This window comes from Clostridium gasigenes, from assembly GCF_017348895.1.
Taxonomy (GTDB): Bacteria; Bacillota; Clostridia; order Clostridiales; family Clostridiaceae; genus Clostridium; species Clostridium gasigenes.
Map to the genome: position 1 here is coordinate 3,327,791 of NZ_CP071376.1, position 57,671 is coordinate 3,385,461.

Here is a 57,671-nt window from a genome sequence, read left to right on the forward strand (position 1 = left end):
CATCACCTATAGTTGGCTTTTCAACTATTTTACCGAAATAATAATTTGATCCGCCTAGCTTAATTCCTAAAGCTCCAGCTACTGCGGCCTCTGGATGAGCGCTATTTGGACTGCTATGATTGTTTTTATCTCTATTGTAAATTTTATAACTATTTCTCCAATTCATTTTTAATATAAATGCTACTATTATTGTAAAAATTCCTGTTAATCTAGCTGGGATATAATTAAATAAGTCATCTAATTTTGCCGGAAAGTATCCAAAATCTTTATACTTTTCATTTTTATATCCAAACATTGAATCCATTGTATTTACTGCTTTATATGCCATGGCAAGTGGAGCACCACCAATCCCTAGATAAAATAATGGTGCAATTATACCATCAGACATATTCTCGGCTACTGTTTCTATAACTGCTCTTATTATTGATTTTTTATCTAATGATTTTGTATCTCTCCCTACTATATAAGATAATTGAGTTCTTGCAGATCCTATATCATCTTTAACTATATAGCTAACAACCTTTAATCCTTCTATTTTTAATGCTTTTGTTGAAATACAAAAATATATTATAATTCCACTTAGCGCTATTCCAATTATATTATTAAATGAAAAGGCTAGTTTTATAACTAATAAATTTACGGCATAAACTACTATTACTGCAATTATCCAAGTAAATCCCCCTGCTAGTTTAAGTGAGTTTTTAAATACTGCTCTAAATATCTTTTCTAACCACTTGCACAATGTTCCTATGATCCTTACTGGATGATAAGGATTTTGTGGATCTCCAATTATAAAATCTAATATAAAACCTATTGTTATTTCTATCATTATTCCACCCTATATTTCTTTTTTATTATTTTAACTGGATATTACTTTCTATTTTAACGGTATCAACTTTCTTATCCCATAAAACCGTTAGCTTATATCCTAAGCCACATTCTGGCTGCCACTCATAGAAACTTTTCTCATTACTATAAAATAGTTCTAATATAGTGCCTATTGTTCCACCATGAGAAACTAGTAATACTGATTTATAATTTTCTAGACTACATTGATTTAGAAAGTTCTTAAAGGCTTTACTAATTCGTTCTCTATATTCGAATTTACTTTCACCATTAAATCCGGTGACTTTTCCTTCCTTATCCATAATCCAATTTATATATGTTTGATTTTCCTTTAACATATCATAGGATTTCATTTCAAAATCACCAAAGTTATATTCAAAGAACTCCTTTATAACTTCATACTCTATTTTGGGATATAATATTTCAAATGTTTCATTTGCTCTTTTCGCTCCGCTTGTATAATATTTTTCACATTTTGGATATTTAAATTTACTTGTAGATATATCTAATTTCCCTGATTTATTTGAATCACTCAAAGCTTTAAATTCTAATAATTCTCTTTTCCCTTCTATACTTAGATGTATATCAGATACCCCGCAATAAAGTCTTTTTTCATTGCAAGTTGTTTTTCCATGTCTTATTAAATAGACTTCTAACTTATACATCTTTTAAAACCATTTCAAGTCCACAAAATATTCTAACTACCATGCATGAATTTTTAGTTAAGTACTGTAAACATCTACCTGTATCTTCTCTCCATATTCTATTACTTTTTTCTAAAGGTACTATCCCGCTAGATATTTCATCACAAATAATTATTTTATCTTCAAGTTCTTTAATATTTCCTTTTAAAATATCTAAAGGATTTTCACCATATTTGCCTAGTTCATAAATGAATTTGTGCAATCCACAAATAACTTTTTTAGAGTAATTTAATTCTTTTTCACTGCAAAAAAATATTTCTTCATCTTTTATATTATATTTTGCCTTAGCATACTCGAGCTTACCATTATAAGCTCCACCAAAAACTAAAATCACTATAATCTTCCCCCTACATTAGTGCTACTATTAAAAGACCAATCGATTCTGCTATAACAAGTCCAAACCCAGCAATATCCCCAGACATTCCTCCAAGTTCCATACAACTATTATTAACAAATATAATTGTAATACCAATCATTGCTAGAGGCACTCCTAGGGCTTCAATACCTAATATAAGTATTAATACTATTGATGGTATTAATATAAATATAAGTAATAATATTTTATCTATTATCCCTGTGCCCTTTTTAAAATATGAACCAAGAGAGCTTTCTGGCATTGATTCCTTTGTTAATAGCAAAAAACCCATAAAGCTTCTTGAAATAACGGGTATTAAAACTAATGCTATAAGGTTCCATCCATTATCTATAACTGTATATGTAGATGCAAAGTTAACTATAAATAACATTGCTAAAGCTATTACTGAAAAAGCTCCTGTATTTGGGTCTTTTAATATTCTTATTTTTTCTTTTTTATCACGCCTTGATAGCATTGCATCACAAACATCCATATACCCATCTAAATGTAACATTCCAGTGATTATAAATGGTGTTACCATTGTTAGAGCTGAAATAAGTATTATTGATGCATCTATACCTACTAGTAACTTGCAGACACCATACCAAAATCCGCCTACTATCAATCCTATTAGCGGATAAAATTTTAATATATGTTTAGCTCCGGCATCATTCCATTCATGCTTTGGTAATGGAATGATTGTAAACATACTTATGGCCATTAATAATCCGTTTACTATTTTACTCACCTCAAACTTTCAATTTGCATTAGATATTCTGTAACTCTCTAATATATCTTTTCCTTTATGTATAATTATATTATTAAATACACATTCAATAACTACATCACAAAAGATTGCTACGTTTCTATTAACTAGTCCTATCTCTTTTCTAAAATTTTCAGTATAACTATCATATGTAATACTGTCACTTGAAATATAATCTGACACCATAACTAGATTTAAAGCATTTTTACTAATATTTTTTAAACCCATTATTATATTATTTTGTATATTTTCATTAAACTCATTTAAAACAAACATTTCATTTGTAACTAGTGAAGTTAAGCTATCAATTAATAATGTATCATTTTTTTCTATTTTATTAATTATATTATCTATATTTCTTTGTACTTCAATAGTTTGAAATCCATATCCTTCTCTTTCTCTTAAATGATTTTCTATTCTTTTTAGATCATCTTCATCATAAGGACTCATAGTTGCCACATAATACAAATTGCTGCCTTTATTTTCTAATTCTTTTGAAAGATTCTGAGCATACATAGATTTACCGCTTTTAGCTCCACCAATTACTAAACAAATCACATTTCTATACCAATTCTTGAAGGAATTCCTTCTTCAAAAGGATGTTTGATTGAATTTATTTCTGATACATAGTTAGCTATATCTATTAGCTTTTGATTTGGATTTCTCCCAGTTAAAACAACTTCTAAATTCTTTGGCTTATTTTTCAAAAATTCTAGTACTGTATCTAATTCTAATACTCCATAGTTTAAAGCAGCCATTGTTTCATCTAATATAAGTAAATCATAATTTTCATCTATAGCTTTCTTAGTTATTGATGAAAATCTATCTCTATGTTCCTTAATCACTTCTTCTTGCCCTTCTTTGTCTAAACAATTAAACCAATCCTTCATTGGAGCACCTTTTACTACATGAAAATATTCATTTAATTTTTCTATTGAAACAAGCTCTCCAGTATTATTATCCTTTAAAAACTGAGTTAACAGAACCTTATTTTTTCTTCCTGCACATCTCATACCAAGTCCCATAGCTGCTGTTGTTTTTCCTTTTCCATTTCCACAATATATATGAATTAATCCTATTTCCATAATTTTTGCCTCCTCTTGTTTTATTATTTTTGAAGATCACTTATACTATATAATCGTCTTCACTTCTTACTGTATCTAAATAGCCATTATCTATTTCAGCTTCTGCAAAAGTGGCCATATTATTCATCATTGCACAAGCATATTGAACTATAGAAAAAGCTATTGGACATCCACTTCCTTCTCCAAGCCTCATGTCTAAATTAACCATAGAATCGAGTTTCAACTCATCGAGCGCAATGTTATATCCTATTTCTTTAGAACAATGTGATGTTATTAAGTAATCTCTTACTAATGGATTAATCTTAACTGCTGCTAGTGCTGCAACTGCCGATATAAAACCATCTACAACTACAGGTATTTGATAATAAGCTGCCCCTATAAACACTCCTACCATAGCTGCAATATCGAATCCACCTACTTTTGATATAATATCTATTGGGTCTTTTATATCTATATTATTTATTTCTAAAGCTGTTTTTATTACTACCTTTTTTTTCTCAAAGGCTTCTTTTGTTACACCTCCACCCTTACCAACTGCTTTCTCCAAGACACAATTTGTAAGTGCAATTAGTACAGCACTACTTGTTGTAGTATTTCCTATTCCCATCTCTCCTACACCTATTATGTCATATTTTTTTCCCTTTACCTTTCCTACCATTTCAATACCAATATTTATAGCGTTTACACACTCTTCATAACTCATAGCTGGTCCTTTAGCTATATTGCTTGTCCCTTTTCTTATTTTTCTATTATAGACCTTTGGTATTTCTTTATCACTATTAATACCTATATCAACTACTATTAAATCTGAGTTACTTTCTTTAGCAAGTACAGCTACTCCTGTTAATCCTTTTGTAAAATTAATAGTTTGAGCAAGTGTTACATATTGAGGTGCCGAGGCTACCCCCTCCTCTACAACACCATTATCAGAACACATTATAATTATACATTTCTTATTTATACTATTTTTAACGTTACCTGTAATCCCTGCAAGCTTTATTGATATTTTTTCCAATTTCCCAAGGCTTCCAAGGGGTTTTGCCAACGAATCCAACCTTTCCTTTGCCAGTTTACAAGCTTTCTTATTTGCAGGTTTAATATCATTTATAAATTTTTTTAAACTATCCTTATTTTCAAATCGCACCTTATACCCCCTAATAAAAATATCTCAGACATACTTATTTTTTGAAGTGCCTTACTAAGCATATCTATATTCATAACTTTAATTTTCTTTCAAATCTATTTGAACGTCAAAAAAGCATCTTACTTAACATAAGATGCTTGCATAACAAAATAAATAAGAATACTTTTCTTACTTAAAATACAATACACCCTTAATACACCGTTAAGTTGAGGGTGCTGAAAAAATAACAGGTCAATCATTTGATGAACTATCTATATTTTAAAAGCTCCCTAATAGCGTTAATGTATTGGCAGGTATTCCGACTTAAATTATGTTAAGACTTTTATTTTATTAATTTCTATAAATAAAATAATTGAAAAAACTAACTTTCACGGTGGCGGGACCGTATAGGCTTTTAACCTATTTCCCTTTTAATGTATTTAAACAACCATTACATATTTATTACCTTTTTGTTATAATACTTATAATTAATACAAAAGTCAATAAGTAAGGAGATTTTATGAATTCTATAATAATTGATTTTTTAAAGTATTCCTTAAATTGGGATATGAATTTTTTATCTTCACTAGAACAAATTGGAGGGCTTAGTAATAATAATTACAAAGCAATTTATTATAATAATTTATATTTTATACGTCTATGTAATCCAACTCCATTTAATATTAGTAGAAGAAATGAATTAACTATTTTACATACTGCTTGCGATTTAAATTTATGCCATATGCCTATTTACTTTGATGTGGAGACTGGAAATATGGTATATAAATGGATTAATGGAAAAATGCCTACAGAAATAGAGTTTAATTCTGAGCGCTTATTAAGGAAATTATGTATCAACTTAAAAAAATTACATTTAACAACATCTTTAACTTATTTCAATCCATTTAATGAAATTAGGGCGAGAATAAAAATATGTATTAATCTAAAACTTCCACTGCCTACTTATATATATTCTTTAACAGAAAAACTATTTCGGCTTGAAAAGGAACTAGAAATAAATAAATTCGTAGGCCTTTGTCATAACGATTTAAATGTTTCTAATATAATTATAGATGATAGAAATTTATATATTATAGATTATGAGTTCTCAGCTACTTGCGATGTTTTTTTTGATTTAGCAACTGTTGCATGGTTACAAGATTATAATGGACGTGTTAATTTATTAAAGGCCTATTCTGGAAGATTTAACATTAAAGATTATAATAAACTTATTAGCTATATTTATGTTGTTAAACTTCTAAATGCTCTTTGGAGTTTAATAAAATCAGCACAATCATTAAGTAACTACAATTATGAAAAAGCTTCTAATATTATTTTTGATGAATTATATTCTAATCTATAAAAATTCTAGATTTAAAATAAGGCTATATTAAAATTTAACTCATTATTAAAGGAGGCTATTACGCCTCCTTTAATAAGTGAAATATTATATTCTCAATAAAATTTCATTTATATTATTACTTATTTCCCTTCTTTCGTTATAAATCCACTCTGCATCAAAAGGTAGGTTAAACACCTTACTAAATGAGTAATATAAATTTACTTTTTGATAATAAATCTCTAAGTCATCTAAATTACCTTTGAAACATTGAGGTTTTGTGATTTCCTTAGAATTTATTAAGAATAATTCCTCAACATAGTCTAAGAAAGCATTCAGCATAACCTCTTCTGATACATCAAATGGAATCTTCAATAAATTCCATTGAATTTCTTCCTTTAACTTATATCTCTTTATATTGTCTAATACAATAATATACTCAGTTATATCCATTTTTCTATAATAATTTAACGTCTCTTCTCTCGTGCTCCAAATAGCTAATTTTTCATTAAGTGGGAGAGTTTTTATTTTCAATATAGCTTCTGAAGGTCCTATTACCGCCGAATATACCGGCTTATCTTTTTCCTCTAATTTATCTTGTAGAAACTCTGCTCCTCCTCCTATACTTAAAACATAGCCTATTTCATATATTCCTTTTCTTCCTGCTCTGCCTGCTATTTGTTTAACTTCCTGTGATGTCAAATCACGTATTTCATATCCATCAAATTTCTTAGTAGATAAAAATATAATTCTTTTTATTGGTAAATTCACACCCATTCCAATAGCATCTGTTGTTATTAAAATATTTGTTTCCTTATTTACAAATTGCTCATATTGTTTTCTTCTAACTTCTGGTGGCAAGTCTCCATATATAATACTTGCCTTTACTCCTTGTTTAGAATAACTTTCTGCAATTTCTAAAACTCTTTTTTTAGAAAACACTACTATAGCATCTCCAGGCTGTGCATCTTTAAAATAAAAACTTTTATGATCTATTTCAAGAGGAATTTGCCTCTTATATTCTATTAACTCATATTCTTCACCGCAATCTTCCAATATTTTTATTAGTACCTCTTTAGCATTTAAAGCTCCACATAAGTGAATTTCTTTACATCTAATTCCTAGAAGTGCTTTTGTCCAAGCATCTCCTCTTTGCGAATCTCCAATCATTTGGATTTCATCTATAACTGCTATTTCATAATTTTTCTTTATATTCAATTTTTCAACTGTACAAGATGTATGCGTTGCCCCAATAGTTATTATTTCTTCTTCTCCGGTTAGTAAGTCACATATTACCCCTTCATTATTCATTCTTTCATAATTTTCAAGAGCTAATATTCTAAGTGGGGATAAGTATATTCCACATTTAGCCTTTTTTAATCTCTCGATTGCATTATAGGTTTTACCTGTATTTGTATCCCCTAAATGAATATAGAATTTTCTTTTTATAAATCTAGCTTCTCTATACTCATCTTTTGGATTTGATGGGAAATTCTTTTCAAATTCTTTTGATATTAAATCCGGTATATGATGTTTAACTAAAACTGTCATTATACCTGAATTAATTAAACTATTATCCTGTCCCCGGACAACCTTATAATAATCAAAACTTGTATCATTTTTCTTATTATAATCACTTAGAATTTTCTTGGATACATATTCAAGCAAATCATCATATCTTTCACATAAATTATTATATTCCTTAAAACCTTCTCCACTCATATCTTGAAGCTCTCTTATCTTTTTTCTTATAGTCGCTTCATGTTCAAGCAATACTCCTGGTTTAGAATTATATACTATTTCTTCTATTTGATTTATCTGACCCTTCAACTTTTTAAACTCTCTTTGCATAGAATTTTTTTTCAATATTATCCCTCCAAAACCTAGTTGTATTTTACTTAAGAAACTAAAAAAACAAATCTTCTACCATATAATATTACTTCTTATTATCCTTTTATTCATTAGCTTGCTCATTTGTTCCAATTTTTATAAGTTCAAAAAATATTAATTAACCATTAAAACACATAAGCAGGTAGTTTAGTATTTATATCTATACTAAACTACCTGCTTATCTATATATGTTATTTTTTTAAATTATGATTAATATGCTATTATTTCAACACCGTTTTCTGTTACAAGAATGGTATGTTCCCATTGTGCTGAATAAGAGCCATCTTCTGTAATTGCTGTCCAATCATTTTCTTCGTCAACAAATAAATTATAATCTCCTGCATTTATCATTGGCTCTATTGTAAATACCATTCCTGGAACTAAAATCATACCAGTTCCTTTTTCTCCAATATGACTTACAAATGGATCTTCGTGAAACTCTAGTCCTATTCCGTGTCCACCAAAATCTCTAACTACTGAATAACCATTTTCATCTGTTAATTCCTTAATTGCAGCTCCTATGTCTCCTATGAATCCCCAAGGCTTTACAGCAGCTACGCCTCTTGCTAAAGACTCTTTTGCTACATTAACTAATCTTTTATCTTCTTCGCTTACGTTACCTATCATAAACATTCTTGACGCATCTGAAAAATATCCATTTAATATTGTGGATACATCTACATTTATTATATCTCCATCTTTTAGTATTATATCCTCACTTGGTATTCCATGACATATTTCTTCGTTAATTGATGTACATACGCTCTTTGGAAACCCTGAAAAATTAAGAGGTGCTGGTATCCCCCCTTGAGAAATTGTATAATCATGTATTATTTTATTTATTTCTTCTGTATTCATACCAATTTTAATTCTCTCAGCAATTAAATCTAAAGCAGAATTATTTATTTTAGCACTTGCCTTTATCCCTTCAATTTGTTCCTTATTCTTAATCATATCTCTTGAGGGTACAATAAACCCTTTCATTTGTAGTGAGTTTACCTTTTTATCAAAATCAATATGACATTTCTTATATTTTTGTTTGCTTCCACACCAGCATTCATCATTTCTATTTAAATTCATTTTTAAATCTCCTTTTCAAAACAAAAATTTATATTAACTAGTTTATTTTTGCTTTAGTAATTATATACATGTATTATACACCTATACTCTATTTTTTCAAATCCATATTTTATTTTTATAAAGCTATCATCCTCTATTATGCGCTTTTACTACATTATAAGACTATTTTTTTGAAACTTTTTTCTAATCATGGTATACTATACTAGTAGAAATCTATTTTACACTTATTTATTATACAAAGGAGCGATTATATATGAAGAAAAAACTTTTAGTAATTTTATCTATTCTTACATTTTCACTAATGCTTATTTCCTGTAATAAGGAGATTTCAAAACCTAATACAGAAGCCGACTTATCTCAAGATGATAACATTAAACAAAATGATAACATTAAAACTAACTTTGAGGAGGCTAAAGATACACAATCTACCGATACTGACAATACTGATGTAGTAAAAAAAGAAAATAAATCTGTACGACTTTATTTTTATGATGTCGTAAATGATAATATTATTTACTATGATGATACTATTGAAGTAACTGATAAAGCTGTAACTAATGCACTTGTAAATGCATTGAAAAACCCAACAAAACCTGATGTTACCCCTGCTATTGCTAAAAATATCAGTGTAACATCTGCTAAGTTAGATAAAGAAAATAATATATTTACTATGGATTTCAAAGATAACTTCGTAAGTGAAATGAACTTAGGTAGTGGTTCTGAATCTAATACTTTAAAAGCTATTGTTAATACTATTGGTTATAATTTTAAGGTTGATAATGTAATTATTACTTTAGGTGGTAAGCCTTATAGTTCAGGACATATATCAATGAATGATGGTGAAAGCTTTAAAGTTTCTTTAGAGAATGTAATTAAATTAGATTAAGTTTCAGGATTTTTTAAAAATAATAAGTTTTTTAATATTTACTTATTTATATATTTATTTAAAATAGGCAGTCTATATTTTGACTGCCTATTTTTTATATTTATTCTTTTATTAATCACAAAAACAACAATTTTGATTAGAATAAACTATACTTTAATATTAATAATTAAATTAAAAAAGGGGTGAATATAAGTTGGATCCATATAAAGTTTTAGGTATACACCAAAATTCATCAGAAGAGGAGATAAAAAAAGCTTATAAAAACATTGTTTCTCAATACAGTTTGACTAAATATCAAGATACACCAAACGAAGCTCTAGCTAAAAACATATTGTCTGATGCGAATGATTCTTATGAATTGCTTGTTAACGGTAATATCTACAAAGAAATTAGAAATTTAATTGATACTAAAAATTTTGTAATTGCTGAAACTAAATTAAATATTATTGATGATAAAAATTCTCCTGAATGGAATTATCTTAAATGCTTTGTTTTTTTAAATAAAGGTTGGTTTGACTCCGCTGTATCTCATTTAACTACTGCAATTGAACTTAATCCAGACAATTTCGAATATATAGATAGTTTAAATACTTTAAAAACAAGAGCTCCAGAATTTGCAAATTACTATAACCAAGAAAATGTTCAGCCAAATACAAATAATATGAATGCTTGTGGTGGAGGGAGTTCTCCTTCTAGTGGTAACAAGGGAATGTGTTAACTATTAATCAAAATATGATTTACAAACATAATCACAAGATAAAATTTAAAGACTGATAAAAAGCTACTTAATAAATAGATTTTCAACTTTTTATTTATCTAAATCTATTTTAAAGTTCGCTTTTTTCAGTCTTATTAAGGAATCATAAAATAAATAATAGACCAGTATTCTTTTTTTACAATGCCTAATTTAAATTTTCTATAGAATATTCAATTCTTTGATTATCCCTAATCTACAGATTTTAATGATTCTACCATTGGAGTTTTCTTTAATTTGAAATACATTACAAAATTTACTATTGATGCAAATGCTAATGTTAATATTGACGCATAAAGAAAGCTCATAAAGTCTATATTTCGTCCAAACATCATATTATCTGGCTCTGCTGTTATCATTATAAATTTATGCAATAAAACGCCTAGCCCAAGACCAGTTAATGTACCTATAAATGTTAACACAAAGTTTTCTCTATAAACATACGCAGAAACTTCATTATCATAGAAACCCAATACCTTAATTGTTGCAATTTCTCTTATTCTTTCACTTATATTTACATTAGTTAAATTGTATAATACAACAAATGCTAATGCTCCGGCTGAAATAATCATAATTAATACTACATAGTTTAAACTTGAAATTGTCTCCTTAAAACTATTCTCACTTAGCGAATTAAAACTTACTGATGTTACTTTAGACTCTTTTAATATATCTTTAGATAATTTATCCTCTGATTCTTTTGATTTATCCGCTAATATTGCAAACATTTTATTAAACTTTATTTCTTCTTTAAAAATTTTCTCGTAAAGATTATCAGTCATATAAACATAATTCATTACATATTGTTCTGAAATACCTCTAATTTTAACAGGTACTTTTTCATTTTCTTCTTTATCAATGTATATTGTATCTCCGATTCGTACTTTTAATTGTTTTGCAGCTTTTTCTGTTAATATAATTCCATCCTCTTGAATTTCTACTTCTTCTTTGTTTTTTCTACTCTTTAAATCTATAAAATTATTAAATTCATTTTTATATTTTGGAACTATTATTGTTACTGCTTCTGTAGCTTCATCACTAGATACATCTACATTTTTAGTTTTAATGCTTGTATAATCTGTTATTTCTCCATTTTTAGAGACCTCTTTTATGATTTCCTCTTGATTTTGCATATCTGTATTTGAATCAAATCCTATTGTCATATTATATTTATATACTTCTCCAAACTGCTTTTCTACAATCGCTTCTATAGAATCCTTTATTCCAAAACCTGCAAGTAACAATGCAGTACAACCTGCTATTCCTATTACTGTCATAAAGAATCTTTTCTTATATCTAAATATATTTCTTGCAGTTACTTTTTTACTAAAATTAAATCTATTCCATATAAACGGTATTCTTTCAAGTAATATCCGCTTTCCTTCCTTTGGGGCTTTTGGTCTCATTAATAATGACGGCATTTCTATAAGTTCTTTATTGCATGCTAAAAATGCTGCTAATGTTGTTATTAATACTGCTGATAGAGTTGCTATACTTGCATATAGAACATCAAACTTCAGTATAACAGGTGGAAGCGTATATAGCATGCTATAAGCATCAACTATTACTATTGGAAATACTGTAAATCCTATTGCAATACCTGCAATACTTCCTCCTATACTTGCAAATGCTGCATACAAAATATATTTTGATGCAATTGCTAGCTTACTATAACCTAGTGCTTTTAATGTGCCTATATTAATCCTTTGCTCATCTACCATTCTTGTCATAGTTGTTAAACAAACTAGTGCCGCTACTAAAAAAAAGAATAATGGGAATACTTGTGCTATAGCACTAACTCTATCTGCTGATCCATCATAATCTACAAAGCTATAATTACTATTTCTATCTAATACATACCATTTAGATTCTCCAATATCCTCTAATGAATTCTTACTTGGCAAAATAAAATCTTCATATTTCTTATTAAATGAATTTAATTTTTTAGCATCTTTTATAGTAATAAGAACTTCTTTATAGCAATCTATTTCCATGTCTTTTTCAGAAACCATTATAAAATTACTAACTCTACCGTTTCCTATATTACTGGTCCCCTTCTCAAATGTTAAGTAATATGGTGTTTCTACAATTCCAACTACTTGGAACTCATCTATTTTAAAACTTTTACTTATATCATCATTTGTTCCTGATGTAATCTTTAATTTTGATCCTATTTTTACATCTGCTTCTCTAATATCCCCTTTTCCAATTACACATTCACCAGGGTTTTCTGGCAGTCTTCCTTCAACTATTTTGGGTCTATTTATATAGTCTTTATTATCATTTGAAAGATTATTCTTTGGAATTGCATGTATTTTTAGTACTAGCTCATTATTATTTATAGTTGTTAATACATCCATTGAACTAGTAGGAAATATGCCTTCTATATTTCCATATTTTTTAATTTTATCTATATCATTTTCATTAAATCCTAAAGTTGATAACAACCTCAAATCCATAAAATTATAATCATCATAATATTTATCAGCTGTTATTCTCATATCTGGTGCAGCCGCTTTAATTCCTGCAAAAAACGCTACTCCTAAAGTTACAATTGCAAATATTGATACAAATCTTCCAAAGGATTTTTTTATTTCTCTAAAAGTATCCTTTAATAAAGCATTTTTCATTACTACCACTCAATCCTTTCCACAGGAGTTGGCTTTTCGTTAATAGTAACACTTTCTACCTTACCATTTCTAACTTTTATTACCTTGTCTCCCATTGGTATAAGTGCTAAGTTATGAGTTATAACTACAATAGTCATACCCATTTTTTTACTTGTATCTTGAAGTAACTTTAAAATAGACTTACCTGTATTGTAATCTAAAGCCCCTGTAGGCTCATCACAAAGCAACAGTTTCGGATTTTTAGCTAGTGCACGTGCAATTGCTACCCTTTGTTGTTCTCCTCCTGACAACTGCGATGGGAAGCTATTTTTCCTATCCTTTAATCCTACTGCATCTAAAATTTCTGAAATATCAAATGGATTTTTACTTATTTGTGTCGCAAGCTCAATATTTTCAATAGCTGTTAGATTTTGAACTAAATTATAAAATTGAAATACAAATCCTATATCATATCTTCTATAAGTTGTTAACTCTTTTGAATTATATTTACTTATATCATTGCCATCAACTATTACACTTCCATAAGTTGGCTTATCCATTCCACCTAAAATATTTAATATTGTACTTTTACCGGCTCCACTAGCCCCTGCAACAATAACAAATTCTCCTTTATTTATAGAAATATTAACCCCGCTTAGTGCTTCTATTTCTACCTCACCCATTTTGTATATCTTCTTAACCTCGTTAAACTCTATATATTTTCTCAAAGTTATTCCTCCTACTTATAAATTTATAATTTATAACTGTACTTACTCTATTTTCTTATTTAAAACATCTTTTGACCAATTATAAATTTTATATAATTTAGGATAATTTTCTTCTTCCTCTTTTTCTTTTTGAAAATTAGCCATCAACATTATTGGTTTTAATAAAATTTTAGTATCATTATATCCTTCTTTAATTCTATTTCGCTTTGATTCTTTATCTAAATTTAATGTTCCAGTTAATATTGTTTCCACAAGATTTCTTGGATAAATTTCTATTATATGTGTATTTGGATAAAGTAACCTGTCCACTTTAGCGTCTTTAGATAGGGATACTACAATAATAACATCACAATTTTCCCCATACACTGGTTGAATTGGAGTATTATCAACTATTCCACCATCAACATAGCTATTTTCAAATACAGGTGTACTATCATATATAAGTGGCAATGATGCCGAAGCTAAAATCATTGCTTTAGCTATTTTAGAATCATAATCATTTAACCTAAAATATTTAACTTTTAATTCTGGAAGTTCCGTACATGTAACATAACATATCTTTTTACGTTCTTTAATCATATCTACCTTTAAATATTTTTCTATAATTTTTACTGCTCCATCTTTTGAAACAGTTCCTTCTTCTAATTTCTGATTCATATATTTCTTGGCAAAATTCGGATTTTTGGTACCAATAATTAACCCCATTCCTTTTTTAAAAAGTTCGAACTTACTTATTGGAACCAGTTTATCCATTGTTACTTCATCCCATAATTGTTCTGCAAGCATCATATCATCTTGTGCAAATAAAACTGCGTTAAATGCACCTATAGATGTTCCTGAAAAAACACTTATATATTTATCTAAACCAAGTTCTTTTAGCGCCTTCCAAACTCCTAGTTCATAAGCACCCTTTCCTCCACCACCAGATAATACTAATCCTATTTTCATTTTTATCTCGTCTCCTCTTTTACCTTACCGTTAAATAGATTATAACAATAATATATTTTAAAATCTATTATTGTTATACTGAATGTTTTATTTTATGAATACTTTTTTTAATTTTTTTATAAAAATTTCCCTTTACTTTGAACCCTAAATGCTTTAATATATGTGATGTTAATAATTAGGTTGTTAATTATTTATACAATCTTTTTATTTAGGCATCATAACATAAATAGTAAACCAGTATCCTTGATTATTTATTTTACAACGCCTTATTTAAATTTATATTAATAATCAAATTTCATAATAATATATCAAATTATCATTTATAAGGATGTGACCATATGGATAACAAAAAATCCTATTCTAGTGAAGAAAATAAACTAAAAGAATCAACTAATCCAAATGACAATAACTCTCTATCTACAGAAGGTTATGATAAAGAAACTACACCTATAAATAAAGCCGAAAATTTAGCCAAGCCTAAATCATTTGAAAAAAAAGAAAATTCCATAACTAAATTTAAATATTGGAAATCTGCTATTATACTTTCTATTATTATTATTCTATCTATTCCAATATTTCTTGGAATTAAAAATAATAATCTTATAAAGAGTTTTTCTAACACGGTTTATCCAGAATCATATGTTTTGGATAAAGATCTTTCAGGGTTAACTAAAGATACTCTTCATACTACCCTTGAAACTCTCATAGGAGAACTGGGAAACACTAAGATAAAAGTTAATATTGGTAAAAAGATTTTTGAAACTACTTATAAAGATATTGATGTAACAATTCCATATGATGAATTTGAAAAGAAAATATTTGATTATGGTAAAGATCAAAGCTTCTTTACCAAAATAAATCTAATAAAAAAACCTGTAAAAAAAGACTATGAATTTGAATTTGCTTACAGTGAAGAAAAATTCAATAACTTCTTAGCTACTATTGCAGCAGATGTTAATGTAGCCCCTGTAAATTCAACTATTAATATAAATGGTGGCAACATAAGTATTACTGAAAGCAACGGTGGATATGTTTTAAATTCCGAGGAATTACTAGCTAATTTAAAAGTAGCTATGAAGGATATATCTCATAAGGTTGAGTTAACATTAGATACTACTTTACTACCCGTAGAAGAATCTATAAAAAAAGAAACACTGCAAGGTGTACAAAGTAGGATTTCTACATTTACAACTACTTACAAAACAGGTCCAAGCAGTGTTAATTTGGAACTTGCTACTCGTAATATAGATAACATTCTACTTATGCCAGGAGAAAGCTTCTCTTGCGAACAAGGAATTGGACCAACTACACCTGAAAATGGGTTTGTTCTTGCTAATACCTATGTTGGTGGTCAAATTGTTAAAGGTTATGGTGGTGGTGTTTGTCAAGTGTCTTCTACACTTTATAACACAATGCTCCGTGGTGGAATAATTCCATTTGAAAGGCAAAATCATATGATGCCAGTTTCTTATGTTCCTATGGGGCTTGATTCAACTCTTGCTGATGGATTTATTGACTTGAAATTCAAAAATGATTATAGCTATCCTATAGTTATAAATTCATCAGCATCAAACGGAAGCTTAACTATTGAATTTTGGTCAAATGATAGTGTACTAAAAGGACTTAGGTATGAACCAAAAAGTGTTCAAAAAAATAGTTTAAGTGCTGATGCTTATTTATATTCTTACGATGCAAATGGCACTATGGTTTCTGAACAATTTTTAGATACTAGTACTTATAAACCATTTCCAACTTAATAATAGCAAATTAAAAAGCAGTAATGATATTTTTCATTACTGCTTTTTTTGTAATTAAGACAGTTTAAGGCACCATAAAATAAATAACAGACTATCACATTAGTCTATTATTTATTTTACACTGCCTTATATATCCTATTTCTAATATTCTTCAAATGCTATATTTCTATTATAAATTTCTGTAGCTACGCTAATTCCAACATATCTAATATGCCACGCTTCGTATTTATATCCAGTTATATCTTCTTTCCCTTTAGGATATCTCACAATAAATCCATATAGATGAGCATTCTCCCTTACCCATTCTACTTCTGTGCCAGTTTTTATTAAATTACCACTTTCATCTCCTAAATCTATAGCCAGACCCATTTGATGCTCACTTCTCCCTGGAATAGCTACATAGTTATTAGTATATTCTTGTCCGTTATTAGCTATATTTATATCATAAATATTCTGTTGTAATTGATAAGACCTATATCCAGAAATCCCATATAAGGCTATTCCATCTTTTAAAGCACCATCAACAAGCTTTTCTACAGCCTTTGCTCCTTCATATTCCATATGCATTTCTTCATCAGATGATGCTCCTGAAAAAGGTATATTTACTTTTTCTAAATTAGCAGGAACAAAACTTTCATCTAACCAGTGCTTATCATTTACCATCATAAGCATTGGGTTATATTCTACGTTACTTTCTCCCTTTTCAATATCCTCACTTGGTTCATTTGAGTTATCTATATTTTCAACATTATTTTTATTATTCGTACACCCATTAAAAGTAAGTAGAGTTATACATCCTACAACTAATAATTGTAATAACTTATTTTTTTTCATAAAATAATCCTCCAAGATATATTATCTTTTTTAATATTATTATTTTACGCTATTCCTCTAATCACTAAATTAGCTGTTGCAATATTTGTTGCTACAGGTATTTTATAAACATCACATAACCTAAGTAATGCACTTATATCCGGTTCATGTGGCTGTGATGTTAGTGGATCCCTAAAAAATATAACCATATCAATATCATGAGATGCTATCATTGCGCCTATTTGTTGGTCACCACCAAGGGGACCACTTTTATATCTGTATATATCTAACTTTGTATTTTCCATAATCCTTGTCCCAGTTGTCCCAGTAGCAACCAACTTCACTTTTGATAAAATATTTTCATTTTCTTTAGCAAAATTAATCATTTCTTCTTTTTTCTTATCATGTGCTATTAATGCAACCTTCATATTTGACACTCCTTAAAATACTATATTTCACTTATTTTAGGCACTTTCAAAAAATAATACATTAATAACTTTGTATATTTTTTTTAAAAGTTCCTTATATTAAATTTTTATTTCTTTTGCTTGTCTTGATATATTTAAAAGAACTCCCATTGCTGCTAAATTAAAAACCATAGACGTACCCCCATAACTTATAAAGGGAAGTGGAACGCCGGTTACGGGCATTGATCCTGTAACAACTGCAATATTTATCATAGCTTGTACTGCTATTATTGATATTATTCCAGTAGCTAACATAAATCCATAATTATCTTTAGCCCTTATAGCAACTGATATACCTCTAAGTATTAAAAACAGAAATAATCCCATTACTAATATGCAACCAATAAGTCCGAGTTCTTCTCCTATTATGGCGAAGATAAAGTCATTATATGGTTCTGGCATATATAGCGCCTTTTGAGTTGACTGTCCAAGCCCAACTCCGGTTATCCCCCCAGATCCTAAAGCATAAAAAGATTGAATAAGTTGAAAGTTTCTGTCACCTGCATCAGCCCATGGGTCTAAGAAACCTAAAAATCTCTCCATACGATATTCACTAGTAAATATAAGTGCCATTCCCGATGCAATACCCAAAGGTATTAAACATGCTATTTGTTTTATATTTGCACCCCCAACTAAAATCATAATAAAGGTTACTATCATTATAATAGAAGCTATGCTTAAATTATTTTCTAATAATATTAATCCAGCGAATATAGCTGCTATAAATAGATACAAAATAGTCCCATTAAAAAAACCATCCATTTTTTTCTTTCTATTGTCAATGCTCATAGCCATAAACATTACTACTACATATTTAGCTAGCTCTGAAGGTTGAAAAGAAAAAGCCCCAATATAAATCCATCTTGTTGCCCCGTTCATAGGTTTTGAAAACAAAACTGCTACTAAACAACCTATTGTAACTATAGCTGCTAAAAGGGTCATTTTCTTATATATATGGTAATCTATAGACATTGTAAATATCATTACAATAATACCAACTATAGTCCATATCAACTCTTTCTTTAAAAAGAATTCCGTACTTTTTTCTTGTACATGTAATGCATAATAAGCGCTTGATGAGTAAACCATAACTATACCTATACATACAATAAGAATTATAGTGCAAAATATTTGAAAATCTATCTTTCCTGCTTTCTTTTTTATACTGTTTAATTTCATAAATATTACTCCTATTCCACAAAAATTAATTTATTCTAATTCAAGTTGTACCTTAGTTCCTTTTTCAATAATCTTACCTTTTTCAATATTTTGTTTAGTTACTAAACCAGTTCCAGCAGCATTATAAGTAACTCCAATTTTATTTAATGATTCATCTACTTTTTCTAATGAGTATCCTATCAAATCTGGCATAACAATTTTATTTTCTATAGCTTCTTTATCTCCAGAATATATATTTATTTTAGAATTTTCTTGCATGGCAGTTCCTGGATCTGGATTCATTTTAACTACAATAGAATCTTTACCTTCTAAAGTAACTTGTAATTTATTATCCTTAAGTATTTGTTTTGCATCCTTAACAGATTTCCCTCTTACATCCGGAACTATTATATTATTAACATTCTTTGTAGTTTGTTTATATAGAGGTGAATCTATATAAACACGAATTTTTTGGAAAAATTCTTTAACAATAGAATTTGTTACTTGTCCCCCATAATACTTTGCAGGGTTTGGCTCATCCACCTTTATATATATAGTTATTTGAGGATTATCTACAGGATACATAGCTAATACAGATGCAATATATTTATCTTTTGCATATCCACCATTAACTGTATCAGCTTTTTCCGCGGTACCCGTTTTAGCCCCTATTCTATATTCTTTTCCCATAAATGATCCAACTGGTCCGCCTTGATTAATTGTTCTTTCTAAATAATCTCTTAAGACACCAGTATTAGCTTCAGACATTACACCCTTGTTTATTGTAGGTTTAAATGTATCATCTATTATTCTTGTTCCATTTTCATCAACATGAGCTATTTCCTTCATAACATGAGGTTGTATTAAATCCCCACCATTAGCAATAGCATTAAACCCAGTAATTAGCTGAATAGCTGTAGTGGTGTTTGTTTGCCCAAAAGCTATGGTTGCAAGATCCATTTCACTAATATTTTCTGGTTTCTTTAGTATACCTTCAGATTCTCCAGGTAAATCTATATTTGTAGCTTGTCCAAATCCATACTTACGCATGTATTCATCTAACTTTTCTTTACCAAGTTTAGCTCCTACTTGCATAAACCCTACATTACAAGAATTTTGAAGTATTTGAGGAAGAGTTTGTGTTCCATGACCGCTTAAGTTCCAACATTTAACTAATGTAGACCCAAACATTGTACCTCCATTACAAGTAAAAGTATCATTTTCACTTACTACACCTTCTTCTATAGCAGCCATCATACTAAAATTTTTAAAAGTAGAACCAGGTTCAAAAGCATCACTTACTAAGCTATCTTTAAACATATTTTGAAGTTTTTCAGTATCATTTTCGCCAGGAAAGGCCTGATATTCATTAAATGTATTGTTAGGATTAAAATCTGGTTTATTTGTCATAGCTAAAATTTCACCATTGTTTGGATTTGAAACAATAATAGAAACTCCTTTAGCTATATTCTCAGTCATAGCCTTTTCTGCTAACTCTTCTATTATATACTGAATGTTTTCATCAATTGTTAATGTTACATCCTTTCCAGGAATTGGAGGTGTGACTATTTTTGAGTCACCTGGTAACTGTGTTGATGCTCCATCAACCTGAGAAATTCTTACTCCTGATATTCCTGCTAAATATTTATCGTATTGTAATTCAATTCCATTTAAGCCCTTATTATCTAAATTAACGCTACCTAGTGCATGCGCTAAATAATTATTACTCGGATATAATCGCTTAGTATCCCCTGAAATAATAACACCATATATTTTAAGTGCTTCAACTTTATCTGCCTGACTTTTTTCTATTCCTCTAACCAAAATTGTTGAAGAAGCCTCTTTGCCATCTTCATTCTTTGTTTCGAGTTTTTTAAGAACAGTATCAAAATCCATTTCTAAAGCATCTGCTAAAGATTTAGATATGTCTTTAATTGTAAAATTATTATCAGATATATATTCTCGTATTGAATCTAAATCTAAATCTATTCTATATACACTTATTGTTGATGCTAAAGTAGCACCATTCCTCGCTAAAATATCTCCTCTTTCTGCTAGAACTATATATTGAGCTTCTCTCTGTGCTTTTGCCATTTTAGAATATTCCCCATTTTTGTATATCATTATATAAAGTAATCTTATTGTTAAAAAAACAAATACTACACATATACAACTACTAACAAACAAAAGTCTATTAGATGACTTCATCCTACTTATACCTTTTTCTTTTACAAATTTCTTGTTTTTAAAATTCATTTTACACTCTCCACCTTAGACCTATAATATATTTATAAATATATTATACATTTTTCTGATTGCTTTTACAATTTCATCTTTAATTATATATATATAAACTTCTTTTTTTTATTTCTTTATAAACAAAAAAGGACTAGCTTCTAAAATAATTTCAAAAGCTAATCCCTTTTCGTTATACTTTATGCAGTTTCAATTACTCTATCTTCATCATCTTCTTCTATTTCTACATCTTTTTTTCTATTCATAATATAATCTACAATAATTGCAAGGGCTCCATCTCCAGTTACATTAGTTGCAGTTCCAAAACTATCTTGAGCTGCATGTAATGCAATCATAATTGGCTTTTCTAGTCCACCAAAACCTAGCATAGATTCTAATAACCCAAGTGCAGACATTACTCCTCCCCCTGGAATTCCTGGAGCTGCTATCATTGTAACTCCTAGCATTAATATAAATGGCATCATTATTGAGAAAGTTGGTACTCGTCCATTCATATACATAACTCCCATTGATGTTAATACTAAAGTAATAGTATCTCCAGCTAAATGTATAGTAGCTGCTAGTGGCACTACAAAATCAGTTATCTCCTCACTAACACCATTACGTCTAACAGCTTCTCTTGTTATTGGAATAGTCGCTGCTGATGATTGTGTTCCTAATGCAGTTAAGTATGCAGGTACCATATTTTTTAATAACTTAAAGGGATTTTCCTTTTTCAATGTTCCAGCTATTAAATATTGAACTAGAATATACAAAGCTTGTACTGAGAATAAAATTGCATACACTACTCCAAAAGATTTTAATGTTGTAAATATTTCACCACTAAAGCTTAATTTTGCAAAAATACATCCTATATAGATAGGTACTATTGGTATTAACACATTAGATATAACCATCATAACTATTTTATTAAATTCTTCTGTTACTTCTAAAAACACACTATTTTTAATCTTTGATAATCCTATACCTAGTACAAATGCAAATACTAAAGCCGACATTACTCCAATTATTGGAGGCATTTCTACTGTGAAGTATGGTTTAATACTTCCTCCACTTTCTTGCATTAATATACTTCCATTAATAAACTTAGGCAATAATACTGATCCAATCATAAATGAAGCTAACCCCGCTACAATAGTTGAAACATAAGCTATTATTGTTGTTACTAAAAGTGCTTTCCCTGATCCGCCTCTTAAAGACGCTATTCCTGGAACAATAAATCCTATAATTATTAATGGAACCATAAATGATAAAAAGTTTCCAAACAATTCTGAAAATGTCCCTAAAATTCTTATTGGATAATCAATTCCTATACTTTTACACCAAAGGCCTAAAAGTATTCCTATTACTAGTGCAATAAGTATTCTGCCTATTAATGATATTTTTTTCATTATAACCGCCCCTTTTTCTTCTCTTTTGTATCTCTTGCGAATACATTTGTATTCTCTTTAAATACACTTTACATTCTTAATTCAATTTTGTCAAATATTTTTTTATATTTTCACTTTATTCTATTGAAATTAAAAAAAATCACCCCTGGGGTGTAAATATTTACTTTTACAGTAAATATTATACCCCAGGGGTGATAATTATTATTTAATTTCTTTTTCTACTATTAAATCCATTATTTCTAGTTTTCTTAGATGAATCCTCATTTGCAAAATCATCCTTTGAAGAGGAGCTTCTACTTGAGCCATTCTTATTTGAAGTATTTCTACTTGAACCATCTCTATTTGAAGAACTTCTACTTGAAGCACTTCTATTTGAATCGCTTCTTGATGAATTAGATCTAGACGATCCAGATCTAGCTGAAATTCTTGCATTCTTTTTAGCTGTTTCTTGCTTTTCAAATGCTGCTTCATCTGCAGTTATTGGATATATGTGTCCTCCTATTACAGGAACTTTCTTTGCTGTAAGTTTTTCGATATACCTAAGTAATTCTTTTTCTTCTTCACAACAAAATGAAAGTGCAACTCCCTCAAGTCCCGCTCTTCCAGTACGTCCAATTCTATGAACATAAGTTTCTGGAACCTCTGGTAAATCAAAATTAATTACATGTGATAATTCATCTACATCAATACCTCTTGCTGCAATATCTGTAGCTACAAGTACTCTAATTTTTCCTTCTTTAAAGTTTTTCAAGGCAAGTTGACGTGCATTTTGCGACTTATCACCATGAATAGCTTGAGCTTCTATTCCCGCATTCTCAAGTTCTTTTGTTATTACATTTGCTCCACGCTTTGTTCTTGAAAACACTAAAACAGATGCAATAGATTCATCTTTAAGAATATCTACAAGTAGAGATTTCTTATTTTTTCTACTAACAAAGTATATTCCTTGTGAAATTCTATCTACAGTAGATGAAACTGGTGCAACTTCTACCTTTACAGGATTTCTCAAAATAGAATCTACTAGTTTTGAAACTTCATTTGGCATAGTTGCAGAGAATAGCATATTTTGTCTAACTTTTGGAAGTCTTGCTATTATCTTTTTAACATCATTAATCATACCCATATCAAGCATACGATCTGCTTCATCAAGAATAAAATATTTTACATTTTGTAAATCAATAAATTTTTGGTTAATTAAATCAATTAGTCTTCCTGGTGTTGCAATTAATACATCCACACCTTGTTTAAGAGCCCTCGTTTGAGGATTTTGTGGTACTCCACCAAAAATAACTAAATTTTTAATATTTAAATGCTTTCCGTAAGCAGTAAAACTTTCTTCTATTTGAATAGCTAATTCTCTAGTCGGTGCTAGTATTAATGCCTTAATTTGTTTTGGACCTTTTTCAGCCTCTTCACTAGTAAAAATATTTTGTAATACTGGAATAGCAAAAGCTGCTGTTTTACCAGTACCGGTTTGTGCACAGCCAAGGATATCTTTTCCATTTATTAAATGTGGAATAGATTTTTCCTGTATTGGCGTAGGTTTTGTATATCCCTCTTCTTTTAAAGCCTTTAAAATAGGCTCAATTATATTTAGGTTCTCAAATAACATTTTTTTCTCCTTCGAAAGTGGTCATTATAAATTTTAAATATCTTAAATCAACTATATACTTATATACAATTTTTATTCAAATTTGTATATAATGAATTCCGTTATTATTTTATTATATCTAACTGTCCACATTTTTTTATTTACTTAAAATTAATAAGCATTCTTTATAACTTATCTAATTTGTACTATTTAGATAAGTTTCTCTTTTTCTATTTTGTGAGAATAATAGAAAAAGAGACTCTCACAAAATATGTTAAGTTACGAAACTAAACATATTACGAATGTCTCTTCCAATCATTATACAGGATTTTTAGAAAAATAGCATTAATTTTTATTAAATAATATTTAATTTAATCTACTATTTTTTTAAAAATACACTTGATGCTATGTTAACTATATCCTTAACTATATCTACCTTATCGAATAATCCTTCTTTTAAAATTATAGCTTCTGCTGTAGTTTCAAGAGCTACATCACTGATATCTCTAACATTTTCAGATATATCATTAATGTTTTTAAGCGTATTATCTAAATTAGTTTTATTTTTTTCAATAGTTTTATTAAGGTTGTCCACTAATTTTCCTACTTTTATTAATATTACTATAAGATATGTTAATGCAATAATTGCTGTTATTATTAAAATTCCTAATAATAGTGTCTTCATATTAACTTCTATAATCATATTTACCTCACTTATAAGGGAGCTTAAAGAAAATAGCCTAGAATATGACTAGTTATTTTTTCAATCTCCCTATCCTTTAATTTTAAAGTATTACGTCTTCAATTGTTGCAGTTCTGTTATCTTCCTTAATAGCTGCATCTAATCTAACTTTTTCATCTTTTTTATCTTTTAAATACTCTGAAACTTTATTTTTAACTTCCATAGTTTTATCTTTTGCTGTTGTGCTTATATTGCTTGCTGATTCCTTTAAAGAATCTCTAGTTTCTTTTCCAGCCTTTGGTGCAAAAAGAAACCCTCCAGCTATTCCTGCTAATATACCAACTGTTGCCCCAACTGCTATATTTTTTGTTTTCTTAGTGTTTTCTTTCCTACTCTTTGCTTTTCTCTTTTCTTCAATTAATTTTGCTAAACTCATGTATAGTCCTCCTTAAAATCTTTTCTTTAATAATATTATACTACCATTTACACTATGTGACAATATTCTACATACTAACTTAGTATTTATTTTAATATCCCTTAATAAATACATTATTTGAAATTAATAACAAGTCAAATATTTTGAGGATATTTTCTACTCGATGAAAAACCACACCCTTTACATAGTTATTCTATGTAAAGGGTGTGGTTATTAATCATAGTCCCAAATAGATCATAATATGACTTGTTATTTTTTGAAGTTCCATTAGGTATAGCTTTTTATACTATTCTATTTCTATGATAATTATAAATATAGAATGGAATACCCATTAACATCATTATGAAGCCCCACATTACTGTTTCTGCTCCTGATCCATATATTGTCCATATTGTATAAATAAATGCTAATAAGGGCACTATTGATTTCTTTATAAATATCCAAAATGTAAATTCCTTTGAGTCTTTAAACATTAACATAATTTCTGCTGCTGCCGTTAATAAATAAACTGGTAAAAATGATAATGTAGCCAATATTGTAATAAACGTAAATGATGAAACCATCCCTTTTTGATAATTCATAATTAATAATATATTTACTAGTATTGAACTTACTATTAATGAGTTAACTGGCGTGCCATATTTAGGATGTATTTTGCCAAAGAATTTTGGAAAGACGCCATCTTGACCTGCTGCATATGAAATACGAGCAGTTGATAATAACCAACCAATTATTGTACCTAAAATCGATACTACTATTGCTATAGTTAATATCTTGCCTACTGAAGTTCCAAGAACATTAGTCAGTATATCAGTTAAAGGTGCTTGACTTACTGCAAGCTGCTCATTTGACATAGCGCCCATGCTTACAATACTTATTACTAAATAAATCGTTGCTGCAATAATTAATCCATATATTGTGCTCTTTTTAACATTTTTTTCAGGATCCTTTATTTCTCCTGCTGTAACTGTGGCGCTTTCCATTCCTACAAAAGCCCATAAAGTGGCTGTAGCTGCTAATGGTATTGTAGAAAGTCCTTTTCCTTCTGGTAATAGTGGAATTAAATTTGAACTGTCAAAGGCGAAGAATGAAACAATAATAAAAATTGTAAAGAATCCTATTTTAAATACTGTAGCAAAACTTTGAATTTTCCCAGCTTTCTTTACTCCTACTATGTTTATTATGGTAAATGTCCATAATACTACACTTGAAAAAACAATCGCATATATAGGCTTATTTAATGCAGGCATAATTGCCGTACTATAACTTACTAGCGCTACCACGATTGCTGCATTTCCTATCCATGACCCATTCCAATATAGCCATGCACTTAAAAACCCTGCGAATTCCCCAAAGGCTTCTTTTGTATATTTATAGGCTCCTCCTGTACTTGGATACTTGGATCCTAAATTTGCAAAGGATAAAGCTATAGTTATTGATCCTAAAGTTGTTATTATCCATGCTATTATTGTAGCCATTGGTCCCGAAACCTGAGCAAGTGTAGCTGGCAACATAAAAACACCTGATCCTATCATGTTCCCACATACAAGCATAGTTGCCATAAACAGACTGATTTCCTTCTTTAAATTCTTATTTTCCATTTTGTCCTCCTTAAGTTTCAGGTAAAAAAAACAAGCTCAGAGGCTATTCTCTGAGCTTGTATAAATTCTTAAGTAACAAACACAAAGATAGCTCTCCATAAATATTATGGCAGTTTTGCATATATTTTATACAAACCCAACATATAGCCTTAAAACATTAACTATATACTTCGGCAATAATACCTTTCATATTAAATCACAGCGTTTAACTCATTAATATTACTTTTTATCATTGCAACCTCTATCTTTTCCCTATTAAATTGTTTTTTTTCTTATTTTAACATTTTTTTTATAAATGTCAAATATACCGAGTTCTAAAATAACAACTCAAATATTCTTAGGTCTTTTTGATATGCCTAACCTAGCTCATTAATGATATAATATTTTTACAGGAACTTCCCACAGACGAAATTTATTTTCTAATGCTAAGAACCTAATCAAAATCGTAGATTTTACTTATATTCTTATATACTTGAGTTTTTATAATTAATATTCTAAAAGAGAGGTATCTTATGATTAATTTATTAAACAATCTTATAAATAACTTAGGTTATTTAATATTTCTAGCTTTTATTATTTCTAATTTATCTATATTCAAGAATATAATACAAAAAAATGAATTTCAAAAATTTGATCTTATTATATTATCTATAACATTTGCCATTTTTGGGATAGTAGGCACCTATTCTGGTGTAGATGTAAATGGTGCAATAGCTAATACAAGAATCATCGGAATAATGGCTGGTGGTATATTCTGTGGCCCTTTTGTTGGTATTGTATCTGGTCTTATTGCAGGTATTCATAGGTTAACTTATGACATAGGTGGCATAACCTCTATTCCTTGTGCTTTAACTACTATTATTGCAGGCTGTTTTTCTGGTTTTATATATAAAAGATGCTTAAAATATGAAAAATGGTTTTACGGTTTAATTGGAGGAATTATTATTGAGATAATTGAAATTTTTTTAATTTTATTATTATCAAAACCTTATTCTAAGGCTTTTCATATAGTAGAAAATATATATTTGCCTATGATTTTTATAAACGCTTTAGGTACATGCCTTCTAATTTTACTAATTCAAAGGATATTTAATGAGAGAGATCAAATAGCCGCAACCCAAGCTAAAATCGCTCTTGATATAGCAACTAAGACACTACCCTATTTTCGAGATATTAATAATAATTCCTTAAAAATTATTTGTTCAATAATAAATAATTCTACTACAGCAGCCGCTGTAGCAATTACTGATACTAATACAATATTAGCTCACGTGGGACTAGGCTCTGATCACCATATATGCACCGATAACATTCAAATTATTGCTACAGAGAAAGTTATCAACGATGGTATTATACGTATTTTAAACACGGGTGAAGAAATTAATTGTTTTTGTAAAATTTGTCCCCTAAAATCTATAATTATTGTACCTCTTAAGGAAGATACTAAAGTTATAGGCACCCTGAAATTATATTATGAGAAAGAAAATAGTATATCATGTACAACTAAGACACTTGCAAGTGGATTGTCTCATTTAATATCAACTCAGCTTGAAATAAGTAAGCTAGGCAAACTAAAAGATCTAGCTACAAAGTCTGAAATTAAAGCACTTCAATCCCAAATAAACCCCCATTTTTTATTTAATTCACTAAACACAATTGTATCTTTTATGAGGTTTAATCCAACTGGTGCACGGGAGCTTATGATAAACCTATCAAATTATTTAAGATATAATATAGATGAAATACAGACTTTCGTGGATATAAGTAAGGAACTTGAACACGTTAAAGCCTATGTAGAAATAGAAAAAGCAAGGTTTGGACATAAACTTAATATTAACTATGATATTGATAGAAGTGTACATATTAAAATACCGTCACTTATAATCCAACCCCTAGTTGAGAACTCCATAAAGCATGGAATTTTAAATGGTAAAGGATTTGGAACCGTGAATATAAAGGTAAAAAAATATAATTTAGATGAAGTTAAAGTTACAATAGAAGATGATGGTATAGGTATTCCACAAAATGTAATTGACATTATATATTTAGGAACAATTGAAAAAAATAAGATCGGTATCTCTAATGTAAATAATAGACTCAAATACATATACGGCACTGGTCTTATAATAGAACGTCTTCATACAGGAACAAGAATTAGTTTTGTTCTTAACAAAACTAAAAATTTTAATTTTGATATTATTTAAGAATTATAAAATAAATATGTAATTAGTAAAATAATTACTAATTATTTTACTTGTAAATCCCTTAGTAAAAATGGAGGTTAACCCTTATGAATTGTATTATACTAGATGATGAAATTCCAGCGATACGAGAATTAAGTTATTTTATTACTACTTTTAGTTCAATTAAAATACTAGCAGAATTTGATGATAGTATAGCAGCTCTTGAATATATGCAAATTAATTCTGTAGACGTAATTTTTCTTGATATAAGTATGCCAAAGCTCAATGGATTAGATTTTAGTAAAATTATAAATACATTAAAATCAAAACCTATTATTATATTTTTAAGTGCTTATAAACAATATGCAATTGAAGCATTTGAAATTGCTGCTTTTGATTATGTTTTAAAGCCTTACTCTGAATGTAGAATAATAAATACTCTTACCCGACTTGAAAAGTGTACTAATATAAATAGTTCCCCTTATATAAATAATAAAATAACTATTTGTAATAACGAAAAAATGTTTGTATTAAATGTAAATGATATATATTATTGTAAATCTCAGGAACATGATATATTTATACATATATCAAACGAAGAGTATAAGGTTTCATCAAGTACTAAGGAATTTTATAAAAAGCTTCCACAAAGCATTTTTTTTAAATGCCATCGTTCATATATTGTAAATTTGGATAAAATAACTGAGATAATCCCTTGGTTTAATAATACATATATGTTAAAACTCCAAGGGTTAGATGTAGAGATACCTGTTAGTCGTCAAAACATTTCACAATTTAAACAATTAATGGGCATATAAATGCATTTCATGTGTCCATTTTGTTCTTTGGTGCAACACTTATTGAAATCGTATACACATTTGTTATAATTAAATTGTTTAGGGCATCTTAAAATAACAATCCAGAAGTCTTTATATATTTTTTTGAAGATGCCTAATTTTATAATATTAAAGGGGATGGATTATTCATGGTATCATTTTTATTATCTATTGTTGCTTTATTACTAGGTTATTTTTTTTACAGTAAGATTGTTGAAAAAGCTTTTGGTTCAGATGACAGCATTGAAACTCCAGCAATTAGATTAGCCGATGGCGTTGATTTCGTTGCTATGCCCGGTTGGAAAATATTTTTAATACAATTTTTAAACATTGCAGGTCTTGGACCAATATTTGGTGCAATAGCTGGTGCTCTTTGGGGTCCTGTAGCTTTCCTTTGGATTGTATTTGGATCAATATTTGCAGGTGGAGTACATGACTATTTCTCTGGGATGTTATCTGTACGACATGATGGTGCAAGTATTCCTGAAGTTGTAGGAAAATATCTAGGATCTGGTTTTAAGAATTTTATGAGAGTTTTTTCAGTTATAGTTCTTATCTTAGTTGGCGTAGTTTTTATACTAGGACCTGCAGAGCTTTTAGCTGGACTAACTCCAACTAAATTCAATACAGCTTTTTGGGTTTATATAATATTTGCCTACTATATACTAGCTACTTTACTCCCAATAGACAAACTTATAGGTAAGATTTACCCTCTATTTGGAATTTGTCTTTTAATAATGGCCATTGGGGTATCTGGTGGTATAATATTTGGTGGGTATCATATACCTGAAATTACTTTAGCTAACCTTCATCCAAACAATCTACCTATTTGGCCATTGATGTTTGTAACAATTGCTTGTGGCGCTATTTCAGGTTTCCACTCAACGCAATCACCTATGATGGCTAGATGCATCACTTCTGAAAAACAAGGTAGATCAATATTCTACGGTGCAATGATTGCTGAAGGTATAGTTGCTTTAATATGGGCTGCGGCTGCTATTGCTTTTTTTGGAAGCACTGAAGAATTAGGTTCGCAAATGAGTGCTAATGGTGGTCAAGGTTGGGTTGTAAATATAATTTCTACTACATTACTTGGTAAAGTCGGAGGAGCTCTTGCTATATTAGGAGTTATCGCTTGCCCTATAACTTCTGGCGATACAGCCTTTAGAAGTGCACGACTTACTATTGCCGACTTCTTAAATTATAAGCAAGGTCCAATAAAAAATAGACTTCTTCTAACCCTGCCATTATTTGTAATAGGATTTATACTAACAAAAATAGATTTTAATATAGTTTGGAGATATTTTGCATGGTCTAACCAAACTTTAGCTATGATAGTACTTTGGACAGCTGCAATGTATCTTGCACTAAGAAAACAATTTCATTGGATAGCCACAGTACCAGCAGTATTTATGACTGCTGTATCTACAACTTATTTACTTGTGGCTCCAGAAGGTTTTAAAGTTTCACCTTCAATAGGATATCCTGTTGGTATTCTGATTGCTATAGGATCTCTTATATTATTCCTAATAGTAGCAAAGAAAAAAATTGAACTTGAAAAATAGTTTCTTAAGGATACTTTGTATAGTATTTTCAATAAGTATTAATTAATAACCTAATAAAGGAAGCTAGCTCACTGCTAGCTTCCTTTATTTACAATTATTTATTTGCCATTATATAATTACATCGGTCAATTATTTTTTAAAAGCTTTAACTTTAAATTCTATATTTGTATTAAACTGCCTATATCTTTATGGCACAAATTATCTTTATTATGATTAAAGCTACTACTGAAAATAAAACTCCTATTGAAATAAAGCTTATTACTATACAATTTAATATTAAAAGATTATGTATAATGCTATCAATATTAAAATTTAATGTAATAGCAATAATACTTCCTATAACACTTAATATAACTATAGCAAATATACCATCTATAGAATTTTTTAAATCTGCTTTACTTAAAGACATATGCGTGCTTATTGATACTGCTATAAATAAGTAAATCCAAAACCTAATATTAATTAGATTTTTTGCTACAAATATTTTTTTTACTATTATAGTCAAATTACTAAATAAAACATAAAAAAAGCCTTTAATGTTAAAGTCATTACTATCTAACACATACTCTTTAATATTAACCCTACTATAAATATCATTAAAACTTTCTGGCATTAGTATATAAAAGCACGCTACTAAAATTACTGTCCCAACTACTATAGGTGCTACCCCTATAAAAAAATTCCCAACTCTTTGATATATATTTTTCTTATTATAAGAATGTGACACATATCCTAGTTCAGAGCTTTCATTCGCCGAAATAGAAAACCACTTAACAGAATTAACCTTATGCCCAAATAACTTGCACATTATATAATGACTAAATTCATGGATAGTAGTTCCAATAATTCCAGTAACTATTACAGCTTTTCTACCAAATCTTAACTGAATAGTTCTATTACTTATACCTTCAATCCATCCAATTAGTAATCCTAATGTAATAAATGCTCCTATTATTCCAAGCGAAAATAAACTACTTAATTTTAATATTTCTATTATCATAATACCTACTCCATCTATTTTTATTTATAAACATAATACTATTATATTTATATGTGTAATTTATATTAACATTATTTCTTTTTAATTTCTTCAATATTATAAATTATTCTTTTTTAAGAATCTATTAAGGGAGCCTAAATAAAATAATAAGTCAAGATTTATGACTTATTATTTTTTTGAAGCTCCCTAATCATTATCATAATACATTTAATACTATTAGTAGTCATTAAGATTTAAGATAGAATCATCCTCATTAAAAGTATTTACATTATATAAAAACATTACATCTGTTATCTCTTTATCATTTATTAATTTTTCTAAATCATCAGCATAATATCTTAAATCTACCACATTTATTTCTCCATAGTGAGAAGTTAAAAATGGTAAAAAACTATTTGCATAGGAATCTTTTATAATTAATAGTTTCTTTTCCGGATCTTGTAGTGTTTTAATATTTATAAGAGGGTGATTTCCCCCAGTAAATACTTCATACTTATCTTTTTTATTTAATGCTGTACTATCAAAAAGACTAGTGCCCTTTTTTTGTTCTGTTATATAATTTACTAAAACTTTATCATTAGTATTAAAATAAACTTCTACTTCATCCGCTTCTTTACTTTCCAATCCTATTTTTGAGGATAAACTACCACTAAAAGAATCAGTTACCTTTTCTATAGTAAAATAATCTTCCTCCTTTGCTATTAATCCTAATTCACTACACATTGTCCTATAACCAATATAAGCCCCTTTACTGGTCCAATGATGATCCGTTTTATAATAAATATATTTATCTCTATTATCATATAAATTTTTATATGGATTTATAAATTTAATATTAGAATTTAACCCATCCTGTAATTTATCTATATACTCTAATTCATCGTCAATAGGTGCATATTTAGGTAGCTTTTCTTCTAAAACCTTGCTTGCCGTAGGCACTAACATAAAAGCAGTGCTTAGACTCTTATGTTTTTCAAAAAAATCATTAATAGCCTTAATTTTTTCATTAGTTTCCTCTTGATTTTCCTCTTTAAAATTGTTTATAAGCTGATTATTCTTCCCTATATATACATTATTACTTTTATTTTTTCCTAATAATTTATCTATATTTCCTTTAATAGCCACAAAAATATTTCTACCTGGGAATTGGTCAGATATATAACTTGTATATTCTCTAGAAAAATCTCTGTTTACAAAAGATTTTAAAGTAAATTCAGGTTTCTTACTTAAATTTCTATTTTCCTGTTCTGAAAATTCTTTATCATTTTTAAAAATTCCAAATATAGTTATTGTGAAAATAACTCCAATAAAAACAATAGTTATTATTGCATTAAGACTTCTATTAAATTTTCTAATTTTTTTTTCTTTCATATATATACTATATGGTTTTCTATTTGTTTTTTTCAATAAAAACACCTCGTCTTCCAGATCCTAAAACCTAAAGTATAAGAACGGATTATAACTTTCACTCACTAAAAAGGCTATGCTAACTATTAAAATCAAAGTTTGTATAACTATAATTAATTTCAAATCCATTTTTTTAAAATTGACATTTATTTTCTTATTACTTTTTATACTTAATTGTGTGCAAGCTATTATTGCTACAGCTAATATTAAGAAGTTTGTATAAACTATATACTTATCCATATTATTTATAAATAGATTATTTCCAAAACCAAACATTACTCCAATATATCCTATTGCTGAAGAAATGCTATCTGTATCAAAAAACACCCATCCTACAATTACAATAACCATGGTGTACATATGATTAAACACATCCGGTATTCTCTTTAAAATATTTCCTAAAAATATTTTTTCAGCGAATATTATCAGCCCAAAATATAACCCCCAAAATATAAAATTCCAGCTTGCTCCATGCCAAAGTCCAGTTGCAAACCACACTATCATTAAATTTCTAAATTGAATAACTAATCCGCTTCTATTACCACCTAAGGGTATGTACATATATTCTCTAAACCAAGAACCTAAAGATATATTCCATCTTCTCCAAAATTCCGTTACACTTTTTGAAGTGTACGGGAAATTAAAATTTTCAATAAAATCAAACCCAAACATCTTTCCAAGACCTACTGCCATATCTGAATACCCACTAAAATCAAAATAAATTTGTAATGTAAATGCACCAATCCCTAGCCATGCAGATACAATTGATATATTTTCTAATGGTAAGTTTTTAACTTCTGTCCATATTATAGATACATTGTTTGCTATAATAACCTTTTTCCCTAAGCCTATAATAAACCTTCTGGCCCCCTCCCCAAATTTATCCAAACTTTTTTTTCTATTCTTTAATTGTTTTTCCACATCACTATATTGTATTATAGGTCCAGCTACTAATTGTGGAAACATAAGAATATAAGCACCAAAATCTATTATATTTTTTTGTGGTTTTACCCTTTCTGTATAAACATCTGCTACATAAGATATTAACTGGAAAGTGAAAAAAGATATCCCTAAAGGTAATGGCAAATTTCTTATATGTAAACTCACACCTAATAAATTATTAATATTTTCTATTAAGAATCCATAATATTTGAAAAATAATAAAATACTAAGATCTATAATAATTAATGTTATAAATATAAATTTATGTTTCTCTTCATCTTTATGATTTTTTCTAATTAATAATCCTCCAAAATAATTTATTAATATGGAGATTAAAATTAGATATATGTACTGGGGTTCTCCCCAAGCATAAAATATTACACTTGATATAAGTATTATAAAATTTTTTCCTACACTAGGTACAATATAATGTAAAATTAAAACTGCTGGTAAAAATATAAATAAAAATATTAAACTACTAAAAACCAAAGTTAACCCTCCAATTCCCTCTTGAAAATTTCTGAAAAATAAACAGTCACATTGTGATATATTTTCTTTTATCTTACTTAAAGTCTTTTTTTATAGCCTCTTTTATATTATAAGAATCCTGTGAAATTATAAATATTAAATATTGACCTTCATCTTCCAATACAGCATTTTTAATTATTTCATACTTTTCAGGTCTATAATTTTTAAAACTTTCTGCCTTTTTATCTATTCTCTTCTGAATTTGACTCTTAATAATTGGTATGTTTTTTTCATCTTTAACCTTTAAAACTAGAATTTCATCTTCATCCATATTACTCTTTGGAGCATAATAAATAAAATCTTCTAAATCCTTTATATTTATGTAATATAATTTTTTGAGAATTTTTTCATTTCCCATATCCATTCTATCTAAACTAACACTTTTTTCTATACTATTTCTAATATCATCCATATTAGCTTGTCTTACCTTAACAATAGGATATAGCCCTATAAATATCACTACTATTATAATTATTTGTATTAAATAATATTTTTTATATGTACTTTTTTTCATAACCTTCCCTCAATTACAATTAATTTTTAAATATATTCTTTAAGATAATCTAACCAAATTAAATAAAATTCATATTTAAAATGTATTCCATCTTTTTCATGTAAGTAATCTTTTTTATTTATTTTTGTTTCTATATCAACATAATTAATGCCTGTTTCTGTAACAACTTCCTGTGCCTTCTCTCTAAATTCATCTAGATTACTATTTGTTAATCTCTCATTTATATTAACTGCCTTATCCATTACAGAAAGGGGTGAAATTAAATATATTTTTGTATTTGGTAAAACTTTTTTTATTTCATTAACAAGTTCAATATACTTTTCTTTAAACTTCATAGAATTATCAAATTCTATGACATCATTCATACCATATAATAAAACTACATTTTTAGGATTAAGGTTTGTTAAAGTATCTATGGTATTAATAGCTTTAATTACTGTATCCCCTTTATTAACCAATACGTTATATTCTTCTATTACTCCTAATTCTGATAAGCCTTCAGTAATGGAATCTCCCATAAAAATTGTACTTTGAAAATACTTGCTATTATTTTCTTCTCCTTGAGTTTGATTAAATCTATCTTCCTGTGCATCCTTATCTTGAAAATACTTATTCTTATATGTATCAATTTCATTTTCTACATCGCTTAAATTTCTTTGTTCTAATTGAACTAAAATTTCTTTACCTATAAAATTATTTTCATTAAAGCTTTTATTATCAATACCATTGATTGCACCCTTAATTATAGAAAAAATCAATATTCCACTCATTACCAATAAGATTGTTCTTTTCATCACTTCTCCCTCTTATCTTCTTTTATTTTTCGACATATTCTTTTAAATATCCCTAATTATCTTAATATAATAACTCTGTACTTAGGTTACAAAAGATTTACATATTTATTATAAAAAATTAACTTTCAAATATAATATAAAATAAAAAGGCGATTCATTACGAATCGCCTTTTTATTTTATATTATTTATTTTCATTAACTATTTGTTTATAAGCATCTAAATCTGTATGAATTTCTTGTGTTAATGGGTTACGTTTATTCTTAAATACCTTATAGAAATGATATCCAAATACCGCTATATTTGCAGCTAAAGATATTGCACTTACTATAAATAATGCTGTTTCATTATGTGATGACTTAACAGCAAACTTTGAAGTATCAACAAAGCTTGGGAATGACATAACAAACATCATCCAAAATGCTAAAGTTTGTGCACGACTTTGTAACCAAGTCCCTTTTTTTATAAAGAAAGCTGGAATTGTACATGATAATAATAAGGCTGCTCCCGCATAAAATGCGTGATCAGATACACAATTATACACATATGCAAAGTTCCAAAAATCATATGCAATTATCCAGAACCAAAGTTGATCTGGCCACAGCATGTCCTTATTTTTATCTTTCCCAATAAATATTCCAACGAAACCTGAAATAGTTATGATATTCAGAATACCTGCAATACCATTCATTATATTCCATGGTCCACCAATCATAAGCATTCCATCAACTACGCCATTGAAGCTATAGCATTGGAAATCACGAATAACCGCTTCCATAATATTAACTGCTAATATTATTGCAGGGAATGCTAAAAGATATTTGTTTTTACTTAATTTTTTACTATAACGTAAAGCCATAAATCCTAAACATCCTGCTAATGCTGAATATACTTTTGCCCAATGGAACCAAGATCCTACACTAGAGCCTGGACCAGCTGTATTTTTCCAAACTGCAAATGGTAATATTATTGGTAAAATTATAAATGATATAATAGCTATATATTTATTTCTACGAGCTAATTCATTGGAAAGCATTAATCCTCCAATCACTAAAACCCATATTACTACTGAATACCAAGGTATCGATTCAAATAAAAACATTTTTACTCCTCCATCTACTTCTTTTATTATTTTTGATTAACTCTTTCTAATACAGATTTTAAATCTACCAATATATCATTTGCTTCTGACATAGGTATCCCTGTATCTTCTAGAATATTTTCTGGTATATTTCTTACCTTTTCTTTAAGCTGCTGACCAATTGGAGTTACCCGTACAAAAACATTCCTCTCATCACTGATATCACGAGCTCGTTCTACCAAGCCCTTACTTTCAAGTTTTTTTAAAAGGGGCGTTATAGTACCTGAATCAAGATATAATTTTCTTCCTAATTCATTAACCGTAATATTATCTCCATTCCATAAAACCAACATAGCAATATATTGAGTATATGTTAGATCTACGTTCTTAAGATATGATTTATAACGTTTTATAGTTTCCTTTGAACAGGCATACATTATGAAACTAAGTTGATTTTCTAGAATTAAATTTTTATCACTAACCATAATGTTTCCCTCCATTTACGAATTAAGTTGTTATAAATTAAATTGTGCACAATTTATTTATTTCTATCATACTCCTCTAAAAATAGACTGTCAATAAAAACTTCTAAACACTTAATTATTATAATAAACTAGGATATTAAATCTCCTAGTTAGAAATTAGTTAAATCCATTTTATAATATAAAAATGGTGAGGTAGATTAGCCTACCTCACCATTTAATACTATTTTAATGTAGCGATTACTTCTATCTCTATCATCGCATCTAATGGTAATTTTGCAACTTGCACACAGCTTCTTGCTGGAAAATTCTTTGTGAAATATTCTGCATATACTTCATTTACTAAAGCAAAATCCTTTAAATCTTTTACAAAAACCATAGTTTTAATTACATTATCAAGATTTGTACCAGCACTTTCTAAAATTGCTTTGCAATTTTCTAAACTTTGCTTAGTTGCGGATTTTATTTCGCTCTCCATAACTTTTGTTTGAGGATTTATAGGTAATTGTCCTGATGTATATACTAAATCACCTATAATTACCCCTTGTGAATATGGTCCTATTGCTGCTGGTGCATTTACTGTATTAATTATTTTTTTCATGTTAATCTCTCCTTTTATAATAAGTTTTGTAGTTAGATATTACTGAGTTTCCATTATCTTTAAATATTATTTTTTATAAAAAGTATTTTTCAAAGGTAGTTCTGTTCTAAATATTTTATCTAACTTGTAATAAGCCCCTTGAACTGCGGCAGCTGTAGGAACACATGTTATTTCCCCAACACCTTTTGACCCAAAGGATAACTCTTGGCTATTTTTTTCTATAATAATAGATTCTATTTTAGGAATTTGAGTAGCTCTTAATAATCCAAGTGTTCCAAATTTTGCTTTAGGCACCGAATTTTCTAATTTATAATCTTCAGTTAAAGCATAACCTAATCCCATTACTACTCCACCCTCAATTTGTCCTTCTACATTTTTAGGATTAATAGCTCTACCTACATCATGAGCTGCCACAACTTTATTTAGCTTTCCATTTTCATCTAAAATCACTACTTGTGTTGCATAACCATAGGCAACATGGCTTACAGGATGTTCTTTTTCACTGCCCATCTTATCAGTAACTCCAGAGTATTCGCCTATAAATTCTAACCCCTCTAACTCAATCAAGGTTTTTTTAATTAATTCTTCCTTTAACTTAAGTGCTGCTATTTTAGTTGCCTCTCCAGTAAACACTGTTTGCCTTGAAGCTGTAGTTGTTCCTGAATTTGGGGTAATTCTAGTATCTGGCATTTCATGCACTATTTCTGAAGGATTAATCCTTAATACTTCTCCTACTATTTGCACTAGTATAGTTCCAAGTCCTTGTCCTATACAGGCTGCTGATGTTCTTATGTGTATCTTTCCATTTTCAATCTTTATCTTACATCTACCTACATCCGGCAATCCTACCCCTATACCTGCATTTTTAAATGCACAAGCCACTCCTGCTTTTCCTTTATTCTTATAATAAATATCTTTAACTGCTTCTAAAGTTTCGATTAATGCAGTTCCTTCATCTGCAACTTGTCCATTTGGAAGAACTTGTCCTGGTCTAATTGCATTTATAAATCTCATTTCAAAATCATCTATACCAACCATTTCAGCTAATTTATTTATATTACATTCTGTTGCAAAGTTTGATTGGGTAACCCCAAAGCCTCTAAAGGCACCTCCTACACAATTATTAGTATATACTGCAGTTCCTTCTATATCTATATTTTGATAGTTATAAGGTCCTGCCGCATGTGTACATGCTCTTTGTAGTACTGGTCCTCCTAATGATGCATAAGCTCCTGTATCTGAAATTATCTTTGCTTTCATAGCAGTTAATATACCATTTTCATCACAAGCGGTTGTTACTTCCATATCCATTGCATGTCTTTTAGTATCTACTATAAGGCTTTCTTTTCTACCTAAGCACATTTTCACAGTTCTTTTAGTAATATGAGCTAGTAGAGCTGCATGATGTTGACAACTCATATCTTCTTTACCACCAAAACCGCCTCCAACATACTTAGAGACTATTCTTAATTTATCATCACCTAATTCTAATAATGATCCAATTTCACGTAATTCATCATATATACTTTGAGATCCTGTATATACTATTAATTCATCTCCATCAGATACTGCAACTGTACATTCTGGTTCTAAAAATGCATGTTCTGTAAAAGGAACTTTATATCTATATGTTACTTTATATTTTGATTTTTCAATTACCTCTTCTGCATTTCCTCTTATTAAATGCTCATGTGATAATATATTTCCTGATTTGTGTATTTTAGGCGCATCTTCTTTAAGACCTTCCTCTGGTGATGTAATTGGAGTAAGTTCACAATAATCCACCTTTATTTTATCTAAAGCTAATCTTCCTATTTCTTCACTTTCAGCCGCTACTAAAGCTAAAGCATCTCCTAAATATCTAGTTTCCTCACCTATATCAATTAAGACTGGCCAATCTTTTTTTATATGACCTAAATATCTTTCACCTTCAATATCCTTAGCTGTTACAATTTTTATAACCCCGTCTAATTTTTCAGCTTCACTTATATCAATATTTTTTACTAGCGCTCTAGGATATTTAGTTCTTAATGCCACGCCATATATCATTCCAGGAAACCTTATATCATCTGTATATTCTGCAGTTCCCAATGTCTTATCATGAGCATCAATTCTTCCCATTCTTTCCCCTACTAAGCCTTTACAAGCTACCTTTGGGACCTCTTTATTTTCTCTTAATATTTCTGCCGCCATTAAAACTGCTTCTTCAATTTTCACATATCCTGTACACCTACATATATTTCCTATTAAAGCCTTTTTCACTTCTTCCCTACTAGGATCTAAATTTTTGTTAAATAAGCCTTTTGCACTAATTACCATACCTGGGATACAAAAACCACATTGTACAGCCCCAGCTTCAGTAAATGCATAAGCAAATGCATCTTTTTCTCTTTCAGTAAGTGATTCTATAGTATTAATATTTTTTCCATTAATTTTTTCTGTAGTTAATAAACATGCTTTTATTGCTTTTCCATCTAATAAAATCATACAGGTACCACAAGCACCTTCTGAGCAACCGTTTTTAACTGAGGTAATACTACAATCCTCTCTTAAAAACTTTAATATATTTTTATTTTCATCTGTTACTTTTTTTTCTCCATTTACAGTAAATTCAAACATTATTAATCACCTCTCAAATTCAAAACTTCTTCTTTCCATATACTTGCCTAAATGTTCATTTTCTTGAAATTCATTTTTATCCATAAACCTTTTTATCTTTATAATTAATCATATAATTTTCCCTTCTATGACAATTTACAAAATCTATTATGGGAGTGTTACCAAAGGAGCGATTGCTGCTTTGGTAACACTTTGGAAATTATCTGAGGTTTTGAAATTAGGCAATTCTAAATAAAAATGGTATGAGTATCAATTCCGCCTTTAAGTGCAATTGCCATTACTGGTTGTCCTTTTAATTATATTGTATTGATAAAGCTTTCTTTGGACATCTAGTTACACATAACCCACATCCAAAACATTTTTCCTTATCAATAATTAATTTTTCTCCAACCTCTATAGCCTCATATACACAACTTACTTTACATTGTCCACATTTTATACAAAGTTCCTGCTTTACAGTAGGTGCTATGGCTTCTACTCTGAAGTTTCTTTCTTCAGATTTCTTGTGTGCTAGCCCAATTATTTCATTTACATCTTTATATCCATGACTATCTAAAAATTCATTTAATTCTTTAGCAATTTTTCCATAAACCCCTGGACCTTTTAAAATTGCTTCTGTACAAACTTGTACTGATTGTGCTCCAGCCATTAACATTTCGGCAGCATCTCTTCCACAAGTAATTCCACCAACTCCTATTATTGGTATATTTATCACCTTAGAGGCATCATAAATATTTCTAATAGCTACTGGTTTCACTGCTGATCCTGATAACCATCCATATCCATTTTCACTTCCCATAATTGGATATCCAGTTTCCACATCAATAGCCATACAAGGTCCTAATGAATTTATCATTACAAGTCCATCTGCTCCAGCTTCTTCTAATGCTTTAGCTATTTTTTGAATATCTGTATGAGGACTCATTTTCATAAACACTGGGCAATCTAATGCAGCCTTAGCCGCCTTCATAGCTTCAACTATTGGAGCAACATCAGTTCCAACATAATGAGTTGATAGTTCTACAGCATCTGCATATGGTCTTACAAGTGGAGCAACTTTTTTTATTTGCTCTGCAGTATAACCCATGCTTACTATCATTGGTACTCCGGCTTCCTTTGCTCTTTTATACTCTTTTTCTATCCACTGCTCTTTTGGAAGTTCTGACCAAAGCTCTGTATTTAAAAAACCTGCATTTGTTTTTGCCATACATGGTCTTGGAACTGGTGCAGGTTCCACTGAAATTGTTTTTGTAACCAATCCTCCAGCTCCACCCTTTACTGCTAGAACGCATAAGTCTCCATCTTTTGCTCCAGGTCCCGCTGCTGTGAATATTGGATTATCAAACTCCATCCCTAATATATTAACTTTTAAATTTGCCATATCGTTAATCCTCCTACTAATTAATTTTTTAATAAATTTTCAGGCTTTTTTTATAAGTCTTTCAACAGCTTCATTAGCCTCATAAGTAATTTTTTCTTCATCAATATTAACAAGTTTACCTTCTTTTACAACAACATTTCCTCCAACTATGGTATAATCCACAGCCCCTTTAAAACCAACCGTTCCGAGTATTGACTTAGGATCAAATTGAGTTCCTACAAATTCTAATTTTTTAGAATTAATCATAAATAAATCAGCTGCCTTGCCTACACTTAATTCTCCAATATCATCTCTTCCAAGAACACTCGCACTTCCTTTTGTGGCAAGTTTTAATATTTCATATCCTGTTGGAGCATCTGTACTTGATTTTAATCTATGCAATAAATAAGCAACTCTTATTTCTTCTAATAAATTAGATCCATCATTACTTGCACTACCATCAACTGCTAATCCAACAGGAATACCCATTTTAATCATTTCAGGTATCCTTGCTATTCCCGATGATAATTTCATATTTGAGATTGGACAATGTGCCACTCCGCTTTGAGTTCTGGCTAAAATTTTCAGTTCATAATCATTAAAATGTATACCATGTGCATACCAAACATCTTTTCCAACCCAACCCAAACTTTCCATGTATTCAAGAGGTCTCATTCCAAATTTCTCTAGCGTAAACTTTTCTTCATCAATTGTTTCTGCTAAATGAGTATGTAATCTTACCCCTAATTTCCTTGCTAGCTTTGCTGATTCTTTCATTAAATCACTAGTTACACTAAATGGTGAACATGGAGCAAGTGCAACTTGATTCATAGAAAACTCCTTAGGATCATGAAACTTTTTAACTAATCTTTCAGAATCATAAAGTATTCTCTCCATTGTCTGAACTACCGAATCTGGAGGTAATCCCCCATCTTTTTTACTTAGGCTCATACTTCCTCTTGATGCATGCATTCTTATTCCTAATTCTTTAGCTGCTACAAATTGAGTATCTATTAATGTATCATCTACACCCTTTGGAAATACGTAATGATGATCAAAACAAGTAGTGCATCCACTTTTCATTAATTCTCCCATACCTACTAATGAGCTATATCTAATAACTTCACTATCTATTCCTTTCCAGATTTCATATAGTGTTGTTAACCAAGGAAATAACTCCATTTTTTGCACCTTGGGCAAATTTCTTGTAAATGTTTGATATAAATGATGGTGAGTATTTATAAGTCCTGGATACACTAACATATTTGTTGCATCTATACTTTCATCGGCTTCATATAACTCTTTTCCTATATATTTAATGACTCCGTTTTCAATAAGCATATTTACAGATTCGTATAAATTGTCATTCTTGTCACAACTTACCAAAGATTTGATATTTTTAATTATTAATCTTTTATTCATGGCTTCTCCTCCATGATCTCAATACTTTTATTAATACTAATTTTATCAAACATATCTGCTAATGTAATATGGGCGTATGCATCAAAATTATAATTTAATATTTTTGCCGCAAACCCTATTGCGTATCCAAGTGTAACCACTGTAACTACAGAACCAATTCCATAAGGACCTCCTACTACTATTCCTAATGCTAAGGCTACACCTTCAATAATTGATCTTATTTCAATAACAGATTTCTTTGTTGATCCTATTAAATATTCCATAAGTTGATCTCTTGACCCTACACCGATTTTTGCCTTTAGAGATATTACTATTCCAAAAGCAAATATCAGTATACTTCCTATTAACATAAGTATGCTAAAGATAATTGATTTAGGTTCTGAAATTTTAATATACTTATAAGTGAAATCAATAAAATATCCTATGAAAATTGTATTTAATATGGTCCCAACCCCAGGTATAATACCTTTATACCAAGTAAACAACATTAATATTAATGAAATACCCTGTGATGCTTGCCCGACTGTAATTGGCAAGTAATTTGTAGTCCCTGCCTGCAAAACAGCCCATGGACTTGCTCCAAGACCGCTTTGAATTGCTAATACAATCGAAAATCCACATAAAAATAATCCACATAAATTCATTGATATCTTTATTAACCATTGACCTAAAGTTAATTTCCCTTTCACAATAAAGGCCCCCGAGCTATTTTAATTTTTCCCATAACTTTTCAGCAACTTCTCTTGACTCATCAAATATTTTTTTCTCATCTACTGTGATAATTTCTCTATTTTTCATTATAACTTTTCCATTAATAATTGTTGTTTCTACACTTCTTCCGCTTAGTCCAAACATTATATGTCCATTTAAATTATTTTTGTTTATAGGTGTCAATGGATTATAATCAACAACTATTATATCCGCATATGCACCTTCTTTTAATATTCCAAGTGGTTTATTAAAATATTGTGCAGCTATTTTGCTGTTATTTTCAAATATCATTTTACTTGTTTCTGCAAATCCTACATTTGAATCACATAAATTATGTTTATGAATTATATTTTCCATCTTCATTGACTCAAGCATATCCGATGTATATCCATCAGTTCCTAATCCAACTGTTACTTCATTTTTCATCATTTCCATTACTGGCGCACAGCCCACAGCATTACCCATATTAGATTCTGGATTATTAATTACATTAGTATTTGTCTTTTTTAAAATATCAATTTCTTTTTTATTTATGTGAATACAATGAACTGCTAATGTTTTTTCTCCTAATATTCCAAAATCCATTAACCTTTCTACTACTCTCTTATCATGATATTCTAAACAATGATTTAAATCTTCAATTCCTTCAGCTGCATGAATATGATATCCTGCATCAAGGCCCTTCATACTTTCTACACATTTATTTAAACTTTCATCACTAAGGGTAAATGATGCATGCATTCCAAACATACCTTTTGTCATATCATCTTCTAAATTGCTTGCATAGTTAATAAAGTTAACGTTTTCTTTTATGCCAGTATTTAAAACCTCATCACCATCTCTATCGGAGACTTCATAAGAATAAACCCCTCTAATTCCTAAATCCTTAGCAGCATCGGCTATTATAAATAAGCTTCCCTCTATTGCCATAGGACTAGCGTGATGATCAAATACTGTTGTAACTCCATTTTTAACACAATCAATTAAAGTTGTATAAGCACTATATTTAATATCTTCTGACTTTAGTTTCTTATCTATTTTCCACCAAACATTTTTAAGAATATCTGTAAATTTTCTTGCAGGAGGGTTATCTAATATTAACCCTCTTGCAAAAGCACTATATATATGATGATGAGTATTTATTAATCCAGGCATTATAATATTTCCCTCTGCATCTATAAACTCATAAGCTTTATACTTTTCTTTAAGGTCCTGTGTATTGCCAACTTCTAAAATAATATTATCTTTTATTGCAATACATCCATTTTCTAAATAGGGTTTTTTATTATCCTGGGTTATTACTCTTCCATTTCCAATTAATAACATTATGCCACCCTCTTTAATTATATAATCTTTTACTGCCCTAATTCACCGTTCCAAACTATTTCTTTATACTTCTCTGGATCCGTATCTCCTTCTGTACTAAATAACAATACTTTTGAACTTTCATCTAATTTTAATGATTCTTTTAAATCTTTATATTTAGGATTTTTCATTATTTCATAAAGTAACCCTAAAGTAACAGCACCTGATTCTCCTGAAATTACTTTTTTGTCTCCTCTTAATGGATTTCCAAGTACTCTCATACCATTTGCAGCAACATAATCTGGAGATGAAACAAAAGTATCTGAATGTTCTTTTAAAACTTCCCATCCAATAGTATTTGCTTCTCCACAAGCTAAACCAGCCATTATTGTTTGCATATCTCCATCTACTATTCTTAGATTTCCATCATTAGCTACTGCAGACTTATATAAACAATCCGCTAAATTTGATTCTACTATTACTGTTTTTGGACAATCTTCATTAAATACAGAAGCAAAGAACCCTTGAATTCCTCCAGCTAAAGAACCTACCCCAGCTTGTATAAATATATGAGTTGGTTTTTCAACTTTATATTCATTTAATTGATTTAAGGCTTCAAGACCCATAGTTCCATAACCTTGCATTATCCATGCTGGAATTTCTTCATAACCTTCCCATGCAGTATCTTGTATAATTATTCTATTTTTTCCTTCTGCATATTTAGCTGCAAGTCTTACTGCATCATCATAATTCATATCAGTTATAGAAGCTTCTGCTCCTTCTAATCTTATATTTTCTAATCTTACTTGTGATGATCCCTTTGGCATATAAACCACAGATTTTTGTTTTAATTTATTTGCAGTCCAGGCTACTCCTCTTCCATGATTTCCATCTGTAGCCGTTACAAATGTAACTTCTCCTAATTCTTCTCTTAATTCAGATGAAATTAACTTTTCATAAGGTAATTCAGATATGTCTTTATTTAATTTTTGAGCCATATATTTTGCCATAGCAAAAGAACCACCTAATACTTTAAAAGCATTTAATCCAAATCTATATGATTCATCTTTTATATAAATGCCACCTAACCCTAAGTCCTTACTCAAATTTTCTAAGTTAACTAATGGTGTTTCCTTATATTGGGGAAAACTTTTATGAAAATCTCTAGCTTTAGCTATTTCCTCTTTACTTAAGAAATCTAGCAAATTTTCTTTTTTCAATTTAGGTAATGTATTCTTTTTCCATTTTATATCTTCTCTCATTTTTTCTCCTCCAAATCAACGCAATATTTATTCTTACTACTTTATTCTAGTACCAGTTTTTCCACTTATACCATCTTTGGCTTTTTCAAGAAGAGTAATTAATGCATATCTATCTTCTTTTGATGAAGCAAAATCTATTGCAGCCTCTACCTTTGGTCTCATTGAACCAGGTGCAAAATGACCTTCTTCCACATATTTTTTCATGTCAAAAGTAGTAACTTCATTTAACCATTTTTCATTTTCAGTTCCAAAGTTTATAGCAACCTTTTCAACAGCAGTTAAAATAATTAAGCAATCAGCTCCAAGTTCCTTTGCAAGTGTACAACTAGCAAAATCCTTATCAATTACAGCTTCTACACCTCTTAATTTGTTACCTTCCTTTATAACAGGAATTCCGCCTCCACCACAAGCAATTACCACTTGTCCAGCGCTAATCAAGCTCTTTATAGTTTCTATTTCCACAATACTAATTGGTTTTGGTGATGCTACTATTCTTCTATATCCTCTACCAGAATCCTCAACTACTTTATCACCATTTTTAATGGCAACTTCTGATTCTTCCTTTGTCATGAAGCTCCCAATTGGCTTTGTTGGGTTTTCAAAAGCACTATCTTTTGGATTTACTTCAACTTGTGTAATAATTGTTGCTACACCTTTATTTATATTTCTATTTAATAACTCTTCTTTAATTTGATTTTGTAGATCATATCCTACATATCCTTGACTCATAGCTACACAAACTGACATAGGACAAAGAGAATATTTTGAATGTAGATTATGCAATTCGCTCATAGCTACGTTTATCATTCCAACTTGTGGTCCATTTCCATGAGAAATAACCACTTCATTTCCATCTTCAATTAAGTCAACTATAGCTTTAGCAGTAGCCTTCACAGCACTCATTTGCTCTTCTAACGTATTTCCTAAGGCATTCCCACCAAGGGCAATTACAATCTTCTTTTTCATATTTTCCTCCTTTAACAATAGACACTAATTATTTAAATATTCTTTAAATATAGGCTCTTATGGATTTCACCACAAGAGCCTTATCCTCTAAAAATTATTTAACTTTACGAGTTTTACTTTCTTTTACTAGCTTATCTAAAACTTCTTGTGGATTTTTAATCTTACTTAAGAAGATCATAGATGCTATAATGTATGGTTTAAAACTGGCTTCTTTATATAATGATTTTCTGTATCTATCAAATACTGTAGCTGCAACTTCGCCCTCTGCGCAACTTACCCCAGTAATATCTGCTGGTAAACAATGCATATATATAGCCTTGCCTTCCTTTGTAGTCTTCATTAATTCCTCTGTACATTCCCAATCTTTATGTTCTGCATTTTGCTTAAGCAATTCTTTTTCTAATTGATCAATTCCAGCTTGATCTCCTTCTGAATATAAATTAGTTCTCTTTTCCATAGCCATAAACGGTGCCCAGCTCTTTGGATATACTACATCTGCATCCTTAAATGCTTCTTCCATAGAGTTCGTTCTTGTGAAAGATCCTCCGTATGTTTCTGCATTTTTCTTTGCAACTTCTTCAACTTCACTCATTACTTCATAGCCTTCTGGATGTGCTAGTACTACGTCCATTCCAAACCTAGTTAACAATCCGATAACTCCTTGTGGTACTGAAAGTGGTTTACCATATGATGGAGAGTAAGCCCAAGTCATTGCAACTTTCTTTCCTTTTAAGTTTTCGATACCACCAAGTTCATTTATTAAATGAAGTGTATCTGCCATAGCTTGTGTTGGATGATCTATATCACATTGTAGATTAACTAATGTTGGTCTTTGTTCTAAAGTTCCCTCAATATTTCCTTCTTTAACAGAGTTTGAAACTTCCTTCATGTATGCATTTCCTTTTCCTATAAACATATCATCACGAATACCGATAACATCAGCCATAAATGAAATCATGTTAGCTGTTTCTCTTACGGTTTCTCCATGAGCTACTTGTGATTTACCTTCATCTAAATCTTGTACTTCAAGGCCTAAAAGGTTACATGCTGAAGTAAAACTAAATCTTGTTCTTGTTGAATTATCTCTAAATAATGAAACTCCTAGTCCACTATCAAATATCTTAGAAGATATATTATTTTTTCTTAAGTCTCTTAAAGCTTCTGCCATTGTGAATACAGCCTCTAACTCATCATTACTTTTTTCCCAAGTAAGCATAAAATCCTCATTGTGCATATCTTTAAAATCTAACGTGTTTAGTTTTTCAATATATTTATCCATTATATTCATTGTAATTCCTCCAATATTTTTGTATTTTATTTGTTTGCGCAGTAAATTGTTGGTAATGCAGCATATACAGCAGCACATTTTACTAAATCAGCTTTCCAAGTTTTTTCATTTGGAGCATGTGCTTCTTCTTCTTTACCAGGTCCAAATCCTATACATGGAATTCCGTATCTACCCATTATTGATACTCCATTAGTTGAGAATGTCCATTTATCAACTAGAGGAGTTCCATACATACCTTCATATGATTCAACCATAGCTTTAGTTGCTGGTGCATCTTCTGGAAGTACCCAAGTTGGGAAATAACATTCTGTTGGATATACAAGACCCGTCCAACTTGGTCTTTCATATTCATACATAGTTACTTTTGCATTATATTTTTTAGCAAATGGAAGATTTCTTACTTCTTCTAATGCTGATTCAAAAGTTTCTCCATCAGTTAATCTACGGTCTAATGAAATTGCACACATATCTGCTACTGCACAACGAGATGGTGAATTATAGAATATTTCTGACACTGTTACAGTTCCTTTTCCTAAGAATGCATCATAATGTAACTTGTCATTTAATGTTCTAACTTCTTGCAAAATATCACTCATTTTATAAATTGCATTGTCTCCACGTTCTGGAGCTGATCCATGACAAGATACTCCCTTAACTTCAACCCTTATTTCCATACGGCCACGGTGCCCTCTGTAAATGTTTCCATTAGTTGGCTCAGTTATTACAACAAATTCCGGTTTTATCTTACTTTCATTATGGATATATTGCCAGCATACGCCATCACAATCTTCTTCTTGTACAGTACCTGTTACTAAAACTGTGTACTTATCAGATAAAAGATCTAAGTCTTTCATAATTTTTGCTCCATATGTTGCAGAAACTATTCCACCTAATTGATCTGAAGATCCACGTCCGCCTATTTCTTCTTCATTTTCATATCCCTTATAAGGATCAAATGTCCAGTTACTTAATTCCCCAATACCTACAGTATCTATATGAGCATCATAAGCAATTAAAGTTTTTCCATTACCCATATATCCTAAAACATTACCCATAGGATCAATTTCAACTTTATCAAATCCAAGCATTTTCATTTCTTGTGATATTCTTTTTACCACCAATTCTTCATTAGCACTTTCTCCTGGAATAGCAATTAGATCCCTCAAAAACTTTGTCATTTGTGTTTCGTACCCTTTTGCTTTTAACTTGATATCTTCAACGTTCATATTTATTCCTCCCTTTTGTATAGTAAATAATAGTTTGTCCCTCATCCCATAAAATTTATTTATAGTAATGACTTAATTGAGTACTTAACTAGCTATATTCTTACTCATATATTTAAATAGCAATTACCGTGCCAAAAAATACATTGTTTTTTTTATTGTTTTTATTTAAAATACATACCTACCCTCAATTAGCCAAATAATTTAAACTGCTTTTTCTCCCTTAAATTAAAAAAAATATCATTTTGATAATTTTTTATCAAAATGATAATTTCTTAAATTGGTTTTATTGGTAAAATTTAACCTAATAAAGATAAATTTATCATTTTGATAAATTTTCTTTTACTATTCTATTTTTCTATAAAGAGTAGCTATTCCTATTCCTAATTTTTTTGATGCTTTTATTTTACCCTCTGTAGAATTTCCATACTTATCCAAAGCTTTTTTTATATATCTTCTTTCAATCTCTTTTAACTCAATTATGTCATCATCAGGATATACTTCTTCACTTTTATTTTTAATTTCCTCAGTATAACTTTGTACAAATGATATTGGTAACATTGATTTCTCAATTACTCCATTTTCTCCTGATAAACTCACCAAAAATTCCACTAAATTTTCTAATTCTCTTATATTACCTGGCCAGCTATATACTTTAAATATTTCTATTAATTCTTTATCTATAGTATGTATATATTTATTGCACCTTAAATTATATTTTTCTACTAACATTTTAGTTAGTAGTACCACATCATCTCCTCTTTCTCTTAAACTCGGAACTTCCATAGGAATTATATTTAGCCTATAATATAAATCTGCCCTAAATTTCCCTTCATTAACTAGTTTCTTTAAATTCTTATTAGTAGCTGCTATTACCCTTATATTTAGATTTATTAATTTATTAGAACCTATTTTTACAATTGTTCTTTCTTGTAATACTCTTAAAATCTTAACCTGAAGGTATAAAGGCATATCACCGATTTCATCTAAGAAAATAACTCCATTATTAGCAAGTTCAAATTTCCCTATTCGCCCACCTGCACTAGCTCCTGAAAATGCTCCATTAACATATCCAAAAAGTTCACTTTCTAATAGATTTTCTGGAATAGCTCCACAGTTTATAGCTATAAACGGCATATTTTTTCTATTTCCTTCTGAATGTATTGCCCTAGCTACTAACTCTTTTCCGGTACCACTTTCCCCTGTAATTAAGGTTGTAGCGTCAGCATATGAAATTTTCTTTATTCTATTTTTTAAATCCACTAAAAGCTGTGCTTGTCCAACTATTGAATCACAGTTTATATTATTTTTTTTCCCATCTTCTTCAACATTAACTAATTCCTTAAAAATAATTATTTTATTACATTCTTTATTATTAATATAATTATTTACTACTTTTCCTATAATTTTAAATTCTTTATTATCAATACTAAAATTATATATGTATCCTTTAGGCGTATATTCATCAGTTTCATATATACTAATTTTACAACCTAAAACATTTGGCTTTAACTTAAATAATTTTAAGGCTCGATTATTTATATTTATAATTTTATATTCTCTATCTACAGTTATTACGCCATCATCTATTGAGTTTATTATTTCTTTGAAAAATTTAATGCTATTTTCATTTTCTAATATTTGATTTTGCTCTATTAACTTAATCGAAATAAATTCAGCTATTTGTTCTAAGAATTTAATCATAATAGTTAAATTACTTTTCAAACTCTCTTTTTGACTTTCAGTAGAACACACAAGACCTATTACCCCAAATGTAGTTTCTCCATATTTAATAGGTACACATATTTCCATAAGTTCAATACAATTACCTCTTTTTTTACATTCAGCACATAATATATCTTGTCCTGGATCTTCTATTACTAAAGTTTCTCCTGTATCTAAAGCTTTTTTATATACGTACCCTTGATCCGTTATATTTTCTCCAATCCGCCCTTCATAAATCCCAGTTCCAGCAATTCTTATTAAGTTATTATCAACTATTTCCACGTCTACCCTTAACAAATCTGATAATAATACCGCATATTTATTTATTACTACTTTTATATCAGCAAAATTAATCTTCATCCTCATTATCCCCATTTCCCCTATAATATTTTTAACTATATCTTTATTTTTTGCTTAGTATATATGGAATTTTTTTAAAACTAATCAGTACTATTCTTATGAATTTTAACTTGTTATTTTACTTCAGTTCCCTATATAGTGTTATATAATCTATATTACCATATAATACTATTTTACGACTAATTAATTATTAGTTTCTTTTAAACAATAATTTTTTTAAAAACAAGTATTTATATATATCCCTAACTAAAAATATATATTAAACCCTTATTATTCTAATACTGTTAGCTCTGATAAGATTTCCACAGAAAGAAATAAAATTAAAAAGGTACAACCTTCAATCTTATAATTGAAGGTTGTACCTACTAATAGTTAAACCTATAAATAATAATATAACTAAAAATTCCATATTAAACTTTTGCCATTTATTAAAGTTACCCTAATCTTTGACTTTAGGTTTTAAGTAATATATGCCTATTTTTTACTCTTATATACAGTATGAAGTAACGAATGGCTAATTATACTATTAGGTTCACCCAAGAATTCTTCATATAACTTTTTAATCATTGGATTTTCATGTGATTTTCTTACTTCATTACTTGAATCCTCATTATAGATAGCATTTATTCTTTTCTTTAAAACTTCTCTATTTGACTTTATTAAAGGTTGCCCACCACCGTTAACGCACCCACCAGGACATGCCATAACTTCTATAAAATCATATTTGCATTTTCCTAATCTTATTTCTTCCATAACTTCTCTTGCTTTTGCTAAAGAACTAATAGCTGCAACATTTATATCTCTTCCATTTATATTTACAGTAGCTTCTTTAATGTTATCTAATCCTCTAAGCATTTTAAAGTCTATAGTATCTAAAGTACTTTCTGTTAAAACTTCATAAGCTGTTCTAAGAGCAGCCTCCATTACCCCACCACTACTGCCAAAAATAACAGCAGCACCTGTTGATTCTCCAAAAGGAGTATCAAACTCTTCATCCTTTATATTATTAAAATCTATTCCAGCTTCTTTTATCATCTTAGCTAGCTCCCGTGTAGTAATAACTATATCTACATCCCTAATCCCATTATTATTCATTTCTTCTCTCTTAGCTTCATATTTTTTTGCTATACAGGGCATTATTGAAACTACTACTAAATTCTCTTTCTTTACTTTTAGATATTTAGGTAAATATTCCTTAGCTATTGAACCAAACATTTGGTGTGGGGATTTACAAGTTGATAATAAATTTATGCTTTCTTCATAATTTTGCTCTACAAAGTTTATCCAAGCTGGGCAACAACTTGTTAAAAGTGGCATATTTTCACCACTCTTAAATCTATTAACAAACTCATTAGACTCTTCCATTATAGTTAAATCTGCTGCAAAATTTGTATCATATACAGCATTAAATCCTAATGACTTTAGTGCACTAACAATTTTTTTTGTTGTAATAGAGCCTGGAGGCAGTCCGAATTCTTCTCCTAATGCAACTCTTACAGCTGGTGCAATTTGAACAACCACACATTTATTTTCATCTTCAAGCAATGGCCATATTTCAGAGTAATTTTCAACTTCCATTAATGCTCCAGTAGGACAAACCGCAACACATTGTCCGCAATAAGTACATGCAGTATCAGTTATTGGCCTATTAAAAGAATTAGAAATATATGTTTTAATTCCTCTATTTATAGGCGTTAGTATATTTATATTTTGAACATCACTGCAAGCTGTTACACACCTTCTGCATAAAATACATTTATTCATATCTCTAACCATTGACCAAGATGAATTATCTATTTTGCAACTTATATTTTCTCCATGAAACCTATTTCTATTTACTCCAAGCTCTGCTGCAAGAGTTTGAAGTTCACAATTTAAATTTTTCTTGCATTTTAAGCAATCATTTGGGTGAGTTGAAAGTAATAGCTCCACAATAGTTTTTCTTGCTCTTATAACTCTAGTAGAGTTAGTCTTTATAACCATCCCCTCTGTTACATCAACAGCGCAGGCCGCTTGCAAAGGTCTTCTTCCGTTAACCTCAACAACACATACTCTACAACTGCCCTTGCAATTCCTGCTTTTCCCATCTATCATATGCATATGACAAAGAGTTGGAATATTAACACTTATTTTTTTAGCTGCTTCTAATATTGTACTTCCATTTTCAACTTCTAATTTTCTATTATTAATTGTGATATTAACCATATTCCCACCTCCATTTTATTTAATTATTATTGCTTTTACTGGGCATTGATTTAAACATAATCCACACTTAATACATTTACTGCTATCTAATATATGTCTTTCTTTTAATCTCCCAGTAATACATTTCTGTGGGCAATTTCTAGCACATTTAGTACAACCTATGCACTTATCTGTAATTTCATAAGATAAAAGTTGTTTGCATACTCCAGCTCTGCAATGTTTATCCTCTATATGAGACTTATATTCATCCATAAAGTATTTCATAGTACTTAGTACTGGGTTAGGAGCTGAATCACCTAATCCACAAAGGGCAGTTTCTTTAATAACTTCACATAATTCTTTTATATTATTAAGATCATCATTAGTTCCTTCACCAGCTGTTATTTTATTTAATAATTCTAATATCTTTTTTGTTCCTATTCTACAAGGTGTACATTTCCCACATGATTCATCCACAATAAAATCCAAATAAAACTTTGCAATATCAACCATACAGTTTTCTTCATCAATTACTATCATTCCACCAGATCCCATCATTGAACCTATTTCTATTAAAGTATCATATTCAATTGGTATATCAATTAACGAAGCTGGAATACATCCTCCTGAAGGACCTCCTGTTTGAACGCCCTTAAGCTTTTTATTATCTTTTACTCCCCCACCAATATCATAAATAATTTCTTTTAAAGATATACCCATAGGAACTTCTACAAGACCCACATTATTTATTTTTCCTGCAAGAGAGAAAATTTTTGTTCCAGGTGATTTTTCTGTTCCTATAGATTTATACCATTTAGCACCATTATTAATAATAGAGGTAACATTAGCAAACGTTTCCACATTATTGACACATGTTGGTTTATTCCAAAGACCTATTTCACAAGCTCTTGGAGGTTTTAGTGTTGGTTCACCCCTAAGACCCTGTACTGATTGTATAAGTGCCGTTTCCTCACCACAAACAAAGGCCCCTGCTCCATATTTTATTTTTATATTAAAATTAAATCCCGTACCTAAAATATTCTCCCCAAGCAACCCCATATAATTAGCTTGTCTTATGGCTATCTCTAACCTTAAAATAGCTAATGGATATTCTGCCCTTATATATATATATCCACTATCTGAACCAATAGCATAAGCACAAATAGCCATTGCTTCAAGCACACTATGAGGATCACCTTCTAATATAGACCTGTCCATAAAAGCCCCTGGATCACCTTCATCTGCATTACATATAACATATTTTTTATCACTGTGATTTTTCAATGTAGCTCCCCATTTTATTCCAGTTGGGAAACCTCCACCACCTCTTCCTCTAAGACCAGAATCTGTAATTTCTTGTATTACCTCTTCTTTAGTCATTTCTGTAAGAACCTTTCCAAGAGCCATATAACCGCCTGAACCTATTGTTTCTTCAATATTTTCTGGGTTAATAATCCCACAATTTCTTAAAGCTATCCTTTTTTGTCTTTTATAAAATGGAATTTCATCTCTAGTTTCTGCTAATTTTTTAGTTTCAGGATTTTTATATAGTAATCTATCTATAATTTCTCCTTTTATAATATGCTTATTTATAATTTCTTCTGCATCTTCCTTAGTTACTTTTATATAGAATGTTTTATCAGGCAATATTTGAACAATTGGTCCTTGAGCACAAAATCCAAAACAACCAGTCATAACTACTTTTACTCTTTGCTCAAGATTTTTTTCCACTATTGCACTATTTAAGGCATCAATTATTTCATCCGAATTAGAAGCTTTGCACCCTGTACCTCCACATATCATAATATGCTTTTCATCTTCAACTATATTTTGACTACTAGTATATTGATTTTTTCTCATTAAAATTGTGTCTTCATATTTACTTTTCAATAATAATAGACTTTTGTAATCATATATTCTCTCCATTTGAATCATTACTCCTTAAATTGATTTAAAACTTTTTCTATTTCACTTGAATCAAATTTACCATATATTTTATTATTAATAGTAACTACGGGAGCCAATCCACATGCACCTACACAACGCAGCG

49 protein-coding genes and 2 riboswitches (2 of these 51 running past the window's edge) are annotated in these 57,671 nt (G+C 29.4%); of the genes, 7 read left to right on the forward strand and 42 right to left on the reverse strand.

Features of this window, described 5'->3' with window-relative positions:
* The 7 genes in view from cbiB to cobT are tightly spaced (at most 40 nt apart) and all read right to left on the reverse strand, a layout consistent with a single transcriptional unit that may run on beyond the window.
* Positions 1 to 829, reverse strand: partial view of an adenosylcobinamide-phosphate synthase CbiB gene (cbiB, locus tag J1C67_RS15595; RefSeq protein ID WP_167865131.1) — the 5' portion only. 107 nt of this gene lie to the left of the window's left edge; the window shows 829 of its 936 coding nt (coding positions 1-829); it begins with the start codon at positions 827 to 829; its stop codon lies beyond the left edge, outside the window.
* A gap of 25 nt (positions 830 to 854) precedes the next feature.
* The gene (locus J1C67_RS15600) at positions 855 to 1,511 is read right to left on the reverse strand and encodes a histidine phosphatase family protein (RefSeq protein ID WP_167865132.1); all 657 of its coding nucleotides are present in this window, start codon (positions 1,509 to 1,511) and stop codon (positions 855 to 857) included.
* On the reverse strand, positions 1,504 to 1,884 hold the full coding sequence (locus J1C67_RS15605) for a bifunctional adenosylcobinamide kinase/adenosylcobinamide-phosphate guanylyltransferase (protein WP_167865133.1): 381 nt from the start codon (positions 1,882 to 1,884) through the stop codon (positions 1,504 to 1,506). The genes J1C67_RS15600 and J1C67_RS15605 overlap by 8 nt, the downstream gene beginning before the upstream one ends.
* 13 nt (positions 1,885 to 1,897) lie before the next feature.
* Positions 1,898 to 2,653 (reverse strand): adenosylcobinamide-GDP ribazoletransferase, encoded by a 756-nt coding sequence (locus J1C67_RS15610; protein WP_089966167.1) that lies wholly within the window; start codon positions 2,651 to 2,653, stop codon positions 1,898 to 1,900.
* Positions 2,654 to 2,662: 9 nt separating this feature from the next.
* Entirely contained in the window at positions 2,663 to 3,229 is a 567-nt protein-coding gene (locus J1C67_RS15615; RefSeq protein ID WP_167865134.1) for a bifunctional adenosylcobinamide kinase/adenosylcobinamide-phosphate guanylyltransferase, read from the reverse strand.
* Positions 3,226 to 3,756 (reverse strand): cob(I)yrinic acid a,c-diamide adenosyltransferase, encoded by a 531-nt coding sequence (locus J1C67_RS15620; protein ID WP_167865135.1) that lies wholly within the window; start codon positions 3,754 to 3,756, stop codon positions 3,226 to 3,228. Before J1C67_RS15620 ends, J1C67_RS15615 begins: the two co-directional genes overlap by 4 nt.
* Before the next feature lie 40 nt (positions 3,757 to 3,796).
* A complete protein-coding gene (cobT, locus tag J1C67_RS15625) occupies positions 3,797 to 4,900 on the reverse strand; it encodes a nicotinate-nucleotide--dimethylbenzimidazole phosphoribosyltransferase (RefSeq protein ID WP_167865136.1) in 1,104 nt (367 codons plus the stop codon).
* A 271-nt stretch (positions 4,901 to 5,171) separates the two neighbouring features.
* Positions 5,172 to 5,347: riboswitch (cobalamin riboswitch) on the reverse strand.
* Positions 5,348 to 5,399: 52 nt separating this feature from the next.
* On the opposite strand from cobT, the gene J1C67_RS15630 reads away from it, so the two are divergent.
* On the forward strand, positions 5,400 to 6,242 hold the full coding sequence (locus J1C67_RS15630) for a choline/ethanolamine kinase family protein (RefSeq protein WP_167865137.1): 843 nt from the start codon (positions 5,400 to 5,402) through the stop codon (positions 6,240 to 6,242).
* An 84-nt stretch (positions 6,243 to 6,326) separates the two neighbouring features.
* Here J1C67_RS15630 and J1C67_RS15635 read toward each other — a convergent pair whose 3' ends face one another.
* Positions 6,327 to 8,084 (reverse strand): helicase-related protein, encoded by a 1,758-nt coding sequence (locus J1C67_RS15635; protein ID WP_089966174.1) that lies wholly within the window; start codon positions 8,082 to 8,084, stop codon positions 6,327 to 6,329.
* A 234-nt stretch (positions 8,085 to 8,318) separates the two neighbouring features.
* Positions 8,319 to 9,188, reverse strand: coding sequence for a methionyl aminopeptidase (locus tag J1C67_RS15640; protein WP_089966176.1), 870 nt, complete (start codon positions 9,186 to 9,188; stop codon positions 8,319 to 8,321).
* Positions 9,189 to 9,441: 253 nt separating this feature from the next.
* Between J1C67_RS15640 and J1C67_RS15645 the strand changes: the two genes are divergently transcribed.
* Both J1C67_RS15645 and J1C67_RS15650 read left to right on the forward strand, forming a co-directional pair.
* Positions 9,442 to 10,074 (forward strand): GerMN domain-containing protein, encoded by a 633-nt coding sequence (locus J1C67_RS15645; RefSeq protein WP_089966178.1) that lies wholly within the window; start codon positions 9,442 to 9,444, stop codon positions 10,072 to 10,074.
* Positions 10,075 to 10,267: 193 nt separating this feature from the next.
* Positions 10,268 to 10,792, forward strand: a complete 525-nt coding sequence (locus tag J1C67_RS15650) for a J domain-containing protein (RefSeq protein ID WP_089966180.1) — start codon at positions 10,268 to 10,270, stop codon at positions 10,790 to 10,792.
* Between the two features lie 227 nt (positions 10,793 to 11,019).
* On the opposite strand, the gene J1C67_RS15655 is transcribed toward J1C67_RS15650, so the two are convergent.
* Genes J1C67_RS15655 through J1C67_RS15665 form a run of 3 tightly spaced genes read right to left on the reverse strand, consistent with a single transcriptional unit; the run spans position 11,020 to position 15,113 of the window.
* Complete coding sequence (locus J1C67_RS15655) at positions 11,020 to 13,458, reverse strand: ABC transporter permease (protein WP_167865138.1); 2,439 nt, start codon at positions 13,456 to 13,458, stop codon at positions 11,020 to 11,022.
* Positions 13,459 to 13,460: 2 nt separating this feature from the next.
* Entirely contained in the window at positions 13,461 to 14,165 is a 705-nt protein-coding gene (locus J1C67_RS15660) for an ABC transporter ATP-binding protein (protein WP_089966183.1), read from the reverse strand.
* A gap of 42 nt (positions 14,166 to 14,207) precedes the next feature.
* Entirely contained in the window at positions 14,208 to 15,113 is a 906-nt protein-coding gene (locus tag J1C67_RS15665) for a patatin-like phospholipase family protein (RefSeq protein WP_089966185.1), read from the reverse strand.
* A 338-nt stretch (positions 15,114 to 15,451) separates the two neighbouring features.
* Between J1C67_RS15665 and J1C67_RS15670 the strand changes: the two genes are divergently transcribed.
* The gene (locus J1C67_RS15670; RefSeq protein WP_089966187.1) at positions 15,452 to 16,870 is read left to right on the forward strand and encodes a VanW family protein; all 1,419 of its coding nucleotides are present in this window, start codon (positions 15,452 to 15,454) and stop codon (positions 16,868 to 16,870) included.
* A gap of 141 nt (positions 16,871 to 17,011) precedes the next feature.
* On the opposite strand, the gene J1C67_RS15675 is transcribed toward J1C67_RS15670, so the two are convergent.
* The 9 genes from J1C67_RS15675 to J1C67_RS15715 all read right to left on the reverse strand — a co-directional run bounded on the left by J1C67_RS15675 (position 17,012) and on the right by J1C67_RS15715 (position 27,265).
* Complete coding sequence (locus J1C67_RS15675) at positions 17,012 to 17,704, reverse strand: M15 family metallopeptidase (RefSeq protein ID WP_089966189.1); 693 nt, start codon at positions 17,702 to 17,704, stop codon at positions 17,012 to 17,014.
* 44 nt (positions 17,705 to 17,748) lie between these two features.
* Entirely contained in the window at positions 17,749 to 18,111 is a 363-nt protein-coding gene (locus tag J1C67_RS15680) for a methylglyoxal synthase (protein WP_089966191.1), read from the reverse strand.
* A gap of 99 nt (positions 18,112 to 18,210) precedes the next feature.
* Complete coding sequence (ftsW, locus tag J1C67_RS15685) at positions 18,211 to 19,329, reverse strand: putative lipid II flippase FtsW (RefSeq protein ID WP_089966193.1); 1,119 nt, start codon at positions 19,327 to 19,329, stop codon at positions 18,211 to 18,213.
* A gap of 30 nt (positions 19,330 to 19,359) precedes the next feature.
* Positions 19,360 to 21,564, reverse strand: a complete 2,205-nt coding sequence (locus J1C67_RS15690) for a PASTA domain-containing penicillin-binding protein (protein WP_089966195.1) — start codon at positions 21,562 to 21,564, stop codon at positions 19,360 to 19,362.
* 179 nt (positions 21,565 to 21,743) lie between these two features.
* Positions 21,744 to 22,955 carry a dicarboxylate/amino acid:cation symporter gene (locus tag J1C67_RS15695; protein ID WP_089966197.1) on the reverse strand — a complete coding sequence of 404 codons (1,212 nt, stop codon included), beginning with the start codon at positions 22,953 to 22,955 and terminating at the stop codon, positions 21,744 to 21,746.
* Positions 22,956 to 23,160: 205 nt separating this feature from the next.
* On the reverse strand, positions 23,161 to 24,567 hold the full coding sequence (locus tag J1C67_RS15700; RefSeq protein ID WP_089966198.1) for a DEAD/DEAH box helicase: 1,407 nt from the start codon (positions 24,565 to 24,567) through the stop codon (positions 23,161 to 23,163).
* A gap of 358 nt (positions 24,568 to 24,925) precedes the next feature.
* Positions 24,926 to 25,249, reverse strand: coding sequence for a DUF948 domain-containing protein (locus J1C67_RS15705; protein WP_089966200.1), 324 nt, complete (start codon positions 25,247 to 25,249; stop codon positions 24,926 to 24,928).
* Positions 25,250 to 25,331: 82 nt separating this feature from the next.
* Positions 25,332 to 25,664 (reverse strand): YtxH domain-containing protein, encoded by a 333-nt coding sequence (locus tag J1C67_RS15710; protein WP_089966203.1) that lies wholly within the window; start codon positions 25,662 to 25,664, stop codon positions 25,332 to 25,334.
* A gap of 281 nt (positions 25,665 to 25,945) precedes the next feature.
* Positions 25,946 to 27,265 carry an APC family permease gene (locus tag J1C67_RS15715; RefSeq protein WP_167865139.1) on the reverse strand — a complete coding sequence of 440 codons (1,320 nt, stop codon included), beginning with the start codon at positions 27,263 to 27,265 and terminating at the stop codon, positions 25,946 to 25,948.
* A gap of 80 nt (positions 27,266 to 27,345) precedes the next feature.
* A riboswitch (Lysine riboswitch) is annotated at positions 27,346 to 27,517 on the reverse strand.
* 260 nt (positions 27,518 to 27,777) lie between these two features.
* Here J1C67_RS15715 and J1C67_RS15720 point away from each other — a divergent pair.
* The 3 genes from J1C67_RS15720 (at position 27,778) to J1C67_RS15730 (ending at position 31,849) form a co-directional block, all read left to right on the forward strand.
* The gene (locus J1C67_RS15720) at positions 27,778 to 29,469 is read left to right on the forward strand and encodes a LytS/YhcK type 5TM receptor domain-containing protein (protein ID WP_167865140.1); all 1,692 of its coding nucleotides are present in this window, start codon (positions 27,778 to 27,780) and stop codon (positions 29,467 to 29,469) included.
* Between the two features lie 86 nt (positions 29,470 to 29,555).
* Complete coding sequence (locus J1C67_RS15725; RefSeq protein WP_167865141.1) at positions 29,556 to 30,266, forward strand: LytR/AlgR family response regulator transcription factor; 711 nt, start codon at positions 29,556 to 29,558, stop codon at positions 30,264 to 30,266.
* Between the two features lie 167 nt (positions 30,267 to 30,433).
* Positions 30,434 to 31,849, forward strand: a complete 1,416-nt coding sequence (locus tag J1C67_RS15730; protein ID WP_167865142.1) for a carbon starvation CstA family protein — start codon at positions 30,434 to 30,436, stop codon at positions 31,847 to 31,849.
* Between the two features lie 178 nt (positions 31,850 to 32,027).
* On the opposite strand, the gene J1C67_RS15735 is transcribed toward J1C67_RS15730, so the two are convergent.
* From J1C67_RS15735 to J1C67_RS15835, 21 genes are all read right to left on the reverse strand, one after another.
* Complete coding sequence (locus J1C67_RS15735; RefSeq protein WP_089966213.1) at positions 32,028 to 32,849, reverse strand: metalloprotease family protein; 822 nt, start codon at positions 32,847 to 32,849, stop codon at positions 32,028 to 32,030.
* 216 nt (positions 32,850 to 33,065) lie between these two features.
* Positions 33,066 to 34,256 carry a DHHW family protein gene (locus J1C67_RS15740; protein ID WP_244980254.1) on the reverse strand — a complete coding sequence of 397 codons (1,191 nt, stop codon included), beginning with the start codon at positions 34,254 to 34,256 and terminating at the stop codon, positions 33,066 to 33,068.
* Positions 34,257 to 34,280: 24 nt separating this feature from the next.
* Positions 34,281 to 35,687 (reverse strand): MBOAT family O-acyltransferase, encoded by a 1,407-nt coding sequence (locus J1C67_RS15745; protein ID WP_167865143.1) that lies wholly within the window; start codon positions 35,685 to 35,687, stop codon positions 34,281 to 34,283.
* Positions 35,688 to 35,760: 73 nt separating this feature from the next.
* Positions 35,761 to 36,240 carry a DUF4358 domain-containing protein gene (locus tag J1C67_RS15750; protein ID WP_089966217.1) on the reverse strand — a complete coding sequence of 160 codons (480 nt, stop codon included), beginning with the start codon at positions 36,238 to 36,240 and terminating at the stop codon, positions 35,761 to 35,763.
* A 26-nt stretch (positions 36,241 to 36,266) separates the two neighbouring features.
* The gene (locus J1C67_RS15755) at positions 36,267 to 37,034 is read right to left on the reverse strand and encodes a GDSL-type esterase/lipase family protein (RefSeq protein WP_167865144.1); all 768 of its coding nucleotides are present in this window, start codon (positions 37,032 to 37,034) and stop codon (positions 36,267 to 36,269) included.
* A 182-nt stretch (positions 37,035 to 37,216) separates the two neighbouring features.
* Positions 37,217 to 38,134, reverse strand: a complete 918-nt coding sequence (locus tag J1C67_RS15760; protein WP_167865145.1) for a DUF5692 family protein — start codon at positions 38,132 to 38,134, stop codon at positions 37,217 to 37,219.
* Between the two features lie 26 nt (positions 38,135 to 38,160).
* Positions 38,161 to 38,598, reverse strand: a complete 438-nt coding sequence (locus tag J1C67_RS15765; protein WP_089966222.1) for a MarR family winged helix-turn-helix transcriptional regulator — start codon at positions 38,596 to 38,598, stop codon at positions 38,161 to 38,163.
* 220 nt (positions 38,599 to 38,818) lie between these two features.
* Complete coding sequence (locus J1C67_RS15770) at positions 38,819 to 39,196, reverse strand: RidA family protein (RefSeq protein WP_089966224.1); 378 nt, start codon at positions 39,194 to 39,196, stop codon at positions 38,819 to 38,821.
* 66 nt (positions 39,197 to 39,262) lie between these two features.
* Positions 39,263 to 41,815 carry a selenium-dependent xanthine dehydrogenase gene (gene xdh, locus J1C67_RS15775; protein WP_167865146.1) on the reverse strand — a complete coding sequence of 851 codons (2,553 nt, stop codon included), beginning with the start codon at positions 41,813 to 41,815 and terminating at the stop codon, positions 39,263 to 39,265.
* Positions 41,816 to 42,107: 292 nt separating this feature from the next.
* Positions 42,108 to 43,196: a 4Fe-4S binding protein gene (locus J1C67_RS15780; RefSeq protein ID WP_089966227.1), complete on the reverse strand. Its 1,089-nt coding sequence runs from the start codon at positions 43,194 to 43,196 to the stop codon at positions 42,108 to 42,110.
* Between the two features lie 39 nt (positions 43,197 to 43,235).
* Complete coding sequence (locus J1C67_RS15785) at positions 43,236 to 44,597, reverse strand: 8-oxoguanine deaminase (RefSeq protein ID WP_167865147.1); 1,362 nt, start codon at positions 44,595 to 44,597, stop codon at positions 43,236 to 43,238.
* Positions 44,594 to 45,286, reverse strand: coding sequence for a YczE/YyaS/YitT family protein (locus tag J1C67_RS15790; protein WP_089966231.1), 693 nt, complete (start codon positions 45,284 to 45,286; stop codon positions 44,594 to 44,596). Before J1C67_RS15790 ends, J1C67_RS15785 begins: the two co-directional genes overlap by 4 nt.
* Before the next feature lie 16 nt (positions 45,287 to 45,302).
* Positions 45,303 to 46,634 carry a putative aminohydrolase SsnA gene (gene ssnA / locus J1C67_RS15795; RefSeq protein WP_167865148.1) on the reverse strand — a complete coding sequence of 444 codons (1,332 nt, stop codon included), beginning with the start codon at positions 46,632 to 46,634 and terminating at the stop codon, positions 45,303 to 45,305.
* A gap of 29 nt (positions 46,635 to 46,663) precedes the next feature.
* A complete protein-coding gene (gene dpaL / locus J1C67_RS15800; RefSeq protein ID WP_089966235.1) occupies positions 46,664 to 47,875 on the reverse strand; it encodes a diaminopropionate ammonia-lyase in 1,212 nt (403 codons plus the stop codon).
* Positions 47,876 to 47,911: 36 nt separating this feature from the next.
* Positions 47,912 to 48,841, reverse strand: a complete 930-nt coding sequence (gene arcC, locus J1C67_RS15805; protein WP_167865149.1) for a carbamate kinase — start codon at positions 48,839 to 48,841, stop codon at positions 47,912 to 47,914.
* Positions 48,842 to 48,935: 94 nt separating this feature from the next.
* Positions 48,936 to 50,129, reverse strand: coding sequence for a knotted carbamoyltransferase YgeW (gene ygeW, locus J1C67_RS15810; RefSeq protein ID WP_167865150.1), 1,194 nt, complete (start codon positions 50,127 to 50,129; stop codon positions 48,936 to 48,938).
* 26 nt (positions 50,130 to 50,155) lie between these two features.
* A complete protein-coding gene (locus tag J1C67_RS15815; protein WP_167865151.1) occupies positions 50,156 to 51,355 on the reverse strand; it encodes a YgeY family selenium metabolism-linked hydrolase in 1,200 nt (399 codons plus the stop codon).
* 342 nt (positions 51,356 to 51,697) lie between these two features.
* Positions 51,698 to 53,437 (reverse strand): sigma 54-interacting transcriptional regulator, encoded by a 1,740-nt coding sequence (locus tag J1C67_RS15820; RefSeq protein ID WP_167865152.1) that lies wholly within the window; start codon positions 53,435 to 53,437, stop codon positions 51,698 to 51,700.
* Between the two features lie 474 nt (positions 53,438 to 53,911).
* Positions 53,912 to 55,642 carry an NADH-dependent [FeFe] hydrogenase, group A6 gene (locus J1C67_RS15825; protein ID WP_167865153.1) on the reverse strand — a complete coding sequence of 577 codons (1,731 nt, stop codon included), beginning with the start codon at positions 55,640 to 55,642 and terminating at the stop codon, positions 53,912 to 53,914.
* Positions 55,643 to 55,657: 15 nt separating this feature from the next.
* Positions 55,658 to 57,547, reverse strand: coding sequence for an NADH-quinone oxidoreductase subunit NuoF (locus J1C67_RS15830; protein WP_167865154.1), 1,890 nt, complete (start codon positions 57,545 to 57,547; stop codon positions 55,658 to 55,660).
* Positions 57,548 to 57,555: 8 nt separating this feature from the next.
* Positions 57,556 to 57,671: the final stretch of an NADH-quinone oxidoreductase subunit NuoE family protein gene (locus J1C67_RS15835; RefSeq protein WP_167865155.1), read on the reverse strand. The gene runs 364 nt beyond the window's last position; 116 of the gene's 480 nt are visible here — the last part of the coding sequence; the start codon falls outside the window, past its right edge — the gene reads right to left on this strand; it ends in the stop codon at positions 57,556 to 57,558.

Bases quoted from the DNA above. Each gene is read 5' to 3' on its own strand.
- J1C67_RS15670 (WP_089966187.1), top strand. From the start codon at position 15,452: ATGGATAACAAAAAATCCTATTCTAGTGAAGAAAATAAACTAAAAGAA.
- J1C67_RS15765 (WP_089966222.1), bottom strand. From the start codon at position 38,598: ATGGTTAGTGATAAAAATTTAATTCTAGAAAATCAACTTAGTTTCATA.
- J1C67_RS15600 (WP_167865132.1), bottom strand. From the start codon at position 1,511: ATGTATAAGTTAGAAGTCTATTTAATAAGACATGGAAAAACAACTTGC.
- J1C67_RS15720 (WP_167865140.1), top strand. From the start codon at position 27,778: ATGATTAATTTATTAAACAATCTTATAAATAACTTAGGTTATTTAATA.
- J1C67_RS15690 (WP_089966195.1), bottom strand. From the start codon at position 21,564: ATGAATTTTAAAAACAAGAAATTTGTAAAAGAAAAAGGTATAAGTAGG.
- J1C67_RS15655 (WP_167865138.1), bottom strand. From the start codon at position 13,458: ATGAAAAATGCTTTATTAAAGGATACTTTTAGAGAAATAAAAAAATCC.
- J1C67_RS15715 (WP_167865139.1), bottom strand. From the start codon at position 27,265: ATGGAAAATAAGAATTTAAAGAAGGAAATCAGTCTGTTTATGGCAACT.
- J1C67_RS15645 (WP_089966178.1), top strand. From the start codon at position 9,442: ATGAAGAAAAAACTTTTAGTAATTTTATCTATTCTTACATTTTCACTA.
- J1C67_RS15755 (WP_167865144.1), bottom strand. From the start codon at position 37,034: ATGAAAAGAACAATCTTATTGGTAATGAGTGGAATATTGATTTTTTCT.
- J1C67_RS15705 (WP_089966200.1), bottom strand. From the start codon at position 25,249: ATGATTATAGAAGTTAATATGAAGACACTATTATTAGGAATTTTAATA.
- J1C67_RS15820 (WP_167865152.1), bottom strand. From the start codon at position 53,437: ATGAAGATTAATTTTGCTGATATAAAAGTAGTAATAAATAAATATGCG.
- J1C67_RS15730 (WP_167865142.1), top strand. From the start codon at position 30,434: ATGGTATCATTTTTATTATCTATTGTTGCTTTATTACTAGGTTATTTT.
- J1C67_RS15710 (WP_089966203.1), bottom strand. From the start codon at position 25,664: ATGAGTTTAGCAAAATTAATTGAAGAAAAGAGAAAAGCAAAGAGTAGG.
- ssnA (WP_167865148.1), bottom strand. From the start codon at position 46,634: ATGTTATTAATTGGAAATGGAAGAGTAATAACCCAGGATAATAAAAAA.
- J1C67_RS15680 (WP_089966191.1), bottom strand. From the start codon at position 18,111: ATGAAGGTTGCATTAATAGCACATGATAAGAAAAAAGAAGAAATGATT.
- J1C67_RS15770 (WP_089966224.1), bottom strand. From the start codon at position 39,196: ATGAAAAAAATAATTAATACAGTAAATGCACCAGCAGCAATAGGACCA.
- J1C67_RS15695 (WP_089966197.1), bottom strand. From the start codon at position 22,955: ATGAAAAAAATATCATTAATAGGCAGAATACTTATTGCACTAGTAATA.
- J1C67_RS15785 (WP_167865147.1), bottom strand. From the start codon at position 44,597: ATGAATAAAAGATTAATAATTAAAAATATCAAATCTTTGGTAAGTTGT.
- J1C67_RS15750 (WP_089966217.1), bottom strand. From the start codon at position 36,240: ATGAAAAAAAGTACATATAAAAAATATTATTTAATACAAATAATTATA.
- J1C67_RS15825 (WP_167865153.1), bottom strand. From the start codon at position 55,642: ATGGTTAATATCACAATTAATAATAGAAAATTAGAAGTTGAAAATGGA.
- J1C67_RS15815 (WP_167865151.1), bottom strand. From the start codon at position 51,355: ATGAACGTTGAAGATATCAAGTTAAAAGCAAAAGGGTACGAAACACAA.
- arcC (WP_167865149.1), bottom strand. From the start codon at position 48,841: ATGAAAAAGAAGATTGTAATTGCCCTTGGTGGGAATGCCTTAGGAAAT.
- J1C67_RS15725 (WP_167865141.1), top strand. From the start codon at position 29,556: ATGAATTGTATTATACTAGATGATGAAATTCCAGCGATACGAGAATTA.
- J1C67_RS15830 (WP_167865154.1), bottom strand. From the start codon at position 57,547: ATGGAGAGAATATATGATTACAAAAGTCTATTATTATTGAAAAGTAAA.
- J1C67_RS15675 (WP_089966189.1), bottom strand. From the start codon at position 17,704: ATGAAAAAAAATAAGTTATTACAATTATTAGTTGTAGGATGTATAACT.
- J1C67_RS15735 (WP_089966213.1), bottom strand. From the start codon at position 32,849: ATGATAATAGAAATATTAAAATTAAGTAGTTTATTTTCGCTTGGAATA.
- J1C67_RS15630 (WP_167865137.1), top strand. From the start codon at position 5,400: ATGAATTCTATAATAATTGATTTTTTAAAGTATTCCTTAAATTGGGAT.
- J1C67_RS15640 (WP_089966176.1), bottom strand. From the start codon at position 9,188: ATGAATTTAAATAGAAATGATGAATGCTGGTGTGGAAGCAAACAAAAA.
- xdh (WP_167865146.1), bottom strand. From the start codon at position 41,815: ATGTTTGAATTTACTGTAAATGGAGAAAAAAAAGTAACAGATGAAAAT.
- J1C67_RS15665 (WP_089966185.1), bottom strand. From the start codon at position 15,113: ATGAAAATAGGATTAGTATTATCTGGTGGTGGAGGAAAGGGTGCTTAT.
- J1C67_RS15620 (WP_167865135.1), bottom strand. From the start codon at position 3,756: ATGGAAATAGGATTAATTCATATATATTGTGGAAATGGAAAAGGAAAA.
- J1C67_RS15780 (WP_089966227.1), bottom strand. From the start codon at position 43,196: ATGGCAAATTTAAAAGTTAATATATTAGGGATGGAGTTTGATAATCCA.
- J1C67_RS15760 (WP_167865145.1), bottom strand. From the start codon at position 38,134: ATGTTTTTATTTGAATCGATACCTTGGTATTCAGTAGTAATATGGGTT.
- dpaL (WP_089966235.1), bottom strand. From the start codon at position 47,875: ATGAGAGAAGATATAAAATGGAAAAAGAATACATTACCTAAATTGAAA.
- ftsW (WP_089966193.1), bottom strand. From the start codon at position 19,329: ATGAAATTAAACAGTATAAAAAAGAAAGCAGGAAAGATAGATTTTCAA.
- ygeW (WP_167865150.1), bottom strand. From the start codon at position 50,129: ATGAATATAATGGATAAATATATTGAAAAACTAAACACGTTAGATTTT.
- J1C67_RS15700 (WP_089966198.1), bottom strand. From the start codon at position 24,567: ATGTTATTTGAGAACCTAAATATAATTGAGCCTATTTTAAAGGCTTTA.